Annotated in this window: 56 protein-coding genes (1 of these 56 running past the window's edge); 30 read left to right on the top strand and 26 right to left on the bottom strand. The window is 35.3% G+C overall.

The genetic code is table 11. The features are described 5' to 3' along the window. Together ACEN2N_RS09960 and recA are read right to left on the bottom strand one after the other, a co-directional pair. Positions 1-214: the 5' portion of a hypothetical protein gene (locus ACEN2N_RS09960; protein ID WP_441824181.1), read on the bottom strand. It extends 212 nt beyond the left edge of the window; 214 of the gene's 426 nt are visible here — the first part of the coding sequence; its start codon is at positions 212-214; the stop codon falls past the left edge of the window. Between the two features lie 198 nt (positions 215-412). Further along, entirely contained in the window at positions 413-1420 is a 1008-nt protein-coding gene (recA, locus tag ACEN2N_RS09955; RefSeq protein WP_441824180.1) for a recombinase RecA, read from the bottom strand. A gap of 362 nt (positions 1421-1782) precedes the next feature. Between recA and trhO the strand changes: the two genes are divergently transcribed. The 9 genes from trhO to ACEN2N_RS09910 all read left to right on the top strand — a co-directional run bounded on the left by trhO (position 1783) and on the right by ACEN2N_RS09910 (position 11219). Beyond that, a complete protein-coding gene (gene trhO, locus ACEN2N_RS09950) occupies positions 1783-2814 on the top strand; it encodes an oxygen-dependent tRNA uridine(34) hydroxylase TrhO (protein ID WP_441824179.1) in 1032 nt (343 codons plus the stop codon). A 243-nt stretch (positions 2815-3057) separates the two neighbouring features. Then, positions 3058-4245, top strand: coding sequence for a PSP1 domain-containing protein (locus tag ACEN2N_RS09945; protein ID WP_441824178.1), 1188 nt, complete (start codon positions 3058-3060; stop codon positions 4243-4245). Next, the gene (locus ACEN2N_RS09940) at positions 4238-4723 is read left to right on the top strand and encodes a gliding motility lipoprotein GldH (protein WP_441824177.1); all 486 of its coding nucleotides are present in this window, start codon (positions 4238-4240) and stop codon (positions 4721-4723) included. The genes ACEN2N_RS09945 and ACEN2N_RS09940 overlap by 8 nt, the downstream gene beginning before the upstream one ends. Before the next feature lie 3 nt (positions 4724-4726). Beyond that, on the top strand, positions 4727-7072 hold the full coding sequence (locus ACEN2N_RS09935) for a transglycosylase domain-containing protein (protein ID WP_441824176.1): 2346 nt from the start codon (positions 4727-4729) through the stop codon (positions 7070-7072). Between the two features lie 105 nt (positions 7073-7177). Next, positions 7178-7876 carry a CoA transferase subunit A gene (locus ACEN2N_RS09930; protein ID WP_441824175.1) on the top strand — a complete coding sequence of 233 codons (699 nt, stop codon included), beginning with the start codon at positions 7178-7180 and terminating at the stop codon, positions 7874-7876. Positions 7877-7880: 4 nt separating this feature from the next. After that, the gene (locus ACEN2N_RS09925; protein WP_441824174.1) at positions 7881-8534 is read left to right on the top strand and encodes a CoA transferase subunit B; all 654 of its coding nucleotides are present in this window, start codon (positions 7881-7883) and stop codon (positions 8532-8534) included. A 484-nt stretch (positions 8535-9018) separates the two neighbouring features. Next, on the top strand, positions 9019-9384 hold the full coding sequence (locus ACEN2N_RS09920) for a hypothetical protein (RefSeq protein WP_441824173.1): 366 nt from the start codon (positions 9019-9021) through the stop codon (positions 9382-9384). Between the two features lie 145 nt (positions 9385-9529). Next, entirely contained in the window at positions 9530-10054 is a 525-nt protein-coding gene (locus ACEN2N_RS09915) for a GNAT family N-acetyltransferase (protein WP_441824172.1), read from the top strand. Positions 10055-10070: 16 nt separating this feature from the next. Further along, the gene (locus ACEN2N_RS09910; protein ID WP_441824171.1) at positions 10071-11219 is read left to right on the top strand and encodes a serine hydrolase domain-containing protein; all 1149 of its coding nucleotides are present in this window, start codon (positions 10071-10073) and stop codon (positions 11217-11219) included. 10 nt (positions 11220-11229) lie between these two features. On the opposite strand, the gene ACEN2N_RS09905 is transcribed toward ACEN2N_RS09910, so the two are convergent. The 10 genes from ACEN2N_RS09905 to ACEN2N_RS09860 all read right to left on the bottom strand — a co-directional run bounded on the left by ACEN2N_RS09905 (position 11230) and on the right by ACEN2N_RS09860 (position 21445). After that, positions 11230-12387 (bottom strand): methionine aminotransferase, encoded by a 1158-nt coding sequence (locus ACEN2N_RS09905; protein WP_441824170.1) that lies wholly within the window; start codon positions 12385-12387, stop codon positions 11230-11232. 82 nt (positions 12388-12469) lie between these two features. Continuing rightward, positions 12470-13015 (bottom strand): type 1 glutamine amidotransferase domain-containing protein, encoded by a 546-nt coding sequence (locus tag ACEN2N_RS09900; RefSeq protein WP_441824169.1) that lies wholly within the window; start codon positions 13013-13015, stop codon positions 12470-12472. A 143-nt stretch (positions 13016-13158) separates the two neighbouring features. Beyond that, the gene (locus tag ACEN2N_RS09895) at positions 13159-13629 is read right to left on the bottom strand and encodes a very short patch repair endonuclease (protein ID WP_441824168.1); all 471 of its coding nucleotides are present in this window, start codon (positions 13627-13629) and stop codon (positions 13159-13161) included. A 66-nt stretch (positions 13630-13695) separates the two neighbouring features. Beyond that, entirely contained in the window at positions 13696-14442 is a 747-nt protein-coding gene (locus ACEN2N_RS09890; protein ID WP_424004187.1) for a succinate dehydrogenase/fumarate reductase iron-sulfur subunit, read from the bottom strand. Between the two features lie 10 nt (positions 14443-14452). Then, positions 14453-16453 (bottom strand): fumarate reductase/succinate dehydrogenase flavoprotein subunit, encoded by a 2001-nt coding sequence (locus ACEN2N_RS09885; RefSeq protein WP_441824167.1) that lies wholly within the window; start codon positions 16451-16453, stop codon positions 14453-14455. 12 nt (positions 16454-16465) lie between these two features. Next, positions 16466-17143, bottom strand: coding sequence for a succinate dehydrogenase cytochrome b subunit (locus ACEN2N_RS09880; protein ID WP_424004191.1), 678 nt, complete (start codon positions 17141-17143; stop codon positions 16466-16468). Between the two features lie 166 nt (positions 17144-17309). Continuing rightward, positions 17310-17744: a hypothetical protein gene (locus ACEN2N_RS09875; RefSeq protein WP_441824166.1), complete on the bottom strand. Its 435-nt coding sequence runs from the start codon at positions 17742-17744 to the stop codon at positions 17310-17312. A gap of 109 nt (positions 17745-17853) precedes the next feature. Beyond that, positions 17854-18243: a DUF2721 domain-containing protein gene (locus ACEN2N_RS09870; RefSeq protein WP_441824165.1), complete on the bottom strand. Its 390-nt coding sequence runs from the start codon at positions 18241-18243 to the stop codon at positions 17854-17856. Positions 18244-18255: 12 nt separating this feature from the next. Beyond that, positions 18256-18594, bottom strand: coding sequence for a cupin domain-containing protein (locus tag ACEN2N_RS09865; protein ID WP_441824164.1), 339 nt, complete (start codon positions 18592-18594; stop codon positions 18256-18258). A gap of 4 nt (positions 18595-18598) precedes the next feature. Then, positions 18599-21445 carry a VPS10 domain-containing protein gene (locus tag ACEN2N_RS09860; RefSeq protein ID WP_441824163.1) on the bottom strand — a complete coding sequence of 949 codons (2847 nt, stop codon included), beginning with the start codon at positions 21443-21445 and terminating at the stop codon, positions 18599-18601. A 166-nt stretch (positions 21446-21611) separates the two neighbouring features. Between ACEN2N_RS09860 and ACEN2N_RS09855 the strand changes: the two genes are divergently transcribed. After that, the gene (locus ACEN2N_RS09855; protein WP_282112453.1) at positions 21612-21896 is read left to right on the top strand and encodes a hypothetical protein; all 285 of its coding nucleotides are present in this window, start codon (positions 21612-21614) and stop codon (positions 21894-21896) included. A gap of 113 nt (positions 21897-22009) precedes the next feature. Here the strand turns inward: ACEN2N_RS09855 and ACEN2N_RS09850 are convergent, their stop codons facing one another. Then, a complete protein-coding gene (locus ACEN2N_RS09850) occupies positions 22010-23779 on the bottom strand; it encodes a M28 family peptidase (RefSeq protein WP_441824162.1) in 1770 nt (589 codons plus the stop codon). Further along, positions 23767-25218 (bottom strand): M20/M25/M40 family metallo-hydrolase, encoded by a 1452-nt coding sequence (locus ACEN2N_RS09845; RefSeq protein WP_441824161.1) that lies wholly within the window; start codon positions 25216-25218, stop codon positions 23767-23769. Before ACEN2N_RS09845 ends, ACEN2N_RS09850 begins: the two co-directional genes overlap by 13 nt. Before the next feature lie 147 nt (positions 25219-25365). On the opposite strand from ACEN2N_RS09845, the gene ACEN2N_RS09840 reads away from it, so the two are divergent. After that, on the top strand, positions 25366-26658 hold the full coding sequence (locus ACEN2N_RS09840) for an aminopeptidase P family protein (protein WP_441824160.1): 1293 nt from the start codon (positions 25366-25368) through the stop codon (positions 26656-26658). Positions 26659-26667: 9 nt separating this feature from the next. Beyond that, positions 26668-27438: an exodeoxyribonuclease III gene (locus ACEN2N_RS09835; RefSeq protein ID WP_441824159.1), complete on the top strand. Its 771-nt coding sequence runs from the start codon at positions 26668-26670 to the stop codon at positions 27436-27438. A gap of 52 nt (positions 27439-27490) precedes the next feature. Here the strand turns inward: ACEN2N_RS09835 and ACEN2N_RS09830 are convergent, their stop codons facing one another. Both ACEN2N_RS09830 and ACEN2N_RS09825 read right to left on the bottom strand, forming a co-directional pair. Beyond that, positions 27491-28111, bottom strand: coding sequence for a fasciclin domain-containing protein (locus tag ACEN2N_RS09830; protein WP_441824375.1), 621 nt, complete (start codon positions 28109-28111; stop codon positions 27491-27493). Between the two features lie 92 nt (positions 28112-28203). Beyond that, complete coding sequence (locus ACEN2N_RS09825) at positions 28204-29481, bottom strand: branched-chain amino acid transport system II carrier protein (RefSeq protein ID WP_441824158.1); 1278 nt, start codon at positions 29479-29481, stop codon at positions 28204-28206. A 251-nt stretch (positions 29482-29732) separates the two neighbouring features. Here ACEN2N_RS09825 and ACEN2N_RS09820 point away from each other — a divergent pair, with 251 nt between their 5' ends. Next, positions 29733-29963: a hypothetical protein gene (locus tag ACEN2N_RS09820; RefSeq protein WP_133685911.1), complete on the top strand. Its 231-nt coding sequence runs from the start codon at positions 29733-29735 to the stop codon at positions 29961-29963. A gap of 11 nt (positions 29964-29974) precedes the next feature. Here ACEN2N_RS09820 and thiL read toward each other — a convergent pair whose 3' ends face one another. Both thiL and ACEN2N_RS09810 read right to left on the bottom strand, forming a co-directional pair. Then, positions 29975-31018 carry a thiamine-phosphate kinase gene (gene thiL, locus ACEN2N_RS09815; RefSeq protein ID WP_441824157.1) on the bottom strand — a complete coding sequence of 348 codons (1044 nt, stop codon included), beginning with the start codon at positions 31016-31018 and terminating at the stop codon, positions 29975-29977. A 98-nt stretch (positions 31019-31116) separates the two neighbouring features. Next, positions 31117-32526 carry a Gfo/Idh/MocA family protein gene (locus tag ACEN2N_RS09810; RefSeq protein WP_441824156.1) on the bottom strand — a complete coding sequence of 470 codons (1410 nt, stop codon included), beginning with the start codon at positions 32524-32526 and terminating at the stop codon, positions 31117-31119. 179 nt (positions 32527-32705) lie between these two features. Here ACEN2N_RS09810 and ACEN2N_RS09805 point away from each other — a divergent pair, with 179 nt between their 5' ends. The 15 genes from ACEN2N_RS09805 to ACEN2N_RS09735 all read left to right on the top strand — a co-directional run bounded on the left by ACEN2N_RS09805 (position 32706) and on the right by ACEN2N_RS09735 (position 45928). Further along, complete coding sequence (locus ACEN2N_RS09805) at positions 32706-33953, top strand: choice-of-anchor B family protein (RefSeq protein ID WP_441824155.1); 1248 nt, start codon at positions 32706-32708, stop codon at positions 33951-33953. A gap of 2 nt (positions 33954-33955) precedes the next feature. Continuing rightward, a complete protein-coding gene (locus ACEN2N_RS09800; protein ID WP_441824154.1) occupies positions 33956-35299 on the top strand; it encodes a hypothetical protein in 1344 nt (447 codons plus the stop codon). Positions 35300-35421: 122 nt separating this feature from the next. After that, a complete protein-coding gene (locus ACEN2N_RS09795; RefSeq protein ID WP_073241609.1) occupies positions 35422-35751 on the top strand; it encodes a HesB/IscA family protein in 330 nt (109 codons plus the stop codon). A gap of 41 nt (positions 35752-35792) precedes the next feature. Further along, positions 35793-36158 (top strand): four helix bundle protein, encoded by a 366-nt coding sequence (locus ACEN2N_RS09790; RefSeq protein WP_441824153.1) that lies wholly within the window; start codon positions 35793-35795, stop codon positions 36156-36158. Between the two features lie 40 nt (positions 36159-36198). Continuing rightward, positions 36199-37644, top strand: a complete 1446-nt coding sequence (gene sufB, locus ACEN2N_RS09785; RefSeq protein WP_441824152.1) for a Fe-S cluster assembly protein SufB — start codon at positions 36199-36201, stop codon at positions 37642-37644. Positions 37645-37703: 59 nt separating this feature from the next. Next, on the top strand, positions 37704-38456 hold the full coding sequence (sufC, locus tag ACEN2N_RS09780) for a Fe-S cluster assembly ATPase SufC (RefSeq protein ID WP_282048849.1): 753 nt from the start codon (positions 37704-37706) through the stop codon (positions 38454-38456). A gap of 79 nt (positions 38457-38535) precedes the next feature. Further along, complete coding sequence (gene sufD, locus ACEN2N_RS09775; protein ID WP_441824151.1) at positions 38536-39852, top strand: Fe-S cluster assembly protein SufD; 1317 nt, start codon at positions 38536-38538, stop codon at positions 39850-39852. A gap of 122 nt (positions 39853-39974) precedes the next feature. Continuing rightward, positions 39975-40592, top strand: coding sequence for an outer membrane protein (locus ACEN2N_RS09770; RefSeq protein ID WP_441824150.1), 618 nt, complete (start codon positions 39975-39977; stop codon positions 40590-40592). 92 nt (positions 40593-40684) lie between these two features. Continuing rightward, complete coding sequence (locus ACEN2N_RS09765; protein ID WP_441824149.1) at positions 40685-41899, top strand: aminotransferase class V-fold PLP-dependent enzyme; 1215 nt, start codon at positions 40685-40687, stop codon at positions 41897-41899. Between the two features lie 104 nt (positions 41900-42003). Continuing rightward, positions 42004-43074: a zinc metalloprotease gene (locus tag ACEN2N_RS09760; RefSeq protein WP_441824148.1), complete on the top strand. Its 1071-nt coding sequence runs from the start codon at positions 42004-42006 to the stop codon at positions 43072-43074. Between the two features lie 75 nt (positions 43075-43149). Beyond that, positions 43150-43584, top strand: coding sequence for a hypothetical protein (locus tag ACEN2N_RS09755; RefSeq protein ID WP_441824147.1), 435 nt, complete (start codon positions 43150-43152; stop codon positions 43582-43584). Positions 43585-43621: 37 nt separating this feature from the next. After that, complete coding sequence (locus ACEN2N_RS09750; protein ID WP_299318741.1) at positions 43622-44047, top strand: SufE family protein; 426 nt, start codon at positions 43622-43624, stop codon at positions 44045-44047. Positions 44048-44053: 6 nt separating this feature from the next. Next, positions 44054-44386, top strand: a complete 333-nt coding sequence (locus tag ACEN2N_RS09745; protein ID WP_036151130.1) for an SUF system Fe-S cluster assembly protein — start codon at positions 44054-44056, stop codon at positions 44384-44386. A 33-nt stretch (positions 44387-44419) separates the two neighbouring features. Beyond that, positions 44420-44926, top strand: a complete 507-nt coding sequence (locus ACEN2N_RS09740; RefSeq protein ID WP_441824146.1) for a DUF2480 family protein — start codon at positions 44420-44422, stop codon at positions 44924-44926. Between the two features lie 72 nt (positions 44927-44998). Then, positions 44999-45928, top strand: a complete 930-nt coding sequence (locus ACEN2N_RS09735) for a DUF3078 domain-containing protein (RefSeq protein WP_441824145.1) — start codon at positions 44999-45001, stop codon at positions 45926-45928. A gap of 279 nt (positions 45929-46207) precedes the next feature. On the opposite strand, the gene hflX is transcribed toward ACEN2N_RS09735, so the two are convergent. Next, the gene (gene hflX / locus ACEN2N_RS09730; RefSeq protein WP_441824144.1) at positions 46208-47419 is read right to left on the bottom strand and encodes a GTPase HflX; all 1212 of its coding nucleotides are present in this window, start codon (positions 47417-47419) and stop codon (positions 46208-46210) included. Between the two features lie 165 nt (positions 47420-47584). On the opposite strand from hflX, the gene ACEN2N_RS09725 reads away from it, so the two are divergent. After that, positions 47585-48562, top strand: a complete 978-nt coding sequence (locus tag ACEN2N_RS09725) for an endonuclease/exonuclease/phosphatase family protein (protein ID WP_441824143.1) — start codon at positions 47585-47587, stop codon at positions 48560-48562. Between the two features lie 160 nt (positions 48563-48722). Then, positions 48723-50924, top strand: coding sequence for a S8 family serine peptidase (locus ACEN2N_RS09720; protein WP_441824142.1), 2202 nt, complete (start codon positions 48723-48725; stop codon positions 50922-50924). A 4-nt stretch (positions 50925-50928) separates the two neighbouring features. Here ACEN2N_RS09720 and ACEN2N_RS09715 read toward each other — a convergent pair whose 3' ends face one another. From ACEN2N_RS09715 to ACEN2N_RS09685, 7 genes are all read right to left on the bottom strand, one after another. Continuing rightward, positions 50929-51438, bottom strand: coding sequence for a DUF3124 domain-containing protein (locus tag ACEN2N_RS09715; protein ID WP_133685927.1), 510 nt, complete (start codon positions 51436-51438; stop codon positions 50929-50931). 92 nt (positions 51439-51530) lie between these two features. Next, positions 51531-52253, bottom strand: a complete 723-nt coding sequence (locus ACEN2N_RS09710; RefSeq protein ID WP_441824141.1) for a 3'-5' exonuclease — start codon at positions 52251-52253, stop codon at positions 51531-51533. 503 nt (positions 52254-52756) lie between these two features. After that, positions 52757-54061 carry a glycoside hydrolase family 71/99-like protein gene (locus ACEN2N_RS09705; protein WP_441824140.1) on the bottom strand — a complete coding sequence of 435 codons (1305 nt, stop codon included), beginning with the start codon at positions 54059-54061 and terminating at the stop codon, positions 52757-52759. A gap of 694 nt (positions 54062-54755) precedes the next feature. After that, the gene (locus ACEN2N_RS09700; protein ID WP_441824139.1) at positions 54756-55418 is read right to left on the bottom strand and encodes a CPBP family intramembrane glutamic endopeptidase; all 663 of its coding nucleotides are present in this window, start codon (positions 55416-55418) and stop codon (positions 54756-54758) included. Positions 55419-55532: 114 nt separating this feature from the next. Continuing rightward, on the bottom strand, positions 55533-56369 hold the full coding sequence (locus ACEN2N_RS09695; RefSeq protein ID WP_441824138.1) for a LytR/AlgR family response regulator transcription factor: 837 nt from the start codon (positions 56367-56369) through the stop codon (positions 55533-55535). Between the two features lie 60 nt (positions 56370-56429). Beyond that, a complete protein-coding gene (locus ACEN2N_RS09690) occupies positions 56430-57155 on the bottom strand; it encodes a hypothetical protein (protein WP_441824137.1) in 726 nt (241 codons plus the stop codon). Positions 57156-57183: 28 nt separating this feature from the next. After that, positions 57184-57671 (bottom strand): DMP19 family protein (locus tag ACEN2N_RS09685; RefSeq protein ID WP_441824136.1); only part of this gene is annotated, 488 nt, incomplete at its 5' end.

Raw genomic sequence — 57671 nt, 5'->3', positions numbered from 1 at the left:
CAACATCAAAACCCTCGTAGTACGTGCAACTATCGGGCTTTAAGTAATTTACAGTAATCTTATAGGTCTTATTAAGAACAAAAGATTCTGGTACTTCTGCATCAACAATTTCTAATGCAGTAAAATGGAAATTGGCGCCATCATCATCAATAGAACAACCATTGCATAAAAATGCTAAGACCAAGGTCAAAAACATTAACTTATTTCTCATCATACAACTATTTTGTAATTAAGATGAAAAGGAAGTAAAATGGTTGCGTTAACTCATTTGTGTTTACTAGATACTCTAGATTTTAATACTCCGAGGCTTGCACACCATGAGCGGTCAAGCCTCGAAATTTTAATTTGCTTTTCTTAAAGTATACCTCGTGGGTCTGCTCAAAAAGATAATTAATTATTATAAAAGCTGAACTTAAGCAGTTAAGGCTTTAATGGCTTCTCTAATTTTGCCATCTAATTCCTCAAATAATTCAGGGTTATCTAAAAGTAGGCTTTTAACGGCATCACGACCTTGACCTAATTTAGTGTCGCCATAGCTAAACCATGAACCACTCTTCTTTATAATTTCATATTCAACACCTAAGTCGATAACCTCGCCAACTTTAGAAATACCTTCACCGTACATAATATCAAATTCTGTAGTACGAAAAGGTGGTGCTACTTTATTCTTTACAACCTTAACTCGGGTCTTGTTACCTTGAACATTACCATCTGTATCTTTTATTTGTGTAGATCTTCTAATATCTAAACGAACAGATGCATAAAATTTAAGGGCATTACCACCAGTGGTAGTTTCTGGGTTACCGAACATTACACCGATTTTTTCACGTAATTGGTTAATAAAAATAACAGTACAGTTTGTTTTACTGATAGAACCTGTTAATTTTCTAAGTGCTTGAGACATTAAACGAGCATGTAAACCCATTTTAGAATCTCCCATTTCTCCTTCAATTTCACTTTTAGGTGTCAATGCCGCAACTGAATCTATTACTACAATATCGATTGCTCCAGAACGTATTAGGTTATCAGCAATTTCTAAGCCTTGCTCGCCGTTATCTGGTTGAGATATAATTAAGTTGTCTATATCTACACCCAATTTTTGAGCGTAAAAACGGTCAAAAGCATGCTCAGCATCAATAAATGCTGCAATACCACCGTTTTTTTGTGCTTCTGCAATTGCGTGTAAAGTCAACGTTGTTTTACCTGAAGATTCTGGTCCGTAAATTTCAATTACACGACCTCTTGGGTAACCACCTACGCCTAAGGCAATATCTAAACCTAATGAGCCAGAAGGTATCACTTCAACATCTGCAACAACCTTATCGCCCATTTTCATTACAGCGCCCTTACCATAGGTCTTATCCATCTTGTCAAGGGTTAATTGTAATGCTTTTAATTTTGCTTCTTTTTCAGAACCCATTTTCTATTTTTTTTGGATAGCTAAATTACCAAATCTTTTTTGAATTGAATAATATTGAATCGTTTACGCAACCATTTTAGGTAATTTCTATCTTTTATAAAATAGAACGTACTTAATTGGTTATGTATCGCTGTTTTAGTGTCGGCGGTTATAGGTGGCTATATCCTTTTTGTATTCTTTAAGAATGCTATGAAAAAGAATTGAAATGGAATAGTCGATAAAGAGTCTTGTGGTTAACAAGGCTCTTTTTTTGATTATAATGTGGTTAACCTTAATATAATAGGTACATTTTCATTATTTTTGCACTTCGAAATTTTTCTATAACCTTCTGCCCATTGGCAGACTTAAATTATTAGTATAGCATGCAACTGTACAATACGTTAAGTGCAATAGAAAGAGCAGCTTTAATTGAAGAAGCGGGTAAGGAACGCCTTACTATCTCTTTCTATACCTATGCACATATTGGTAATACCAACATTTTTAGAAATCACCTTTTTATTAACTGGAATGATATGGACGTTCTTGGGCGAATTTATGTTGCCCACGAGGGTATAAATGCCCAACTTTCAGTGCCAGCAGAAAATTTTCAAGTATTTAAAGAACATTTAGATAGTATTTCTTTTCTTAAAGATGTACGCTTGAATATTGCTATTGAGCAAGACAATCTTTCTTTTTTGAAATTAAAAGTTAAGGTGCGACACAAAATTGTAGCCGACGGTTTAGAAGATAATTCTTTTGATGTTACCAATAAAGGAATTCATGTTGATGCCAAAAGGTTCAATGAACTTATTGAAGATCCAGATACGGTTCTCGTTGATATGAGAAACCATTACGAAAGTGAAATCGGACATTTTAAGAACGCGGTTACACCAGATGTTGATACGTTTCGAGATTCATTGGACATTATTGAACGCGATTTGGCAGATCACAAGAAAGATAAAAAATTGGTAATGTATTGCACTGGCGGAATTCGTTGCGAAAAAGCGAGTGCCTATTACAAACATAAAGGTTTTGAGCAGGTGTATCAGCTAGAAGGCGGAATTATTGAATACACCCGACAAGTAGAGAAAAACAATCTTGAAAATAAATTCAAGGGTAAGAATTTTGTTTTTGACCATAGAAGGGGAGAACGTATTAGCGATGATGTAATTGCCAATTGCCACCAATGTGGCGAAGCTTGCGATGAACATGTAAATTGTGCCAACGAAGCTTGTCATTTATTATTTATTCAATGCTCATCTTGTGCAGAAAAAATGAATAATTGTTGTTCAGATGCCTGTAAAGAGGTTCATGAATTACCTTTTGAAGAGCAAAAAGCACTCAGAAAAGGTAAGGTTGTAAGTAATAAGATATTTAAAAAAGGAAGATCAGAAGTGCTAAAGTTTAAAAAATAGGCTTTCTTATTTAATAAGGCTTAAGTCATTAAATAATACGATACATTATAAAAAGGCAGCGTTTTTCGCTGTCTTTTTATTTTTTTGAAAAGGTCTTGAGTGATTGGTAAAGTCACTATTTAAAACCGACACCACTAATTTCACTTTTATTTCACATTAAAAAAACTGTATCTTTACCTATAAGTTTTTTATGAATCTTTTTTGGTGAATTTTATAAAATTCGACCAAAGCAATATATATAATATGAGTTGTAGTAGTTGTTCTACCGGTAAGGATGGACAACCAAAGGGATGCAAGAATAACGGTACTTGCGGTACAGATGGTTGCAATAAACTGACAGTCTTTGACTGGCTTTCAAATATGTCGCTCCCTAATGGGGAACGACCATTCGATTTTGTTGAAGTACGTTTTAAAAATAGTAGAAAAGAGTTTTTTCAGAACACAGAAAATCTTTCACTTTCCATAGGCGATATTGTTGCCACACAAGCACAATCTGGTCATGACATTGGTATGGTCACATTAACAGGTGAGCTTGTACGCGTTCAGATGAAGCGAAAGAAAGAATCTTTCACTGATGTAGAAGCTCCGAAAGTTTACAGAAAAGCGAGTCAGAAAGACATAGATATTTGGCAAAAATGTAGAGATCGAGAAGATGAAATTAAGAAAAGAGCGCGTGAAATCGCTATTATCTTAAAGCTTCAAATGAAGATTTCTGATGTGGAGTTTCAAGGTGATGGATCAAAAGCTACGTTTTACTATACTGCCGATGAACGTGTAGATTTTCGTCAACTGATAAAAGATATGGCAAAGGCTTTCGGTATTCGTATCGAAATGCGCCAAATAGGGTATCGTCAAGAAGCTCAGCGACTTGGTGGTATTGGTTCATGTGGTAGAGAGTTATGTTGTTCAACATGGTTGACCGATTTTAGATCGGTAAGTACTTCTGCGGCACGTTACCAACAACTATCATTGAATCCGCAAAAACTTGCTGGTCAATGTGGTAAGCTAAAATGTTGTTTAAATTATGAGCTAGATGTCTATGTTGATGCTCTTAAAGATTTTCCTGCTCAAGACACAAAATTATTTACAGAAAAAGGACTCGCTTTTTGCCAGAAAACCGATATTTTTAAAGAAATGCTGTGGTTTTCCTATAAAGATAATCCTGCTAACTGGCATGTTCTTTCTAAGGATCAGGTAAACGAAATTTTAGAGAAAAACAAAAAGAAAGAGAAGGTTGCTAGTTTAGAAATGTACGCCATGGAAATTGTCGTAGAAGAAAAAGTAGTGTTCGAAAATGTAGTTGGTCAAGACAGCTTAACACGTTTTGATAAACCAAAAGGTGCCGGTAACAATAATAAGAACAAGAACAGAAACCGGAACCGAAATAAGAACAAAAACAAAAATCGTAATAGGAATCAAAAGGATGCGTAGTATATCTTATTGTTTTTTGGCATTAGTGCTTTTTGCTTCTTGTGACAGCAATATTATCAAAACCGAATACCGAACTTTAGAAAACGGGGTTTGGAACAAAGATAATGTTCTTGAATTTTCACTTTCAAAAATGGATACTATTGCCGAGCACGATATCTTTATCAATGTTCGAAATGACAATACATTTCCTTATAGTAATTTGTTTATCATCGCTTCTTTAACTACTCCTGAAGGAGAGGTAACTAAAGACACCTTAGAATATGCCATGTCTGCACCCGATGGTACTTGGCTTGGAAAAGGGAACGGTAGTATTAAAGAAAATAAATTATGGTATAAAGAAAACATCGTTTTTTCCTCTTCGGGCGTATATACTATAGAGGTATCACAAGCGATGCGTAAAAATGGTAATGTATCGGGCATAATTGGTCTCGAAGGCATTACAGATGTTGGCATAGAAGTAACAAAAAGCACCCCGTAAACAATGGCAAAAGAGGTAAAGAAAAAAACAACGAATAGTTTTTCGAAATTCATATTATGGTTTTGGATCTTGTTTGGGTCAGGTATTGCTATTGTAGCATTAATCTTCTTATCTGCCTCTTGGGGACTTTTCGGTGCATTACCACCTTATGAGTATTTAGAAAATCCGCAGACAAATTTAGCTTCACAAATAATATCATCTGATGGTAACTTGTTGGGCAAGTTCTATTTAGACGATAACCGTACCGATGTAAAATTTAATGAATTACCAGAAAATTTAGTCAATGCGCTAATAGCTACTGAAGATGTTCGGTTTAATTCTCATTCAGGAATTGATGCTTGGGGTACTTTAAGAGCGTTTGTGTATTTGGGTAGTAAAGGTGGGGCAAGTACTATCTCTCAGCAATTGGCAAGACAGTTGTTCGTAGGGGTTCGTTCTAGAAATAAGTTTGAGACTATACAGCAAAAAATTAAAGAATGGGTATTGGCTATTCGATTAGAGCGAAGCTATACCAAAGAAGAAATCATCAGTATGTATTTTAATATTTATGATTTTGGAAATAATGCCGATGGTATTCGTTCTGCTTCACGTATTTATTTTGGCAAAGAGCCGAAAGATTTAAAAACTGAGGAATCAGCAATGCTGGTAGGTATGTTCAAAAATTCATCACTTTTTAACCCTATGCGTAGGGAAGAAATGGTGAAAGATCGTAGAGATGTTGTTTTGGCCCAAATGGCAAAATATGATTTCATTACCGATGTAGAGAAAGATTCGCTACAGGCTACTAAAATGGATATCAACTACAATCCGGAAACGCATAGTGTTGGTTTAGCAACCTATTTTAGAATGTATTTGCAACGTTTTATGAAAGATTGGATAGATAAGAATCCGAAGCCTGCTATTGGTGATGAATCTGATCGTTATAATCTGTATTTAGACGGACTCAAAATTTACACCACCATTGACTCGAAAATGCAAGCTAATGCCGAAGAAGCAGTGAATGAGCATATGACAAAATTGCAAGCTGAGTTCTTTCATCAGAATACACCAGATAGAAATAAAACAGCTCCTTTCTTAGATATTACACCAGAAGAGACGAAGAGTATTATGGAGCGCGCCATGAAAAATTCTGAAAGATGGAAAATCATGAAAAGCGAAGGTAAATCTGAAAAGCAGATTCGCGAGTCTTTTGATAAAAAGACCGAGATGACAGTTTTCGATTGGAAAAGTCAGACTAAAGAAAAAGATACTATTCTAACTCCGATGGATTCCATCCGTTATTATAAAACATTTTTAAGAACGGCAATGATGTCTATGGAGCCACAAACAGGTCATGTAAAAGCATGGGTTGGTGGTATTAATTATAAACATTTTCAGTATGATAATGTTATACAAGGTGCAAGACAGGCAGGTTCTACTTTTAAGCCGTTTGTTTATGCTGCAGCAATTGATCAATTAAGATTATCGCCTTGTGAAACTCGCCCAGATACACAATATTGTATTGAAGCAGGTAAGCATGGTAATGTGGAGCCTTGGTGTCCAAGAAATTCTGACATGAAGTATTCAGGTACTAGCTATTCGCTAAAAAGAGCTTTAGCAAATTCTGTAAACACGGTTACCGCACAATTAATAGATGAGGTGGGTCCAAAATCTGTTGTGAGTATGGTTCGTAATTTAGGACTTTCAGGAGAAATTCTAGAAGTACCTTCAATAGCCTTAGGTGCCTTAGATGTTAATGTATATGAAATGGTAGGTGCATACGGTGCTTTTGCTAATCAAGGGGTATATGTAAAACCGGTTATGGTTACTCGTATAGAAAATAAAGATGGTACGGTTCTGTATGAATATGTACCAGAGACAAAAGATGTATTGAGTAAAGATGTTTCGTATGCTATTTTAGACCTTATGAAAGGTGTTACCCAAGGTGGTTCGGGTACACGTTTACGTACAACGGGTTATAATAAATGGAGACCAGAATATGACGAAATCATTACAGGTTATCCATATCAATTGACGAACCCAATTGCGGGTAAGACAGGTACTACACAAAACAACAGTGATGGTTGGTTTATGGGTATGGTACCTAATTTAGTTACTGGTGTATGGGTAGGTGGCGAAGAAAGAGCAGTGCACTTTAAAAGTATTACTTATGGGCAAGGTGCTTCAATGGCATTACCTATATGGGGCTTGTATATGACCAAAAATTATGCAAATGAAGAATTGGGCATTTCTAAAGAAGATTTTGAGCGACCAGAAAATATGTCTATTGAAATAGATTGCGCTAAATTTTCAGCCGATATAAAACAAGATAAAGACGTTGAAGATGATTTAGAAGATTTAGATTTTTAAGTGATCGACTATAATTTTTAAAAAAGGTCTTGGTGTATACCAAGACCTTTTTTTATTTATTCCATTTTAAATCGGTATTTTAGACACTAGATAATTTAATAATAAATGATACGTAAAACAGTAGCAAACGTAACCGATGCATTAGCAGGAGTAAAAGACGGAATGACCTTTATGTTAGGTGGATTCGGACTTTGTGGTATACCTGAAAATGCGATTAGTGAATTAGTAAGATTAGGTGTAAACGACATCACTTGTATTTCTAATAATGCAGGAGTTGATGATTTTGGCTTGGGATTATTGTTGCAGCAACGTCAAATTAAAAAAATGATCTCATCTTATGTAGGTGAGAACGATGAATTCGAACGTCAAATGCTTAGTGGCGAGTTAGAGGTTGAATTAACGCCACAGGGCACCCTTGCCGAAAAATGTAGGGCTGCGCAAAGTGGTTTTCCTGCTTTTTTTACTCCCGCAGGTTATGGTACAGAAGTAGCTGAAGGAAAAGAAGTTCGAGAATTCAATGGTAAAATGTACATACTAGAAGAAGCTTTTAAAGCTGATTTTGCTTTTGTAAAAGCTTGGAAAGGAGATGCTGCGGGTAATTTAATATTTAAAGGAACTGCACGAAATTTTAATCCGTGTATGTGTGGTGCCGCTACCATTACTGTAGCTGAGGTTGAAGAGTTGGTGCCTGAAGGAGAACTAGATCCAAATCAAATACATATTCCAGGAATTTTTGTGCAACGCATTTTTCAAGGAAAAGATTACGAGAAAAGAATAGAACAGAGAACGGTACGTCAAAAATAAAAACATGTTAGACAAAAACGGAATTGCAAAAAGAATTGCACAAGAAGTGGAAGACGGCTATTATGTAAACCTTGGTATCGGTATACCGACCTTGGTAGCAAATTATGTTCGTGAAGATATTAGTGTTGAATTTCAAAGTGAAAACGGAATTCTAGGTATGGGACCTTTTCCTATTGATGGCGAAGAAGATGCAGACTTAATAAATGCAGGTAAGCAAACTATTACAGCATTACCAGGGGCGTCTTATTTTGATTCAGCCACTAGTTTTGCTATGATTAGGGGTAAACATTTAGACCTCACTATACTTGGCGCTATGGAGGTTGCTGAGAATGGCGATATAGCCAACTGGAAGATTCCGGGTAAAATGGTTAAAGGTATGGGTGGTGCTATGGATCTTGTGGCATCTGCCGAGAATATTATAGTGGCTATGATGCATACCAATAGAGAAGGGGAGTCTAAGCTATTAAAAAAATGTAGTCTTCCTTTAACTGGTGTGGGTTGCGTTAAAAAGATTGTTACTAATTTAGCAGTACTCGAAGTTACTAAAGATGGCTTTTTGTTGCTTGAAAGAGCACCGGGTGTTACGGTAGAAGAAATTAAAGCGGCAACTGAAGGTAATCTGATTGTCAAAGGGGAAGTCTTAGAGATGAGTATATAGTTTCGATGGGTAAATCATCGATAAATTGTGCTTTTTATTTTTTTCACAACAGGTTATAATCTGTACACAACAATTATTATCGAAATTGAGTAGAACAGATGTATCTTACAGTCTCAATTAAACCCCATAACCTATTAATTACTTAACCGTCATGAATTCACAAATTAACCACACTGCTAGCGAAAACAAAATTCAAGTTTATAGAAATGATTTCTTTAGCGGATTTTTAAGACTTACTAAAAAGTTATTTATGTTGTAAATTACTTTTAAGAGATTACAAAAGAGCGACTTAATAAGTCGCTCTTTTTTTTTGCTCATTTTTGTAATTTGGATTATGGCAAATTTAGTTAATGAACTAACTTGTCTATGTTCACCACAATTTTAATAAGTTTTACCACAAATTCTTTTTTGTAAGAAAAAGACTACATATATTTGAAGTGTAATTAAAGTGTATCCCAAATCGCTTTGAAAAACTTAACCTAAAATGAAATATGTATTTAGTTGCCTAATCTTGATGGTACTTGTTACCTCGTGTTCAAAAATTGAAGAAAATAACGATCCTATTATTGGTATATGGAGTCATACGGTCAAAACCGCTACCAATACAAATAAAATGGTCGTTGATAACGAAGAGTGGATTTTCAATGATGTTTATTTAGGTCGGTTTCACGGCTATAAAGGAGGTCAGGTTGTATATCTGACAGATTTTAGCTGGAGCGTAAATGGCGATGTGTATATCGTTAGCTACCCAGGTACAGATTTCCCCGATGATTTTGTAAAAATGAAGGAGACTGATGACGGAATGATTCTTATGAGAACTGAAGGTAAATTATTTGCTGAAAAACAATAAAAGTTCGCAATTGAAAAATGCCCACGAAAGATTGCATGTTATAAATATGCTATAGTAGAAACAGAAAAGTTACCAAATCAACCATTTTATAAAATTTCCCCCGGTTAGGAGCAAAGTAATTTGCTCCTTTTTTTATTTTAGGGGTATGGTACTTACTTACACTTTATGTTCTCTTGAAGAACTAGATCAATTGAGGTCAATTTCAGAACAAACTTTTGTTACTGCCTTTGCTAAAGACAACGACCCTAAAGATTTTGAAATCTACATCAAAAAAGCTTTCGCATTAGAAACTATTAAAGAAGAATTACTTAATCCTAATAGTGATTTCTATTTTGTGTATATGGATAAAGAAGTTGTAGGTTACTTTAAGCTAAATGTGAATGATGCACAGTCTGAACTTAAACAAGATGATAGTATCGAATTAGAACGTATTTATGTAGTAGCTAAATATCAAGGTTTCGGTTTAGGCGAACAATTTTTACATCACATCAAAACTATTGCTCAAGAACGTAACAAGAAAATGTTATGGTTAGGTGTTTGGCAAGAGAATAAACGAGCCGTAAAATTCTATGAGCGCCACGGATTCCAAAAATTTGATACGCATCCTTATTTTATAGGTTCGGATGAGCAAACAGATTGGTTAATGCGTTTCAATTTAAGTACCTTGTAACTTCAAACTAACTTTCATGAAATCACATTTTATCATCGTCATTGCACTTTTGGGATTTTTAAATCTACAAGCGCAGGAATATTACTTTCCAGAACGAAATGCAGACTGGAAAGTAAAATTACCACCAGACTTTAATATCAAAGATGCTACTTTAAAGCAAGCCGTAGATTTTGCAAAAGCTAACGAATATTTAGGCTCTAGAGATCTTCGTATTGCCATAATTAAAGGTTTTGAAAAAGAACCTTTTCATAAAATATTAGGACCCACTAAAAAGCGTGGCGGTCCGGCAGGTATGATTCTTAAAAATGGTTACGTAGTTGCCCAATGGGGAGATACCAAAAGGGTAGATATGACTTTCAGTGTTACCAAGAGTTTTTTGAGTACTATGGCTGGTCTTGCCGAAGATGAAAAACTAATTGCCGACACTAAAAATTTAGTTAGAGATTACATCTGGGACGGTACTTTTGATGGAGTACATAATTCTAAAATTACTTGGGAACATTTACTACAACAAAACTCCGCTTGGTCTGGCGAACTTTGGGGCGGTAAAGATTGGGCAGACAGACCACCTAGTGAAGGTGGTATAGATGATTGGAAATTAGCGCTACCCAAAGAACCTGGTACTGTTATGGAATATAATGATGTGCGTGTAAATGTTCTCGCATATTCGCTTACCCATATATGGCGTAAACCAATGCCTTTAGTCTTGAAAGAGAAAATTATGGACAAGATTGATGCATCTTCTACATGGCGCTGGTTTGGTTATGATGATGCTTGGACTGAAATTGACGGACTTCAAATGAAATCTGTCACGGGTGGCGGTCATTCGGGTGCAGGGTTATTTATTAGCACAGAAGATATGGCTCGTTTCGGTATGCTTTTCCTAAACAATGGAAAGTGGAAGAATGATCAACTGATTTCAGAATCTTGGATTAAAAAAGCAACAACACCTTCAACTCCAAATGCAAACTACGGTTATATGTGGTGGTTGAATAAAAAGGGTGATAGACATTGGGAAGGATTATCTGAAAATATCTATTATGCTGCTGGTTTCGGCGGTAACTTTATTGTTATAGATAAAGAAAATGATGTGGTCGTGGTAACCCGTTGGTTAGAACCAAGTAAAATAGGTGAGTTTATAACTAAAGTAAATGCCGCTTTTTAAGAAGTAGATACTAGAGCTTACATAGTATTTCAACAGCTTTTTCTAAAGTTTCCTGTTTTTTGGCAAAGCAGAATCTTAACATATGATCATTTCTATTATCTACATTGAAAGAGGAAATCGGTATAGATGCTATACCGTTTTCGGTGATTAATCGCTTCCCGATTACTTCATCTTCTTCATTTGAAATATTGGTATAATCTAAAAGTTGAAAATAAGTGCCTTGTGATGGTTTAAACTTGAATTTGGACGATTTTATTCCATCTAGAAAGAAATCTCGTTTTTGTTGGTAAAAATTGTTCAAATCTAAATAGTGGGAAGGATTCTTCAAATATATAGCCAAAGCACGTTGCACCGGATGATCTACACAGAAAACCGCAAACTGATGCACTTTTCTAAACTCAGCCATTAATTCAGCTGGTGCGGCACAATACCCCATTTTCCAACCGGTTACATGAAATGTTTTTCCGAACGATGCGCAAATAAAACTTCTATTGGCTAAATCTGGAAAGCGCGAAGCACTTTCATGTACTTGTCCGTCAAAAATGATATGCTCATATACCTCATCGCTGAGTAGAATTATATTAGTAGGTTTTAGTATTGCCTCTAGCTGTTCCATATCCCATTTGTTCAGCATAGTTCCGCTGGGGTTATGAGGCGTATTGATGATGACCATTTTGGTTTTATCACTAATCTTGCTGCGAAAAATATCCCAATCAATTTTATAATCTGGAGCATCTAATTGAACAAAAACTGGTATTCCACCATTTAATATGATTGCGGGCTCATAACAGTCGTACGCAGGTTTTATGACAATTACCTCGTCACCTTTACTAACAAAGGCTGTAATGGCTGTAAAAATAGCTTGTGTGGCACCAACTGTTACTGTTATTTCGCTTTCAGGATTATACAAGCGGTTATGTAACGATTCTACTTTTTGTGATATAGCATCTCTTAGTCCATAATACCCTTGCATGGGTGCATATTGATTATATCCATTGTTTATAGCCTCATTTACCAACGACTTTAGTTTGGTATCTGCTTGAAAATTAGGGAAACCTTGAGATAAATCTATGGCGTTGTGTTCTCGGGCAAGATTACCTACTGTTGTAAAAATGGTGGTCTTTACATCGGGTAATTTAGAGGCTTTGGTATGTGGTGTATAATCCATATTAGTAAATGTATGAATTTTATATACGGACATAAAAAAACCCAACCGATTGGTTGGGCTTATCATTTCCATTAAAAATGATTTATGCATGTTGCATTTCATGTTTTCCTTCTTTTATTTCCTCAATCAATTTGGAATTAAAAGCAGGTAAATCATCTGGATTTCTACTGGTAACAAATCCTTCATCTACTACTACCTCTTGGTCTACCCAATTGGCTCCAGCATTTACTAAATCATCTTTGATGGAATTAAATGATGTCATTTTTCTTCCTTTCACCACTCCTGCACTGATTAACGTCCATGGTGCATGGCAAATTGCCGCTACAGGTTTCTTCAATTTAAAGAAATCGCGTACAAAATCCAGTGCAGTCTCTTCTCTTCTTAATAAATCTGGATTGATTACTCCGCCTGGCAAAACCAATGCATTATAATCTTCAGCTTTTACTTCGTTAAGAGTTTTATCCACTTTATAACTGTTAGACCAATTTCCGTCTGCCCAACCTTTTATTTCCCCTTTTTCTAAACTTACGATTTCTACAGTAAAGCCTTCTTTTTCCATGGCTTCTTTTGGAGATTTTAATTCACTTTCTTCAAATCCATTTGTAGCTAATATTGCTATCCTCTTCATATTATATAGTTTTAAACGATTAATAATTTGTTTGATACTAAGTTACATATCATACAGGTTAAAATCCGTTAAGGCTATATTAAATAAGGGCTCACAAGGGTTAAACATTTATTAAATGAACTTCATAAACTTCATTTTGTGCTCTATTGCGTAGCTTTTAAATGATCTAAGGTTATGGTTAAACATTCTTCAAGATTTTTTTTGATATCTGTCTCCCAAAATCTGAATACGTTATAACCTAAATTCTTAAGTTCATCGTTTACTTCATGGTCACGCTGAATGTTTCTTTCTATTTTGGCAATCCAGAATTCGCGATTGGTTTTAACCTTTGGCTTTCTTTCTTCCCAATTTTTACCATGCCAATATTCTCCATCGATAAATATGACCGTTTTATATTTTGGTAAGGCAATGTCTGGTTTACCGATCAGCTTTTTGTAATCTATTCGATAGCGATATCCAGCTGCGTATAATGCTTTTCTAAAGGCAAGTTCCGGTTTGGTATTCTTTCCTTTTATTTTGCTCATTATTTTAGAGCGTTCAGGTGTAGTATAGAATCCAGATTCTTCGTTGAACCTAGGCACTTTGATTCGTTCTTTCGGATAGTCTGCTGGCATATCTTGAAAATAAAAAATCCCGAACCTTTACGGTCGGGATTTTTAAAAACTTTATGATTGTTAAGCCTAACTTTTAATATTAGCACTTAAAAACTCGCGGTTCATTCTTGCGATATTTTCTAAAGAAATTCCCTTAGGGCATTCTACTTCACAAGCTCCAGTATTGGTACAGTTACCAAAACCTTCAAGGTCCATTTGTGCAACCATATTTTTAACACGATCAACAGCTTCTATTTGACCTTGTGGTAATAATGCGTATTGAGAGACTTTAGCACCTACAAATAGCATTGCGGAAGCATTTTTACAACTTGCCACGCAAGCGCCACAACCAATACAGGTAGCGGCATCCATTGCCTCATCTGCTGCATGTTTAGAAATTAGAGTAGCATTTGCATCTTGCGTATTACCTGAAGTGTTTACAGAAATATAACCACCAGCATGCTGAATACGATCGAAAGCGCTTCTGTCAACAACTAAATCTTTAATTACCGGAAATGCTTTTGCTCTAAAAGGTTCGATAGTAATAGTGTCACCATCCTTGAACATTCTCATGTGTAATTGACAAGTAGTAACACCTCTGTCAGGACCATGAGCCTCACCGTTAATATACATAGAGCACATACCGCAAATACCTTCACGACAATCGTGATCGAAAGCTACAGGTTCTACACCTTTATTAATTAATTGCTCGTTAAGAACATCCATCATTTCTAAAAAGGACATGTGTTCAGATATTTCTGTCACTTTATAATCGACCATTTTACCCTTGTCGTTCGCATCTGTTTGACGCCAAATTTTAAGTGTTAAGTTCATGATACCTTTTTTATTTATAACTTCTTTCTTTAACTTCTATATTCTCGTAAACCAATTCTTCTTTATGCAAAACTGCATCTTTTGGTTCTCCTTTATATTCCCAGGCCGAAACAAATTGAAACTCTTTTAGTCTTTTTGCTTCACCATCTTCTGTTTGGTGTTCTTCTCTAAAGTGACCACCGGCAGATTCTTCTCTTACCAATGCATCTTTAGCGAATAATTCTCCCAATTCTAAGAAATCTGCAACTCTACCAGCTTTAGCTAGTTGTTCGTTGTATTCTGTAGTTGTTCCTGGAACATTTACGTTTTTCCAAAAATCTTTTCTAAGCGCCGATATTTCTTCAATTGCCTTTTTAAGACCTTCTGCATTACGTGACATACCACACTCGTCCCACATGATTTTACCTAATTTCTTATGGTAATAATCTACAGAATGCTCTCCTTTATTATTAATAAAGAAATTAATTCTATCGGTTACTTCTTTTTCAGCAGCATCAAACTCAGGTGTATCTGTTGGTATTTTTCCCGTTCTAATGTCGTGTGATAAATAATCACCAATTGTGTATGGCAATACAAAATAACCATCAGCTAAACCTTGCATTAATGCTGAGGCTCCAAGTCTGTTGGCACCGTGATCAGAGAAATTTGCTTCACCAATAGCGTAACAACCAGGTATTGTTGTCATCAAATTATAATCTACCCATACTCCGCCCATAGTATAATGTACCGCTGGGTAAATCATCATTGGCGTTTTGTAAGGATCTTGATCAACAATCTTCTCATACATTTGAAATAGGTTTCCGTATTTCGCCTTAACGATAGCAGCACCTAAATCATATATTTTATCTGCTGAAGCGTTTGTAATATTATGGATTTTAGCTTGCTCAATACCGTAACGTTTAATTGCGGCTGCAAAATCTAAATAAACAGCTTCACCTGTTGCATTTACTCCGTAACCAGCATCACAACGTTCTTTTGCAGCTCTCGAAGCAACATCACGTGGTACCAAGTTACCAAATGCAGGGTATCTTCTTTCTAAGTAATAATCTCTTTCATCTTCAGACAATTCTGTCGGCTTTTTCTTGCCTTCACGAATTGCCATTACATCATCTAAATTCTTAGGTACCCAAATACGACCATCGTTTCGTAAAGACTCAGACATCAACGTAAGTTTAGACTGATAATCTCCTGAACGAGGAATACACGTTGGGTGAATTTGGGTATAGCAAGGGTTTGCAAAAAATGCTCCTTTTTTATGAATTTTCCAAGATGCCGTAACGTTTGACCCCATTGCATTTGTCGAAAGGAAATAAACATTTCCGTATCCACCAGAAGCAATTACGACGGCATGCGCAGAGTGACGTTCTATTTCACCGGTAACCAAGTTACGGGCAATAATACCACGAGCCTTGCCATCTACCTTAACTACATCTAACATTTCATGACGATTGAACGGGGTAATTTTACCACGCGCAATTTGTCTGTTCATTGCAGAATAAGCTCCTAATAACAATTGTTGTCCTGTTTGTCCTTTTGCATAGAAAGTACGAGAAACTAAAACACCACCGAAAGAACGGTTGTCTAATAGTCCGCCATAATCACGTGCAAATGGTACGCCCTGGGCAACACATTGGTCAATAATATTTGCAGATACTTCTGCTAATCTATATACGTTCGCTTCTCTTGAACGGTAATCACCACCTTTTACCGTATCGTAAAATAAACGGTAGGTAGAATCACCATCTCCTTGATAGTTTTTTGCAGCGTTAATACCACCTTGTGCAGCAATAGAGTGTGCTCTTCTTGGAGAATCTTGGTAGCAAAATGTTTTTACATTATAGCCTAATTCTGCTAAAGTTGCAGCAGCAGAACCACCTGCCAATCCTGTTCCAACTACGATAATATCAATATTACGTTTGTTGGCAGGGTTAACTAAATCTATGTGGTTCTTATAATCGGTCCACTTCGTTTTCAACGGACCTTTAGGTACTTTTGAGTCTAATACAGACATAAGTAATAGGTATTAATGATTAAAATGATGAAAAAGTGCAATGAATATAAATCCTAACGGAATAGATATCGAATACACTTTAGCAAACAATTGTAGTTTTTCTTTTCTCATGCTCGATGCACCTGCAGACTGAAATGCAGAACTGAAACCATGCATTAGGTGTAGCGATAAGAAAATGAAGGCAATAACATAAGCACCTACACGTAATGGGTTTTCAAATTTATGAACAAGTTCTTCATAATATCTGAATCCTTCACCGTTCGGTAGCAAACCCGTCATGTCTCCGTCAATAAACTTGGTGTTGATTTCTGGTATCCAGAAATCGATAAAGTGAAGTACTAAGAAAGCTAAAATAGCTAATCCGCTGTAAATCATATTACGGCTCATCCAAGATGAATTGGCTGCACCATTGTTCTTGGCATATGTTTTCACTCTAGCACTTCTGTTCTTAGCTTCTAAAATGAAACCCATTACGAAGTGATAAATTACCCCGAAAATTAAGACAGGTTGCAAAACATATTGTACGGCCCAAAAAGTACCCATAAAATGCGAAGCTTCATTGAACGCATCGGGACTGAAAACCGATAAGATGTTAATTGCAAAATGCTGAAGTAGAAAAAACATTAAAAAGAAAGCAGAAAGCGCCATTGCGTACTTTCTACCAATCGAAGATTTAAAAAATCCGCTCATTAGTTGTTAATTTTATATGCGAATTTACATCACAAGCTAGTTATTAACAAGAATTAAGCAGTTTTAGTATCTCAATTTAGACTGATTTTAAAATGAATTATTATGATGTTTAAGATTTATCATCTGTTTAGGCTTGTAAATACTTAATCTTTAAACAAAAAGATAATTAAGAAATAGAGGAATGATTGGATTTTTTAGAAATATGTTGCGCCCAATGTACAGCTTGGTCTAAATCTGTGAATGTTTTTATTCTTTTTGGAAAAATTAATTTCTTAATCAATAGACTTAATACGTTGTTTTTTAATCCGCCAACTGATGCAATATATTGCATGTCGAAGCGATTTTTATGAAACTTGAACCATTCAAAAGGTGGTACATGATATTTATTGATTCTATTGGCAATGTAAATTAGGGGAACACCTTTTTCGTAGATTTCTTGCGCTGCGTAAACTGCCTTTTTTGCACTTTCCCATTTGAATTTCGCACCTTGATGCATTTCAGATATTACGATGCCACCTTTGAAGAAATAAAACACCCCAAATTCAAACTCCCTTATTTCTCTGATTTGATTAAATAATTCGAGTTCTCGAACTCTTTTCATGCCTATTTTTGTCAGGCGGCAAAGATACTAGATATTAACCTTATAGCTTATAAAAACATCGACGAACGGCTAGGTTATTAGTTGGGCTTCTTTACTTGATGTGTAACCATTATTTTTCCATATCCTTTAACTGAATTTCTAAGGCTTTAGTCGATAATTGAACTTCGATCAATGAAAGCACCAATGAAATCATAAGTGCAAATAAACTTATGCTAAATATTAAGTTGGCCCAAAATGTAAATTCAGCATAAATTAAGGTCATGGTAATTACGGCTAACAGAAAACTTATAATAGCGGTTGCCTGCATATTCTTAATTATAGTAAGTCGCTTTCTTAGCTTTTGTACTTGTAAACCAATAGACACTGATTCTGTTTCTTGATATTTTTGATGTAATTGTCGTATTAAGGCTGCAATGGCTAAATATCGTGCATTATACGCGAGCATGGTCAACGAAATAGCAGGAAAAAGTAGTGCTGGTATCCCTAAGGTTAATTCCATAATTTGTTTATCTTAGTCTGTTGCAATTCCGAAATAGGTCCAAGTTACATCGGTATCAAAAGGGTTGTGCTGACCGTGAATTTCGCCTGGTTCAATGGTTATACAATTACCTGGACCTACTTCATACTCTTTACCTGAGATGGTAAAAACGGCTTTACCAGTTTGTATATGAAATACTTCGAACATCGTATCATGTTTGTGTAATTCTACTTGTTGACCAGGTTTAAAAACGGCAGTGCCATACATCATTAATTGTGGTATCTCGCCACGGTTAATTAATGTTCTCTTTTTAATATCTTCATTATGGCTAACGCCTAAATCGGGTAGTGTATTCCAATCTACTATCTTCATTATGTTACTCTATTTCGAAAGTGATGTTTTCACTGGTGCCGTTTCCTATAATTTCAACAACGTATGATCCTTTTGGTAAATAGGTACTTCCGTTATCAGCTTGCTTCAATTCGGTTTTGTGCTTTTTAAGGTAATTCAACTTTCCAATTTTAGAAAATGCTAGGTCATATGATAATATATTCAAGCCTTTGTTGGCGATGATCTCGGTTTCGCTCACCACAATATCATCCGAAGATTTTATTTTAGCTTGGTATGCATCATCGCGATTAGAATAGAAAGTAATATCTAAACCGGGTGTACTTGCCTTTGACCAAGAGCTCCATGAATTCCCCCAACGGCTAGAGTGCTTTATGTTCTCTAACGGATAAGTATGCAATGCTTTCTCCAGTACTTCAGTTGTCATATTTTGTAACGCTGAAATATCTGCCTTGTAAATACTTCTGCCGTGTGTACCTACTAACAAATGCTTCGCTTCTTTTTGAATTACCAAATCATGTACCGCAACATTTGGCATTCCGTTTTGAAAAGATTCCCATGATGTACCACCATTTAAGCTTACATATAAACCATTGTCTGTACCCACAAATAATACCTTCTCATTTTCGGTATCTTCAATAATTACATTGACGGCAGAAGTTGGAATGTTTGCCGAAATGTTTTTCCAAGTGGCCCCTTTATCTTCACTAACATATATATAGGGTGTAAAATCATCTGATCGGTAGCCATTTAAAGTAGCATACACTCTGTTTTTTTGATGCTTTGAGGCAATTACCCGACTTACCCATAAATTCTGAGGTAGGTTTTTAGAAATAATATTCCAAGTACCACCACCATTTTCTGTGCGTTGAATGAGTCCGTCATCACTACCGGTATATAACAATCCGAATTTGAAAGGAGATTCTGAAATGGTGGCTAAAGTTCCGAATGCTACGTTACCTTTTTTACCGCCTTGGGTTAAATCGCCCGAAATGGTTTCCCAAGTATCACCTTGATTTAAAGAGCGATGCAGCTTGTTGCTACCCAAGTATAAAATATCTTGGTTATGGGGAGATAATAAGATGGGAGATTGCCAATTAAAACGATAGGGAGTCTCGCCTAATTCGTGTTTTGGCTGAATGTAATTGCGTTGGTCTTTTTCTAAGTCAATTTTAAAATAATTACCAAATTGATACCCTGTGTAAACGATATTGGCATTTCGGTTATCTACCTGAACTTGCATGCCATCTCCACCCAAAATAGATTTCCAAGGGTATTGACCTGTTTGTTGCCACTCGGTATTTTCTTCAGCATTATTTGGACCCATCCAAACGCCGTTATCTTGTAAACCACCATATACATTGTATGGTTTTTCATTATCTACCGCAATGGCATAAAATTGACCAACGGTTGGCGAGTTGTTCTTGAACCAATTTTTACCATCGTCATAACTAGTATTTACACCGCCATCATTTCCGTTGATTAAATGTCCCGGTAAATTTGGATTTACCCAAAGTGAATGGTGATCAGAGTGCACATTATCGCCATTTATAGAAGTGTATGTTTTACCGCCATCTTTAGAAGAAATAATAGGAACGCCAGATAAATAGATGGCATCTACATTATTTGGGTCTACCGTTATTTGGGCAAAATAATATCCGTAGCTATAAAACAAATCATCAATATATTCTTCGTTTTGCTTCACCCAAGTGGTACCGCCATCATTACTGCGATACACTTCTGCACCAATTACAGGAGTATCAAAAAGCATGGAATTGGCATCTTCTAAATACAAAGCAAGGTCTGTTGGTTTTACAGCATTGCTACGTACCATCTGTTTTACGTTGGCAGCTCGGTATTTTTCATGAAAATTATTGGTCTTTAAAAACTCGTTGAGGTCTTTATCATTGAGGTCTAAGAATTGTTCTTTTGACAGCGTTTTAAAGTCATCTTTTGATAAGCCGGCTTGTTTCTCTTCCTTTTTGTTAGATTTCTCTCTTCTAAATTGACTGTCATGAACAGCATAAACAGTATTATCATTAAATACAGCTAAACCTATTCTACCTACACCTTCACCAGTAGGGAAACCACTTTCGGGAGTGGATGTTTTTGACCAACTAGCTCCTGCATCTGTACTTTTATAAATACCAGAACCTTCGCCATTGCCAATAAAATTCCACGCTTTTCTATCTTTTTGCCATGCAGCTGCATATTGAATGTTAAAATTATTAGGTGAAACGGCTACGTCAATAATACCCGTTTCTTCATTAATGAACAAAGTGTTTTTCCAAGTTTTTCCGCCATCTGTGGTTTTATAAATTCCACGCTCTTTATTTGGTGAATACAAATGCCCGGTTACACCAACGGTAACTTCGTTTGGATTATTTGGATTTACGACGATACGCCCAATATGGTGCGAATCGCTCAAGCCCATATGTTGCCAGGTTTTACCTTTGTCGGTAGATTTTAAGATTCCGATACCTGCATAAGATGAGCGAGAAGAATTGTTCTCGCCAGTACCTACCCAAATTGTTCCACTTTGCCAGTGAACGGCGATGTCACCAAGATTTTGAGTTTGGGTTTCATCCATTACCGGGGTGAAAGTATTACCATTGTTATTGGTATACCACAATCCGCCAGAGGCATAGGCAGCATAATATTCTGTAGGATTGTTTTCATTGACTGCTAAATCAACAACACGACCACTCATTACAGAGGGCCCAATATTTTTCAATGGAATGTTTTTAACCAGTGAATTGGATTCCATCACTTTTTTTGCGACTAAAGATTCATCAACTTTTTGCGAAGAAGTGGGTTGAATTTGTGCCGATGCAATAGTAATACTGGCTAGAAATAACAGGAAAGAGTTTTTCATTTGAATAGGAAATTTGTAATGTGAAAGTTAATAATAACTTTTGCCTGCCACAAAAAAACCTTTTTAGAGCTTGAGATTGTATTTTATATCGATTTTTTAACCAAAATTACTATATATATTAAAAATAGTGTTAAATTATTGCCAATAACCAATTAATTTTTATAAAATGGAAGAGTATTTACCTTTAATTATTCAATTAGTTTCTGGTGCCATTGGAGGCAATGTAGCAGGAAAATTATTACCTAAACTTAGTTTAGGAACCTTAGGTAATAGCATATCTGGTATTGTTGGGGGTGGTCTAGGCGGAACATTACTTGGCATGTTAGGACTAGCAACCGATGGAGGAATGGATGTTTCCGGAATAGTATCAAGTCTTGCCGGTGGTGGTGTAGGTGGTGGTGTAATTATGGCTATTATAGGTGTAATAAAAAATGCTATGGCTAAAAGTTAAGCTGAAAATTTGTTAAAATAAAAAGGACCTTAAAAATAGGGTCCTTTTTTATTCGTTATATGGGTGTTAATTTTATCTATTTACTGACAGTTTGCAATGTTTATCTGTAATAGTCAAAATTTCGATTTAAATACATCATCGTTAAGAGATTGACCTAGTTTGCTCAGTTCTGAGCTTAATTCACCTTGAGCTTCTACAATAGCTTGTTTAGCAGCTTTATTTTCGTCTGGGATTATGTCATTTAAAGAGTTTAGAGATTCGGTATACCAATCAAACCAAGCCATAACTATAAGAGATTCCTCTGACATTGACCCTCCGTTTTCTTTTACTTTTTTAGTTAATTCAATTTCATCCTTTAAACGGTTAATAGCCTGTTCTTTTAAAATTTGAATCTGTTCATGAACAAAAGAATCTGACGCATTTATCAATTTCAACCCACTAACTAACGCTGCCGTACCTACATTTTTCAAGGTTTCTTGAGATACCTTATCAATGCGGTCATTATCGGTATGGTAAAATTGATCTGTAAAATGCCAAAGTAATAGTCCTGGAATATCAGCTTCTAAAAACGGAGTGTGATCACTGCCGCCTTCGAAAGGGTTGGTTTCGACTACCCAATTGGCGTATTCGCCTTGTTCTTTAAATGTGGAAATTATAAAATCGTTCAGGTAATGCGGTTTCATTTCTTCTAATTTCAAAACCTCACCGCCCCATTCGCTGTGTTTATCTTTTCCGCGAGTCCAAATGGCACTTGGGTCTGGCATTTTTTCAATTAGAAAAGTACCTCCTGTAACTGCGGTATTTTCACCGACCATGTCCAAACTAATTCCCCATTTTATCCCTTTTGCACGTTCAGGATTTTCTTCAATATATCTTCTAGTGGAAATAATTTCATCTCCCCATAAAAAGGTCATGGTTCTTTTGAATTCTATTTTGTTTTCTGCAAACAATTTAGCGGCTGTTTTGGCCATTTCTAATTGGGTGCCTACGCCTGTTGCATTGTCATTTGCACCTGGTTCTTGAATATGCGCACTGTATACTAAACGCTCATCTGGCAATTCACTACCTTTTATATTAGCAACAATTGTTAGTTCTTCGGATGGGTATCTTTTAGTCTGAATGTTAATCAAAACTTCTGTTTTACCTTTTTGAAGCTGTGTTTTTAGTTTCTCTTTCGCTTCGTAGGATAGTGCAATGCCCCAAAAATCAGCATCATCTTGAGAAGGAAGACTTCTAAACTGAATAGAAGTCTTGTTTTTCTCTGGTTGTAAATAATCCGGATTGTCATACGTAAGAATTCCAATGGCACCTTTTTCTAAAGCTATTTTGTACAACCGTCTGACACTCATTTCTGCGAATATTATTTTCCCTTTCACAGAAATACGCTCTAAATCGGTAGTAGATTTTATTTGTATGACTTCAGCAGTTACTCCTTTTTTAGGCGTCGAGGCCGAATTCAAATAGGTCATGTTCCGATTCGTTTCTGAAAGTAAGAGCGGTTTGTCGTTGCCAACAATTTGTAATGAAGCAGATACAGGTTCCCATGTTTGGTGGGTCATTTTCCGTTTTTCAATACGATAAGTTAATCGGTCACTATCCTTTGCCTTTTCTTCAAGAACATAACCTGAAGCTTTTAAACTGTCTGCAATAAGGTAAATGGTTTTATTAAAGCCTGTATTGCCTACAACACGCCAATAATCTTCTACAAAGTCTGTAGTTTCATAAGCAAGTTGACCCGTATATTCTGGGCGAACAATATCAAAATAATTAACCGATTGTTCTTCAGTATGCTGCGAACATCCTGTTAAAAAAGAGAAGCAGAGTAATATGGGAACAATACCCTGCTTTATAATTATTCTTTTAAGTGAATTTATTCTTCCCATTTCCAGTCGTTGCCAATAATCAATTTCTCTTTTAAATCATTCTTGATCATGAACTCTTTTGTTGTTTCACTATCCATTTTTGTCGCAGGTAATTTATCTGCATTTGCTACAGCATAAAGCATCATAGTACCAAAGCGAGCGGTGTTTTTCATATGGTCTTCATTCACCAAATTAAAATCGTCACAGTCAGAATGGTAGCAGCCGTAAATAGAACGGTCTAGATTACTGTTTACAGATAAAATCGGCACACCTTCTAACATAAAAGGTTGGTGGTCGCTATGTAGACCAGATTTATTAGAAAATGTATTTTGGTAGATGCTATCTTGTTGTTGAATAGCAGCACCTAAATCTGTAAAGAATTTTTCGTCATCTAGCTTTCCGCCAGCGTTCATACCAATTGGGTTACCAGACATGTCTAAATTCATCATGTATTTAATATTCTCAATAGTCTTGTTTTCAATAGCCTGCTCAACTAAAAATTTAGAACCAAGTAATCCTTGTTCTTCTCCCATGAACATTACGAACTTTACCGTACGTTTTGGTTGTAAGTTGTTTGCTTTAAAAGCTCTAGCAATATCTAAAACAGCAAATGAACCAATACCATTATCTATGGCGCCAGTTGCTAAATCCCAAGAATCTAAATGTCCGCCAATAATAATTTCTTCTTGCGGAATTTCAGTACCTGGCAATGTTGCTACAACATTTCTTGCTTTAATGACATCACTCGTATTGGTCATGTCAATTTTAGCTGTTGCTTTTTTTGTTTTCAACGTTTCTTTCAATGCCATACCATCTTCTTTTCCAATACACACCGCAGGGATCGGAATCAACTCTCCCGTTACAGAGGCAGTACCTGTCAAAAGAACTCCGTTGTCAACTTGATTAAAAATGATAATACCAATAGCACCGTATTTAATTGCTAGGGCTGTTTTTTCACTACGGTGTAAATTACTTAAGCCTTCTTCACTATCTGGTAAAATAGAAATGTATACTAAAGCAATTTTTCCTTTTACCGCATCTGGGTTGGCAGTATAATCTGCATCTAGTCCATTGCCCATATCTACTACTTCTCCGGTAACATTTGCCTTGATAGGAGCATGACCAAGAGTTACTACTTTAACATCTTCCTCATTTATTTGTAAAGAAACTTCACCTCTTGCCCAAGCCTCAACTTCAAAAGTTTGGTAGGCAACATCTTCAAAACCGTATTCTTTAAATTTATTGAAGGTGTATTCTTCAGCTTTTGCTCCGTTTGTGGATCCTGTTAGGCGGTGCCCAATAGTTTCTGTTGCTTCTTTTAAAGAACTATAACCTTTAGAGTTCGCTTTGATTTCGGTATCAATACGCGCAAAAAGCTCAGATTGAGTTTCTTCTTTTTTGGTTTCGGAACATGCCTGTAGGCACAAAGCGCCTATTAATAGGTAAGCGATTTTTTTCATGAGTTGTTTCTGTTTGGTTTAGGTATACAAGTTAGCTAATTTGTAGTTAAGAATATGAGATGGTGTTCTTGTAAATCTTATAATTCTATGCCCTATTTTCTGAGGAAACAACACATTATGCTTAATTTTATATCAAAATAAGAATTCATGAAATACGATCAAATATCAAACTCCCTATTTATAAAGAACCGTAAGAAGTTTATGGACCGCATGCAGCCTAAAAGTATTGCTGTTTTTAACTCTAATGATATTTATCCAATAAGTGCAGATAGTGTATTGCCTTTTGAGCAACATAGAGATATTTTTTATCTATCCGGGGCCGATCAAGAAGAAACTATCTTGGTTTTATTTCCTGATGCTATAAATAAAAAGCATCGCGAGGTGCTGTTTGTTCGCGAAACAAACGAGCATATTGCTATTTGGGAAGGTGCTAAACTGACAAAGGAAAAGGCTACTGAAGTTTCAGGTATCGAAACTGTTTGTTGGTTGTCTGATTTTGAAAAAATCTTTTTTGATTTAATGACTGAGGCTGAAACTATTTATTTCAATACTAACGAGCATTATAGACAAGCGGTAGAAACGCAAACGCGTGAAGACCGATTTATTGAAAAATATAAGCATCAGTATCCTGCTCATAAGGTTGCCAAGAGTAACCCTATTCTTCAAGAAATTAGAGGGGTGAAGGAACCAGAAGAAATTGCAATCATGCAAACTGCCTGTAACATCACCGAAAAAGGATTTCGCAGACTTCTTAGTTTTGTGAAACCAGGAGTAATGGAGTATGAGATTGAAGCAGAACTTTTACATGAATTCGTACGAAATAGATCAAAAGGTTTTGCTTACCCACCAATAATTGCTTCTGGTACTAATGCCAATGTACTTCATTACTTAGAGAATAATAGGTCTTGTAACGATGGTGATTTAATTTTGATGGATGTTGCTGCAGAGTATGCTAATTATTCTAGTGACTTAACCAGAACCATACCTGTAAACGGAAAATTTACCAAGCGTCAAAAAGAGGTGTACAATGCCGTATTACGGGTAAAAGACAATGCTACTAAAATGTTGGTGCCTGGCACGCTTTGGGCAGAATACCATAAAGAATGTGGTAAATTAATGACTTCAGAATTACTCGGGCTCGGTTTATTGGATAAGGCTGATGTACAAAATGAGAATCCCGATTGGCCAGCATACAAAAAGTACTTTATGCACGGTACTAGTCACCATATTGGTTTAAATACGCATGATTACGGAGCATTGAAAACACCTATGAAAGCAAACATGGTTTTTACTGTAGAACCAGGGATTTACATTCCGGCAGAGAATATGGGTATACGTTTAGAAGATGATGTGGTAATTCAAGAAAAAGGTGAACCTTTTAACTTGATGGCTAATATTCCGATCAAAGCAGATGAGATTGAGGAATTAATGAATAAATAACACCAGAAAATGAAATTAGTATCGTGGAACGTTAATGGTATAAGAGCTACTGTAAAAAATGGATTTGAAGATATCGTGAAAGATTTTGATGCAGATGTTTTTTGTATTCAGGAAACAAAAGCACAAGATGATCAGGTTGCCGAAGCATTGAAAAATATTTCTGATTATGTGCTATTTAGTAATAGCGCAGAACGAAAAGGATATTCTGGTACCGGAATTTTATCTAAAAAAGCACCTGTAAAGTTCGATAAGGACATGGGTGTTGAAGCGCATGATTTAGAAGGAAGAATTACACATTCTGAATATGAACACTTTCATTTGATTAACGTTTACATACCTAATAGTGGTAGTGGTTTAAAAAGGTTGGATTACCGTGCAGAGTGGGATAAAGATTTTACCAATTACCTAAAAGAGCTATCTAAATCGAAACCTTTAATTATTACGGGCGACTTTAACGTAGCGCATACCGCTAACGATTTGGCAAACCCGAAAAGTAATTACAACAAAACCTCTGGATTTACACAGGTTGAGATTGATGGATTTGACCATATGCTAAAGGAATTAAACTTGGTAGATAGTTTTAGAAAATTGCACCCGACCACGTTCGATAAATATACGTTTTGGAGTGCACGAGGTGGTGCGCGAGGCAGAAACGTAGGTTGGCGTTTAGATTACTTTTTAGTAAGTGAATCTATTTGGGATAAGGTAAAATCAGCCGAGATACACGATCAGATAATGGGTAGTGATCATTGCCCTATTAGTTTAGAAATAGTTTTTTAAAAATAAAACGGCCCACTATTAGTGGGCCGTTCTTTTAACTTGGGGCAAAAAATTACATGCCTGGTAGCACAACAGTATTAACAACATGTATAACACCATTAGATTGGTTTACATCAGCAATCGTAACAGTAGAAATAGTACCGGCAGCATCTTTTAACTGTACTTTTTTACCTTTTAGCATAGCCGTTAATGTACCACCGTTTACAGTAGTCAATTCAGCTTTGCCTTTACCATCTTTAATTTTCTTCATTAAGTCCATAGCGCTTACTTTACCGACAACTACGTGATATGTAAGTACAGCTTGTAATTTTGCTTTGTTTTCAGGCATTAATAAAGACTCAACAGTCCCTTTTGGTAATTTTGCAAAGGCTTCATTTGTTGGTGCAAATACAGTAAACGGACCTTCACCTTGTAAAGTTTCTACTAATCCGGCTGCTTTTACTGCTGCAACAAGAGTGGTGTGATCTTTGGAGTTTACTGCATTTTCAATGATGTTTTTATTCGGATACATCTCTGCACCACCGACCATTTTGGTCTCCATCATCATTTTTTCCTTTTTCATCATTTTCTTGTCCTTCTTCATTTCCATACCGCCATCTTGAGCGAAAGATGAAGTGGTAAGTCCTATTGTTAAGGCAAGAGTTGCAAGTTTAATCGTTTTTGAAATTTTCATCATCTAATTTTTAAGTATACCCCACTTACGGAAACCAAATAGCGAAGGTTTGGTTTTTGGGTATGAATTAGATAAAATAAATTTTTAAGAAGTTATTTTTTGATGGATTTGCTATACAAATTTGAGAGTACAAAAACCACTAAAGCAGGTAATACCCATCCTAAACTATATTGTTGCAGCGGAATCCAAGAGAAGGTATCCGCAGCAGGTGCCAATGCACTAATACTACCTAAGAAATCTGGAATACTGAACAATATGGTGGTAATCGTAACTGCTCTGAAAACAAAGACAGATGCATATTTATCTGGCACTATATTTAATAGAATAAGAATAATGGTAATAGGGTAAATGAACATTAAAGAGGGTATGGCCACTGCAATAATATAGGCGACATTAAATTGACCTACTAAAACACCAAGTACACTACCAAGAATTGCAGTTATGGTGTAGACCGTTTTTGAATCATTGAATCTAGATGCTGCAAAATCTGCTGTTCCGGTAACAATACCTACTGCAGTAGTAAAGCATGCTAGCCCTACCAAAATACTCAGAAACAAATTACCGATGTTTCCTAGACTTTGTTTAGCCAAGCCAGATAATATTTCTGTTCTCGTGGTATCGGCATCAAAGACCGAATGTACTAATGATCCAGAAAGAATTAATCCCATATAAATTAAAAACAGTGATAAACCTGCAAACCAAGCGGCGTTGCGTATTAGTAGTTTCTTATCCTGATAAGAGGCATGGGTATATTTTAAGTTGATCGATATAATAATTACCCCGCCAATAACGACGGCACCAATGGCATCAAAAGTTTGGTAGCCTTCTAATATTCCGTTTGTAAACGGACTCGCAAATGAAGTGCTTTCGAAATCGAATGGGAAAGAGAAAACGGTTATTCCGATTACCAAAAGCAAAATTAGAATGATTGCTGGTGTCAATATTTTACCTAAAATATTCAGAATTTTAGATCGGTTTAAAGCGAATAACAATACTAAAGCAAAGTAGATACTACTTGTAAACCAAGAGGAGATATCCCAGTAGGGTTGTATTGCTATTTCGTGGGTTACCGAAGCAGTTCTAGGGCTAGGTAATGCAATAGCAATGGCATAAATGAAAAACGCATAGATCAAACTGAACGTTGGCGATACTTTATTACCAAAATCTATAAGCGTGCCTTGCAGTTTTGCATGTGCCAAAATACCAAGTACAGGAATCGCTACTGCTGATAGTCCGAAACCGATGGTGACAATGAGCCATTGATCGCCAGAATTAAAACCTAATAATGGAGGTAAAATTAGATTGCCCGCTCCAAAAAAAAGGGAGAACAATGCAAAAGCCGTAACGAGGGTTTCCTTCTTTTTGAACATGAATGCAAATTAAGTGAAAGATTATTAAATAACAGACAAGGCAAGGTTTTTCATTTTCTATAACAGCAAAAAAAAGGGTATTGACAACAGGTTAGGTAAAACTCACAACAATTACTGGTACAGGCCTTTAATATGCCGTACTTTAACCAAAGGAAACAAAGTGTATGCTAATTTCCTTGAAATTCAACCTTATATATTAATCGCATTTTCTCGATAACCCAAATCGAAATTTTTGCACAAAAACCTACAGCATGAAAAAATTATTCTGCAACATTTTCGGTCACCACTATTCAATATCTAAAAAAGTGACCTCTCACATTAAAGAGTACAAGTGTATTCACTGTCAAAAACAGGTAACTACAGATGTTAGTGGTAATCTTTCTAATTTAACTCCTGAGTTACAAGATATCAACAGAACTTTAGAGCATATTTACCAAAGAAGACATACTACCGCGACACAACAACAGCAACAGGTAGCATAATTCGTCTTGTTTTAAGTAAATGAATTCCAGCCCTGCGCGGTTAACGGAATCTTCGTATTATTCCTAGAAATTAAGAAAGCACCTTCGTCTTTTCCCGTGGTATGCCCTATGACGGTCAAGTTTGGATTACCCTTAATTTTTGGGAATTCTTTTTGGTCTATAGTGAACAATAATTCATAGTCCTCACCACCACTAAGTGCAACAAGGGTACTATCCATTTTAAACTCTTCGCAAGCTGAAATAACGGTAGGGTCTAGAGGGATTTTGTCTTCGTACAAATCAATTCCCAATCCGCTACTCTTGCTTAAATGTAGAATTTCAGATGAGAGTCCGTCACTAATATCGATCATCGATGTTGGGTGAACATCTAATTTTTTCAATAGTTCAGTAATATCTTTTCGAGCTTCAGGTTTTAACTGACGTTCTACGATATAAGAATATGGTTCTAAATCTGGCTGACTATTAGGGTTCACTTTAAAAACCTCTTTTTCACGCTCCAATACTTGTAGCCCCATATAAGCGGCACCTAAATCTCCGCTAATCACTAAAAGGTCGTTTGGTTGAGCACCTGATCGGTAAGCTATTTCTTCTTCATTTGCAATGCCGATAGCGGTAACGCTGATCATTAACCCTGTTTTAGATGAGGTTGTGTCACCACCAACTAGATCGACATTATATGCTTTACATGCTGTTGCTACACCAGCGTAAAATTCTTCAAGCGCTTCTAACGGAAACCTGTTTGAAACTGCAATTGAAATAGTTACTTGGGTCGCCGTGGCATTCATGGCGTAAATATCAGAAAGGTTGACCATTATAGATTTGTAACCTAAATGCTTTAGGGGCATATAGGCAAGGTCGAAATGTACCCCTTCTATTAAAAGGTCTGTGCTGATAACGGTTTTTTTGTTTTTAAAATCTAAAACTGCAGCATCATCACCAATACCTTTTAAGGTAGATTTTTGTTTGATTTTGAAATCTTTAGTTAGGTGTTCAATGAGTCCGAATTCACCTAATTTCTCTAATGATGTTCTTTCTTGTTCTTTATCTTCTAGCATGTTGCAAAAATAAGAAGTAAAACAAGATGAATGGTATAAAAAAATCCGAAGCTGAAAAGCTTCGGATTTACTATTGAAATTGTAAATTTATTTTGGTCTTATCCTACCGAATACCCATCTCTGTAGGTACGTTTTACATATTTGTTTGCGGGTTCGAAATTGGTAATTTTCATATTTGCTGCATCCCACTGTAAACGTTTTCTTCCATGGTATTGTTTTCCGCCGCCCCAGAAACTTTGATTTTCAACTGTTGGGTCTACTTCGAAATATGATTTTAATGCCAAGTTTCCGATAAGGATACTTTCTGTAAACGGACCAGCATAGTCAAAAGAAGAACTAGTTTCTGCATTGCCATAACCAGCCATACAAGCATTTACCCATTGTAAATAATGACCTTCTGGTACACGTGCAATAGTTTGTTCTACTTCAAATTGTTCGTTTAGCGTTAATGGTAATAACCTCGGGTTTGCACCGTAGCAATCTGCCATTAATTTTCCTTTTGTACCAATGAATAGTACGCCACCATCCCAGTTTCCTAAAGCTTCGTCATCGCCTAATTCTTCTGGTCTTTCAGGTAGCAATCCGCCATCCATCCAAGTAACTTTTATTTTTCCTTTACCATCCGTTCTTGGGTAGCTTAAATGTATTTTACTAGAGTTCGGGAAACTCTTTGGGTAATTTTTATATTGAAAATTACCACTGAAAGAATCGGAAACACTACATTCTACGGTATCAGGATATAAAATTGGTAAAATTCTATAAACAGGGTCCATAATATGACAAGCCATATCGCCAAGTGCACCTGTTCCGAAATCTGACCAACCTCTCCAGTCAAAAGGCAGGTAGGCATTATTGTAATCTCTAGCGGCAGCGGTACCTAGCCAAAGATCCCAGTTTAGACCTTTTGGTACGCGGTCCTTTTTAGTAGGTGTCTGTAATGCTTGTGGCCAAATAGCTCTATTCGTCCAGCATTTTACAGTGTGTACTTCACCAATGATGCCTGTATCATAAATTTCTTTCATGGTACGAACCCCGTCACCGGAGCCACCTTGGTTACCCATTTGTGTAACTACTTTGAATTTTTTCGCTGCTTCGGTCAGCATTCTTGCCTCCCAAATATCATGTGTCAATGGTTTTTGAACATATACATGTTTGCCCATAGACATTGCCTGGTAAGCTGCAACGGCATGGTTGTGATCGGGCGTAGATACAGAAACGGCATCTATATTTTTGCCTTCTTTATCTAGCATCTCCCTGAAATCGTTGAAATAACTTGCTTTTGGATATGCTTCTCTAGACGCTATCGCTTGTCTATCATCGACATCGCAAAGAGATACAATATTTACATTAGGGCTTTCGGCAAAAGAAGCAATATCGCTTTGACCTTTACCGCCTACGCCGATACCGGCAATATTAAGTTTATCGCTAGGTGCAATATAACCGGTGCCCCCTAAAACGTGTCTAGGTACGATCATAAAACCGGCTGCCGCCATACCGGTATTCTTCATAAATTTTCGGCGGGTGTTGTTTTTGTCGTTTGATTTGTTGTGTAACATATGTTGTAGTTGTTGTTTGATTTGGTATTGAAGGTAATTTATTTCAATCGATTATTTAAAGGTATTTATAGATTTGTATTTTTTCAAAATAAGCAATTACTATCTTTAGGTATTGAAAATAAATCGATTACATGAATAAAGGCGTTTGGTTTTTAACATTTATTTTAATTTTTGGATGCTCATCAGATGATGTTGCGCCCGATGTAATAGATTCTGGGGTTGAAGAGGAATCACCTACAAATACTCCCGTGCAAAATGGTGTAATTCCATGTGAAAACGGATTTGCAGGTATTTACCCATGCAGCGGGTATGATTTAGTAGCACATATCGCTTTAGATGTTTTTTCTGCCAACGAGGCCAATGATATTTGGGGGTGGACAGATACTGAAACAGGTAAGGAATATGCTATTATGGGTTTAGCGAACGGAACAGCTTTTATAGATATTTCTGATGCTGAAAACCCTATATATTTAGGAAAATTGCCAACGGCTACAACTTCTAGTTCTTGGCGCGATGTAAAGGTATTTGAAGATTATGCTTATGTGGTTTCTGAAGCTAATAATCATGGTGTTCAGATTTTTGATTTAAAAAAATTAAGAGACCTGAATAATGGGTCTCAAATATTTACCTCAGATGGTAGGTATACCAATTTAGGTAATGCCCATAATATAGTTATTAACGAAGATTCTGGTTTTGCATACCCAGTTGGCACAGCTAGAAATGATCAATTTAATGGTGGAGTACATTTTCTAGATCTTCAAAATCCAGTCGTACCGACACTTGCTGGGGGCTGGGGGTTAAATGGCTATACACATGATGCTCAAGTAATTACTTATAATGGTGTTGATGCTAGGTATGTGGGGTCAGAAATTTTTGTGGGTGCCAATGAAGATTTGGTAGTTGTAGTAGATATTTCAGACAAAAATGCACCGGTTACCTTAGCTACATTGTCTTACCCAAATGTAAGTTATACCCACCAAGGCTGGTTTACCGAAGATCATCGCTATTTTATTCTAGGAGATGAATTAGATGAGGTGAATGTAGGATTCAGGACACGTACATTTATTTTTGATATGGAAGATTTGGAGAATCCTGTATTGCATCACACCTATTCAGGTCCTACAGGGGCTATAGACCACAACGGTTATGTTTTAGGAGATGAGTTTTTCTTAGCTAATTATACTGCGGGGGTTCGGGTTTTAGATATCGCCGACATAGAAAACAAGAATGTAACCGAAAAGGCTTTTTTTGATACGTATCCTTCAAATGATAATACTCAATTTGCCGGGGTGTGGAGTGTTTACCCTTATTTCGAGAGTGGTAAAATAATTGTTAGTGATATTAATAACGGATTTTTTATCATTCAAAAATCGAATTAATTATGCGAAATATACTTCTGGTCTTGCTTTTTTCTATTCTTTTTTCTTGTGCTAAAGACGAGGCAGAAGTATCTATTGATGGTTTAAAAACTGATTTTAAGGGGGAGCTAGATTGGATAAAGAGTTTTGGCGGCAGTGGAAATGAAAGCGCCCAAGCCATTGTAAAAACAAATGATGGTGGCTATGCTATTATTGGACATACATCAAGTATTGATGGCGATATTTCTACAAAAACTCAAGAAGAGAATGATTATTGGTTTTTGAAATTTGATGAAAACAATAATTTACAGTGGAATAAAACATATGGCGGTAGTAAAGATGATATTGGGCAAAGCTTAGCGCTAACAAAAGATGGTGGTTATATCTTAACAGGATATTCAATGAGTAGCGATGGCGATGCGTCTAATAATGAAGGTTTTCATGATAATTGGATTATAAAATTAGATGCTCAAGGTGTTTTAGAATGGGAGAGTAGTTATGGTTTTTCTGGTCACGACCACTCGTACGATATTCTTGAAGCTTCGCAAGGAGGTTATTTTTTTACAGGTTTTTTAGATATTACTTCTGCTAGGGCAGACGGTAATACCGAGAAAGGAAATTCATTGACTAGCCATGGAGTTGGAGAATTTTGGGGAACTAAAATTGACGAAGATGGTAGCGTGCAGTGGCGCGGTTATTTTGGAGGAACTAATAATGACAGGGCACATAGTGCAGTACAAACAAGCGATGGCGGATTTGTAATGGCTGGCTTTACTGAAAGTGAAGATTATGATATTAGTGATACCAACGGCAGTTATGACTTTTGGGTGGTGAAAGTAGACACGTTTGGAAATTTTGTTTGGGAGCATTCTTATGGTGGCGAGGGTATAGAAGTTGCTTATGATATTGCAAAAACCAGTGATAATGGTTTTGTGATAGTGGGTAATACTTTTAGTACAGATGGTGATGTTTTGTTAAATAACGGAGAGTCTGATATGTGGATGATTAAGCTAGATGAAGTAGGAAACATGATTTGGGAACAAACTTATGGTGGTAGTCAGTTTGATTTGGCGCAAGCGGTAATTCAAAGTAAGGATGGTGGTTTTATAATAACGGGAAATGCTAAAAGTGACGATAAGCATAGTACTTCAAATAATGGAGAAAATGATATTTGGGTCGTAAAAACGAATGCATTTGGCAGCTTGGTTTGGCAAAAATCTTTTGGTGGTTCAGGCTTAGATTTTGGGTTTGATTTAGTTGAAAAAGCAGACGGAAGCATCTTGATTATTGGAGAATCTTCAAGTACAGATTTCAATTCCTTAACTTCTAAAGGAAAATCTGACCTAATTCTTCTAAAAATTAAATAGTCGCACTCTTTTGTGTATAGTATTTCTCTATTAATATATACGTTATAATAATGTTAGGTTCTATGGAAAAAACCTACTTATGACGTATATTTGTAAACTATTTAGATTAAATCTAGTTAATTATGATTCAAGTATCAGAAACGGCTAAACAGAAAGTAATCAACCTAATGACAGAAGAAGGTTTTGATGCTACGACGGATTATGTGCGTGTTGGTGTAAAGAGTGGCGGATGTAGTGGATTATCATATGAGTTAAACTTCGATGATAAGAAGGACGACGCTGATAAAGTATTCGAAGACAATAATGTACGTATTATCGTAGACAAAAAAAGCTTTTTATATTTAGTAGGTACAGTTTTAGAATACTCTGGCGGACTCAACGGAAAAGGGTTTGTTTTTAATAATCCGAACGCTCAAAGAACGTGTGGTTGTGGCGAGAGTTTTTCATTGTAAAAAGAAGTTAAACAGTAAAAAGTAAATAAGTAAAAGTTATAATGTATAGTTCTTTTGAAGATTTAGAAGTGTACAAATTATCAATAACTTTTACGGGTAAAATCTATAAATTGCTTGAAAGGCAACCTTTAAAAAATGATTTTGCAATGGTTGATCAATTAAGAAGAGCAACTATTTCAATTTCGAATAATATATCTGAAGGTTTTGAACGGGAAACCGATAAAGAGCTGATTAGATTTCTTTATTTTTCAAAAGGTTCTTCGGGAGAAGTCAGGAATCTTTTCAATGTAATGGAAGAAATTGGATATTTTGATAAAAGAGAATTAATAGAGTATAGAGAGCTAGTTGTTGTAATTTCGAAACAGTTAGCGAACTATATTAAATACGTTAAAAAGAGATGTAGTTAATTTTTAACTCATTTGCTTTTAACTTATTAACTATGGAAATATGGCATATACAGAAGAAGAATTAAAGAAAGAATTGGAAACCAAAGAGTATGAGTATGGTTTCTACACAGATATTGAATCTGATACATTTCCTATTGGTTTAAGCGAAGAAATTGTTATTGCGATTTCAAAGAAAAAAGAAGAACCGGAGTGGATGACGCTTTGGCGTTTAGAAGCTTTTCGTATTTGGCAAAGTATGAAAGAGCCTACATGGGCAAATGTGCATTATGAAAAACCAGATTTTCAGAATATCAGTTATTATTCTGCACCAAAATCTGCAGATCCTAATAAAACATTAGATGATGTAGATCCAGATTTGTTAGAAATGTATCGTAAGCTTGGTATTTCTGTTGATGAACAAAAGAAATTACAAAATGTAGCTGTTGATATTGTTGTCGATTCTGTTTCTGTTGCAACTACTTTTAAAAAGACACTAGCTGAAAAGGGAATTATTTTTATGCCTATTTCAGAGGCTATAAAAGAGCACCCAGAATTGGTGAAAAAGTATATGGGTACTGTTGTGCCTCAAAAAGATAATTTTTATGCGGCTTTAAATTCCGCAGTATTTACAGATGGTTCTTTCTGTTATATACCTAAAGGGGTAAGATGTCCAATGGAACTTTCTACATACTTTAGAATTAATCAAGCCGGTACAGGTCAATTTGAACGTACGTTGCTTATTGCTGATGAAGATAGTTATGTAAGTTACCTTGAAGGTTGTACTGCCCCATCAAGAGATGAAAATCAATTACACGCTGCCGTAGTTGAGCTAATTGCTTTAGATGGTGCTGAAATAAAATATTCTACCGTTCAAAACTGGTTCCCAGGTAACAAAGAGGGTAAAGGTGGTGTTTATAACTTCGTTACGAAAAGAGCAATTTGCGAGAAGAACGCTAAAGTATCTTGGACACAGGTTGAAACAGGTTCGGCAGTAACATGGAAATATCCTTCTTGTATTCTAAAAGGAGATAATTCTATCGGTGAGTTTTATTCTATTGCCGTAACGAACAATTACCAACAAGCAGATACAGGTACTAAAATGGTTCATCTTGGTAAAAACACCAAGAGTACTATTATATCTAAAGGTATTTCTGCAGGTAAATCTCAAAACAGTTACCGTGGCTTGGTACAGATAAATAGCCGTGCCGATGGTGCGCGTAATTTCTCTCAATGCGATTCTTTGTTAATGGGTAACGAATGTGGTGCACATACCTTCCCGTATATCGAAGCAAAGAATAAAACGGCAATGATAGAGCATGAGGCTACAACTAGTAAAATAGGTGAAGATCAAATTTTCTACTGTAACCAAAGAGGTATACCAACAGAGAAAGCGATTGCATTGATTGTAAATGGTTTCAGTAAAGAAGTACTAAATAAACTACCAATGGAATTTGCTGTAGAGGCACAAAAATTATTGGAAATTAGTTTAGAAGGTTCTGTAGGATAAAAAGTAATTAAGTTTTTAGTAAAACGCCATAGGCGCCACAATATTTAAAGTAACATATTATGTTGAAAATTAAAGATCTACATGCTAGCGTAGATGATAAGGAGATATTAAGAGGAATAAACCTAGAGATTAAAGCAGGTGAAGTACATGCTATAATGGGACCGAATGGTTCTGGTAAAAGTACATTAGCTTCTGTAATTGCCGGAAACGAGCGTTTTGAGGTTACTCAAGGTTCAATTGAATTAAGTGGTGAAGATTTAGAAGAAGTTTCTCCAGAAGAAAGAGCGCACAAGGGTGTTTTTCTTTCTTTTCAGTATCCAGTTGAGATCCCGGGTGTTTCTGTAACCAACTTTATGAAAACGGCTATTAACGAATCTCGTAAGGCTAAAGGTCTTGAAGATATGCCTGCAAAGGATATGTTGAAATTGATTCGTGAAAAATCTGAGTTATTAGAAATTGACCGTAAGTTTTTATCTAGATCATTGAACGAAGGTTTTTCTGGCGGTGAGAAAAAGAGAAACGAGATTTTTCAAATGGCAATGTTAGAGCCAAAGGTTGCAATTTTGGATGAAACCGATTCTGGATTGGATATCGATGCTTTGCGTATTGTTGCTAGCGGTGTCAACAAACTAAAAAGTAAGGATAACGCTGTAATATTAATTACACACTACCAACGTTTATTGGAGTATATCGTGCCTGATTTTGTTCACGTTTTACATAATGGTAAAATTGTAAAATCTGGTGGTAAAGAACTTGCTCTAGAGCTTGAAGAAAAAGGATACGACTGGTTAAAGCAAGAAACAGCGGTGTAATTAAGTATACAGTATTCAGTGGTAGTAATCAGAGATTGCGAACTGCCAACTGCTACTGTAAACTGGCAACTGAAAAAATATGGATTTAAAAGATAAATTGATTTCCTCTTTTATGGCGTTTGAGAACAACGTGGATGTTGAACATCCGGTGCACGACGTTCGTATGGCAGCTATAAAAAACTTTGAGGAAAAAGGGTTTCCCTCTAAAAAGGAAGAAGCTTGGAAATATACTTCATTAAATAGCTTACAAAAAATAGATTTCAGCATATTTCCTAAGGAACAGAATGCGTTGGAATATAAAGATGTAAAACGTTATTTCATTCACGAGATCGATACCTATAAAATTGTTTTTGTTGATGGTATTTATAGTTCTTTCTTGTCTGAAACTACACATGATGGTGTAGATATCTGCTTAATGAGTTCAGCGCTTACCAAGCCAATGTACAAACAGATTATAGATGTGTATTTTAATAAAATCGCATCTAAAGATGAGTCATTAACTAGCTTAAACACTGCGTTTAGTAGAGAAGGGGCTTACATCTACATCCCAAAAAATAAAATGCCGAAAAAGCCAATTGAGATATTACATTTCTCTACGGGTAACGAGGCTTCTATTTTATTGCAACCAAGAAATTTAATTGTAGTAGAAGAAAATGCTGAGGTTCAAATTATTGAGCGTCACCAGAGTTTAACATCAAACGACACTCTTACTAATGCAGTAACCGAAATATTCGCTGCAAAAAGTGCTATTGTTGATTTTTATAAAATTCAGAACGATGCGGCTACGGCTTCATTGATCGATAACACCTACGTTGATCAAAAAGACAAAAGTGTTGTTAACGTTCATACCTTCTCTTTCGGTGGTAAATTGACTCGTAACAATCTTAACTTTTATCAAAACGGTGAGTATATAGATTCTACCATGAATGGTGTTACTATTCTAGGGGAAAAACAGCATGTGGATCATTATACATTAGTGCATCATATGCAACCGAATTGTGAAAGTCATCAAGATTATAAGGGTATTTATGGCGATAGCTCTACAGGTGTTTTTAACGGTAAAATTATCGTAGATAAAATTGCTCAAAAGACAAATGCATTCCAAAAAAATAATAATATTCTAATTAGCGATAAAGCAAGCATCAATTCGAAACCACAGTTAGAGATTTTTGCAGATGATGTAAAATGTTCTCATGGCTGTACTATTGGTCAGTTAGATGAAGATGCTTTATTCTATTTACAGTCAAGAGGTATACCAAAGAAAGAGGCAAAGGCTTTATTAATGTATGCCTTTTCTAATAATGTTTTAAATACGGTTCGTATTCCTGAACTTAAGACTAGAATAAATAAATTGATTGCTAAGAAACTAGGGGTAAACCTTGGGTTCGATTTGTAGAGACATTCATTATTTTATTCAATAAAAATTAACGGTTCGTTAGGTTATTCTTAACGAACCGTTGTATTTTCTTACATTAGTAAAGTTTATTTTAGCGCGGTTAATTCCTGACTAAAATAAATATGAAAAAAATTATTCTTGCTTCTTTTTTAGTTTTCTCTTCTTTTTTAGTGCACGCTCAAGACCAAAAATGGAGTATTGAGGCTAATTACCCTTTAGTTGCTAATAGTAATTTGCAAAATGATTTCAATGGAGTTTTGGATTTGGGTGTCAAATACAGATTTGCAAATCTTGGTCCTGTTATTTTGGGCGCAGGATTCAATGCGGCTTATTTGAAAAACTTTAACAATTTTACCTACGGATCAGCAAGCGGGCAGGATTTGGAGTTTGATTACAAAGCAAAACAGTTTTTATTACAACCTAAACTATTTGCAGAGTTGCCTATTCCAGGTTTATCAGCTCTTAGGCCTCAAATTGGTATAGGCTATACGTTTAGTATTGTAGATATATATTATGATAATGGGGATCAATTTATTGTTGATAATACTAAAACCGAAGGAGGTTTAAACCTAAATGTGGGATTGTCTTATGATATATCTAAACGCTTTTTTGTTCAGGCACAATACGATTATCTTACTATAAAATTCAAAGGAGAATCTGAAATTAATGGTCAAACAAGTAATTATGACTTTAAAGAGAAAACAGGCTTTATAAAAGCTGGTGTCGGATTCCGTTTTTAACTTTTATTAAACATAGATTATCACAAAAGGATAATGTACAATACCCGATATGTTTTCATTATCGGGTATCTTTGTATATAAGAAGATTGACTATGCTAGATATTAAAAAAATAAGAGAAGATTTTCCAATTCTTAAGCGTCAGGTAAACGGTAAACCATTGGTCTATTTAGACAATGCCGCTACTTCGCAAACTCCGCAACAGGTTATCGATGTCATTGTAGATTATTATCAAAACTACAATGCTAATATTCACCGTGGGGTTCATACGCTTTCACAAGAAGCGACGGATAAATACGAGCAGGCAAGAATAAAGATTCAGAAGCATTTTAATGCCGCGAAGTCTTATGAAATCATATTCACGTCGGGAACTACCCACAGTATAAATCTAGTTGCTAACGGATTCGCCTCTTTGATTAAAAAAGGAGATGAGGTTTTAGTTTCTGCGATGGAGCATCATTCTAATATTGTGCCGTGGCAAATGCTATGTGAGCGTACTGGTGCTATTTTAAAAGTCATCCCTATGAATTTAGAAGGGGAATTACGAATGGATGTGTATGATGAATTACTTTCAGATAAAACAAAACTGGTTTTCTGTAACCATATTTCTAATGCTTTAGGGACTATTAATCCGATAGAAGAAATAATTGAAAAGGCGCATAAAGCTGGTGCTGCCGTATTAATTGATGGCGCACAAGCTGCTCCTCATTTAGTTGCCGATGTACAAGCTTTAGATGTGGATTTCTATACTTGTTCTGCACATAAAATATGTGGTCCAACTGGTGAAGGTATGTTATATGGTAAAGAAGAGTGGTTAAATAAATTGCCCCCTTACCAAGGTGGTGGTGAAATGATAGCCGAAGTAACTTTCGAGAAAACGACCTATGCCGATTTACCGCATAAATTCGAAGCAGGCACCCCTAATATCTGTGGTGGTATCGCTTTTGGCGCAGCACTAGATTATATGAATGCTATTGGCTTTGAGGAAATTGCCAAGTATGAGCACGAATTGCTAGAATACGCGACGGAGGAATTACTGAAGATAGACGGACTCAAAATATATGGTACCGCTAATAATAAGACTTCTGTTATATCATTCAATATCGAGGGTATTCACCCATATGATATAGGTAGTATTTTAGACAAGTTGGGCATTGCCGTTCGTACGGGGCACCATTGTGCACAACCGATTATGGATTTCTTTAAAATACCAGGCACCGTACGTGCTAGTTTTGCTTTTTATAATACCAAAGAAGAAGTAGATGTACTTGTTGCGGGCGTAATTAAAGCTAAGAGCATGCTGCTTTAACTGGGTAAAATTTGTTAAAATCTATATTTTTCCTAACATTTCTTTAACATATTGTTAATATTTTATATATTGGGTCAACACTAATTATAAAATATTGACTATTTATGAAAAAAGTAATTTTAAGCGTTGCGTTATTAGGTGCATTTCTAGTATCGTGCGAAAATGATTCCCCCATCTCTGACAATACGGTAGAAGAATCGCAGGAAGTACAAGTAGATATGAGCGATTTTAGCTTATATGTTGATCAAGACGACATCGCAGGTAAGTCTGCCAGTAGTTTAGAGAAATGCGTATCCATGAAAAATTTGGAATACAGATTATCTAAGAATAATGGACTAGCGAAAAAGATGTACGATATTGAATATAATACACGTAAAGCCATTGCTTTAAAAGGCCAAGCTAACAAAGGTAAACCTACAGGAGGCAATGGAGGTGGTGGAACTACCCCTTCTATTTATGAAGGAGCGATTACGATCCCTGTAGTTATCAATATCATTGAACAGTTTTCTGGGCAAGTAACGCAAAACCAAATTAATTCTCAAATTAGAATATTGAATGAAGATTTTCAGAACAATAATTCTAATACTAGTAATGTACCTTCTGCTTTTGCAGGTCTTGTGGCCGATATTAATGTTACGTTTGTATTAGGAACGGTAAATAGGGTAGTGAACACTAAAGCTTCTTGGGGTACCAATGATGCGATGAAAATACCATCTCAAGGTGGTATCGCACCAACAGACGCAACTAGTAATCTTAACCTTTGGGTTTGTGAAATTGGTGGCGGTATTCTTGGTTATGCTCAATTTCCTGGTGGGTCTAATGCAACTGACGGAGTAGTAATCGGTACTGATTTCTTTGGTGAAACTAATGCAGGCGGTATCTATGGTAAAGGTCGTACTGCAACACATGAAGTTGGTCACTGGTTAAACCTTCGTCATATTTGGGGTGATGGTAGATGTAACAGAGATGATTTTGTTGCAGATACTCCAACTTCTGATGCTCCTAACTACAACTGCCCTTCTTACCCAACGGTTAATTGTAGATCAACAGACATGACCATGAATTATATGGACTATGTGCAAGATGACTGTATGTATATGTTCACCTCTGGTCAAAATGATCGTATGCGTGCGTTGTTTGTAGCTGGCGGACCAAAAGAAGGTTTTGTAAACTAAAATTATTCTTAAGCTTATAATAAAAGGACATCCAATGGGTGTCCTTTTTGTATTATTACATTTAAATATATACTAATGAAAATAGTCTTTTTGCTCCTAGGCATTATTACAATGAATACGTGTGGTCAAAAGTCAATGCCCAATAAAACAATTATTACTGAATTTAAATATGAAGCTAGTACAAGAGGCTCTAATTATACATGTTTGATAAATGAAAACGATATAGATGTAATATCAAAAGGAATATCTGAATTTCAAAAATCTAAAAGCATCAATAATGAGCAATGGAGCTCTTTAATAAACTTATCAAAAACTATAGATGTTCTGAATTTAGAGAACCTAATTGCGCCAAGTAATAATAGTCATACCGACAGGGCAAGAATTGCCACTTTAACTATAATAACACCCGATAGTTTTTTTATCTCGAAACCTTTTGATGAAGGCAATCCTCCTTCACAATTAACATCTTTGATAAACAATATGTTGACCATCGCTAAAACTGTTGATTAACATACTTACTTGTTGTAATTTTGCATAAAATAAAGCAATGGAAATTAAAGAGATACAGGAAGAGATTATAGATGAATTTTCTATGTTCGATGATTGGATGCAGCGCTATGAGTACATGATCGATCTTGGCAAATCACTTCCATTAATTAACGAAGAGTTTAAGACTGACGATAACATTATTAAAGGTTGTCAAAGTAAGGTTTGGGTACATGCCGAATTAGAAGATAATAAATTGGTTTTTACGGCAGATAGCGATGCTATAATTACTAAGGGTATTATCGCCATTCTAATTCGTGCATTTAGCAACCAAAAACCACAAGATATTTTAGATGCCGATACACAGTTTATTGACGAGATTGGGTTAAAAGAGCATTTGTCGCCTACAAGGGCAAACGGTTTGGTAAGTATGATCAAACAATTAAAGTTATACGCAGTAGCGTATCAAACACAAATTGAAGACTAGAAGATTATGAGTGATGAAAATATAGCTGAAGACAGCGCAGAGTTAGGGGAGAAAATCGTTAAGATTTTAAAGACCATATATGATCCAGAAATTCCTGTAGATATCTATGAATTAGGATTGATATATGATGTTTTGGTGAATGAAGATAATGAAGTCAAGATTTTAATGACACTTACATCACCTAATTGTCCGGTTGCTGAAAGTTTACCGGCAGAAGTAGAGGAGAAAGTAAAATCATTAGATGCCATTAAAGATGCCGAGGTTGAAATTACTTTTGACCCACCTTGGACGCAAGATTTAATGAGCGAAGAGGCGAAATTAGAACTAGGCCTTCTTTAATTAGATTGTTGTCTCAATTTAAAAGATGCCTTTATGCAAGATGAAATTGTAAATAAAGTTGCCGAGAGTAAACTGATTACTTTTAACCTAGAAGATCACTATCCCAAGGGAAATAGAGTGGTTTTAGATATCAAAGACTGGCTTTTTGAAGGATTTATCTTAAAGGAAAAAGATTTTAGAAATTTTGTTGAAGCACATGATTGGTCTCAATATGAGGGTGCTTATGTTGCTATGCAATGTTCTACAGATGCTATAGTGCCGGGTTGGGCATATTTATTATTAAGTGTAAAACTTAGTGGTATCGCAAAAAAGGCGATTCAAGGTACTTTAGTAGATTTAGAAACGAGTATTTATCAATCTATAATTGAAGATATTGACGTTGCTGAATATCAAGATCAACTGATTATTATTAAAGGGTGCAGTAAAAAACCTGTGCCTGCAAACGCTTATCTGTTTCTCGCAGAGCGTTTAAAACCTGTGGCTAAGTCTATTATGTATGGTGAGGCTTGCTCTTCTGTGCCATTATACAAAAGAAAATAACATATTCCTACTTAAAGATGTTGCGAAGTATTATTACCTTTGCGCCACTATAAATTATAAACATTAATTATTATGAAGAAAATTGTATTAACTCTAGCTCTTGCATTTGTTGCAACTGTTGGTTTTTCTCAGACAGAAGAAGAACTAAAAGGTCAATTAGGTGCAGCAAAAGATTCTATCGCAGCTATTCAAGGAAGAGCTGACGCCATTCAAGGTGCTATTGACGCATTGCCAGGATGGAAGAAAGGTGCATTTGGTACTATCGGTGCAAACTTAAGTAGCTTTAACAACTGGTACGGTCAAGGTACTCCAGATTTATCTTCTGGTAACATTGGTGTAACTGTAAACGCTTTTGCTAATTTAAACGAAGAGAAATTCTTCTGGAGAAACTCTGGTAACATCAATTTAGGATGGGTTAAGTTCGACGATAAGAATGATGATACTGATGATGACAGTTTCAAACAAGGAACAGATGTATTTAACGTCTCTTCTCTTTACGGAAGAAAGCTTAGCGAAAAGTGGGCGATTTCTGGTTTAGGTGAGTACAGAACTACAATATTGAACAACTTTAACGATCCAGGATACCTTGACTTTGGTGTTGGTGCTACTTGGACTCCTATTGCTGATTTAGTTGTTGTAATTCACCCGTTAAACTACAACTTCGTATTTAGTAAAGGCGAATCAGTATTTGAATCTTCTTTAGGTGCTAAAATCGTTGCTGATTACACAAGACAAATTGGAGCGGTAAACTTTAAGTCTAACCTTTCTATGTTTCAAAGCTATAAGAGCGGTAATTATTCTAATACTACTTGGATCAACTCTTTTGGTTACACATTGTGGAATGGAATTGGTTTAGGTTTTGAATTTGGTTTACGTGATAACAAGCAAGAAGCTTTAAATAATGCTTTAACACGCGCTATTCCTGATCCAACAGCTACATTTGATAACGTAGATAACAAATTACAAACATATTTCTTGATCGGTCTTAACTACTCTTTGTAGTCTAAGAGATTATTAGAAAATAGTATATAATAAAAAAGCCCTCTAAATAGAGGGCTTTTTTCGGTTAAGTAATTATCGTAAAATTTGGGATTTTACTTTTTAGTTTTCATAAGTTAAATATCGATTTGGGGTCAAGACTTATCTTAAGTACACTGTAAAATTAACTCATATGGTCTTGTTGAAAACAATTTATGTTGTGAACTCATCTCATAATGTGGTGAGATTTACCATCTGTTTAATTTCATCGATGAACTACATTAATTCCATTTTAATTGATGTCTAATACTCGTCTAAATGTTCCGGATAAAGGAAATTATTATATGGAAAACGAGTAATATGAATGTCTCTTACCTCATCATAAACACGTTTTCTAAATTCATCTAGATTTTCTTTGTTTAATGCAGATATAAAAATGGCACGGTCACCAACCTTTTCCATCCATGTTTGTTTCCAATCATTAATGGTAAAATGTCTTCCGGTACGTTCTGTAATTAAATCATCATCATCGATAGTTTCATGCTCGTATTGATCAATCTTATTGAAGACCATGATCATTTTCTTATCTGAACTTTTAATCTCAGATAATATTTGGTTTACCGACTCTATATGCTCTTCAAACTGTGGGTGCGAGATGTCTACTATATGTAATAATAAATCTGCCTCGCGAACCTCGTCTAAAGTACTTTTAAAGCTTTCTACTAGCTGTGTAGGCAATTTTCTAATAAACCCAACTGTATCACTTAAGAGAAAAGGTAGGTTTCCTATAACAACCTTTCTTACTGTAGTGTCTAGGGTAGCGAACAGTTTGTTCTCTGCAAATACTTCGCTCTTACTAATAACGTTCATTAAAGTAGACTTACCAACGTTGGTATAACCAACTAAAGCAACACGCACCAAAGCACCGCGGTTACCTCTTTGGGTTTCCATTTGGCGATCAATTTTGAGAAGCTTCTTTTTTAATAAGGTAATACGGTCACGAACAATACGTCTATCTGTTTCAATTTCGGTTTCTCCTGGTCCGCGCATACCAATACCCCCTTTTTGTCGCTCAAGGTGCGTCCATAATCCGGTAAGTCTTGGTAACAGGTATTCATACTGTGCAAGTTCTACTTGTGTTCTCGCATAACTTGTTTGTGCACGCTGGGCAAATATGTCTAAGATCAAACTGGTACGATCAATAATCTTACAGCGTAATTGTTTTTCAATATTACGTTGTTGACCAGGTGTAAGCTCATCATCGAAAATTACCGAGCCAATTTCATGCTCATCAACATACTTTTCGATTTCTTCCATTTTTCCGGTACCTATTAAGGTCTTCGGGTTTGGAATATCCATGCGTTGGGTAAAACGTTTTAAAACTTCACCACCAGCAGTGTAGGTAAGAAACTCTAGTTCATCTAGGTATTCCTTTACCTTTTCTTCATTTTGGTCTTTATTGATGATACCAATAAGAACCGCTTTTTCATAATCTATACTCTTCTTTTCTATCATAAATTCCGTAAAGTGTAAAATTAAGCAATTACCGATAAGCTATTTCGTATTTTTATTGACTCGATAATCGAGATTTTGTGCTTTGAGGCGTTCCATGGAATATTAAATGAATACTCCTTGAATGTCTTTTTGCTTCTTTAGAGTTGTTACTCATTAAAATAATACATGCAATTTCCATTCTTTAAGAAAAAGACTAAAAAACAGCGTTATACAATTGCGTTCTACAATTTAGAGAATCTATTTGATCCAGAGCGTAATTCTAAGATTCTAGATAAGGATTATACACCCGACGGTGCTAAAAATTGGACTGTAGAGCGATATCAACGCAAACTGAAGAAGCTTGCAAAGACCATGGTTAAAATAGGTGACGAAGATCATCCTTATCCGCCTGTATTAATAGGTGTTGCCGAAGCTGAGAATAATAGTGTTTTTAAAGCGCTGTTGGATACCGATGAAATGGATGATTTAGATTACGGATTTATTCATTATGATTCGCCCGATGAACGAGGTATTGATACTGGTCTTATTTACCGAAAGCGTTTTTTTAAGGTTTTACACTCAGAACCATTGACATTATTAGTCGATAATGCTGGCGGAGTTAGAGATACAACCAGAGATATACTATATGTAAAGGGCGAGCTTAATAAAGAGTTGGTACACGTTTTTGTAAATCATTGGCCTTCTAGAAGAGACGGTGGTGTAGAAACTGAATATAAGCGTGTAATCGCTGCCAACGAAATTATACTTAAAATAGAACGTATTAAAAAAGAGGAGTTAGACCCCAATATTATAGTTATGGGCGATTTTAACGATGACCCTTCTTCAACTAGTCTTCAAACGATGACAGAAGGATCCGGTTTATTTAATCCTTTTGAGAAGATTCATATACCTAATAGTAAAGGGTCATCTGTTTATGGAAATAAATGGAATATGTTCGACCAAATTTTAATCTCGAATTCTTTTTTTAAATTTCAAAAGAATACCCACAGTTTTGATACTGCCGCCATCTATGATCATCAATCTTTAAAAGAGAAAGAAGGTAAATATAAAGGTACGCCCTATAGAACCTTTGTATCTGATCGTTATATGGGTGGGTATAGCGACCATTTTCCGGTTTATGCGGTATTTACTTTTAATTCTTAAAGCACACTTAATCGAAAGAAAAATCTTACACATCATAAATTGACGTTTTCACAACAGGTTGAACACAATGTTCGTGCAATTCATCGAATAAAAGTGTTCATTCACCGAACGCTCAAATAGGTTTATATATTTGTAGTCCAAATCTTACAAATTTAAACTTATGTTGACTACCTATAATTCAACCTACCGTACAAGTAGTATCTTAATACTGCTATTTTTTGTGTTCTCGTCAATTCATATTGCTTCTGCACAAAATTCTCAACAACGATTAAAAATTGCTGAAAACAATAAGAAAACCGAATTGGCAAATTTTAAATCTAATTTGGTTTCTGAGTATGCTCTTGAAAGAACTCATCTTAAAGAGGTAGCAAAATTGAACAATTGGAAAATAAAGGAAACTTTAGCGAACGGTAAAAAAATAGAATTGCAAGGTATAGGGGTAGATGGTAGTCCTTTATACTATGAAACGTATTCTGATGAAGCTGGTATGGTATCTAGAGCGAGTACATTAAACACCGACGGTTTAATGGGACTAAATTTAGATGGTGACGGAATGAATGTTGGTGTGTGGGATGCTGGTGTTGCCTTAGAGAATCATATTGAATATGCATCTAGAGTTACTATTGCTGATAGTAATGCTGAGGTTGATGCACACGCAACTAGAGTTTCTGGAAGTATTATTTCTACGGGACTTAAAAAAGACGCTAGAGGTGTGGCTAATATGGCCAATGTAATATCTCATGATTGGACAAGAGATAAAATTGAAGTGACAGAAGCTGCTGCTGACGGACTCCTAATTTCTAACCACTCTTACGGTATTAAAGCTGATCGTGTGCCAGACTGGTATTTTGGCGCTTACACTAAAGTTTCTCAAGATTGGGACAAAATCATGTACAATGCTCCTTATTATTTAATGGTAACCGCTGCAGGTAATGCACAAAAGAGTAGAGATAACGAAACACCTTCTTATGGCAAAACAGCAGATGGTTTTGATGTACTGTTAGGTTTTACTATTTCTAAAAACAATATTACCGTTGCAGCCGCTAATTCTAAGATAGACGGAAACGGAAATTTAAAAAGTGCCGATGTTTCTGCATACAGTAGCTTCGGTCCGGTTGATGATGGTAGAATTAAGCCAGATCTTGCCGGTAACGGTGGTGCTGTTTTATCAACCGATGCGATCAGTAACACTAGCTATAATACTTCTTCTGGTACCTCTATGGCGACACCAGGTGTAACGGGGTCATTATTATTGTTACAACAGTATAACAAAGAATTATATGGTGAATATATGAAAGCTGCGACATTAAAAGGGTTGGCGTTACATACTGCCGATGACATTGACACTGAAGGTCCTGATTATAAAATGGGCTGGGGCGTTATGAATGCAAAAAATGCGGCCGAGGTTTTAAACAATAAAGATTTCTCTAGCCATATTGCCGAAGAAACTTTAGAAAACGGAAATTCTTTTTCTTTCGATGTAACTGCAGAAGGTAACGAAACATTGATCGCTTCAATTTCTTGGACAGATGTACAATCTAGTTTTATTAATTCAGGTCAATTAAATAATACTACTGCCGCTTTGGTAAATGATCTTGATATCAGAATCACTAAAAACGGACAAACTTTTTTACCTTGGAAATTGAATCCTGCACAGGCAAATAGCCCAGCAACTAAAGGCGATAATTTGGTTGATCCCTTTGAAAGAGTTGAAATACCTAATGCAAATGGTACCTATACTATTACCGTCACCCATAAAGGTGAACTAGTAAACGCTATGCAAGATTTTTCATTGATCGTTTCAGGTGTTGCTATGACGACATGTTCTATAAATGCTCCAGAAGTTAATCTTGATGAAGCTGAAATGTCTACTGTAAAATTAGCTTGGAATGCTTCGGAAGATGCACTGTATGAAATTCAGTATAAAGAAGTTCACCAACAAGAATGGACAACAGAGTATATTTCTGTAAATAACTTCAGCTGGAAGGGATTGTTAAACGATACTACCTATTCTTTTAGATTAAGAACATTCTGCTCACAAAACATCGCTTCTGAATTTAGCGAGGTGGCAACATTTACTTTTAATGGTGAAGATACCGAGTTAGAAACCTTACATACTTTAAGTGCAGATTCTGATATACCGTTTAGCGTATACCCTAACCCTGCGGTAGATGAAATACAATTGAATGTAAAAACGTCTGATACTGCTACGTATAGAATAATGAGTACAGGTGGTGTAGCATTGAAAATGGATAAAGCATCAGATGCTAGAATCAACGTTTCAGATTTACCTTCAGGTTTGTATATATTACAAATTCAAGATTCGAATATCAACAAAAGCACGAAATTCTATAAGTACTAGAAAACTACTTTATTCTTCTAGATTGTGTAGTAAATGAGAGTCCTTGTTGGCCAACGGTAGAATTCATGATACCTTCGAATAATGGCTCTGGGCAATCTTTTGGTGCTTGCCATTCAAAAATAAAGTTCGAACCGGTACCGCCTTCAACATCCATCTCGTCAATAATAATTTCAGCCGTTTCTAAAGGGGCTAAATAAATAGGATGGCTAAAGTAATTTCGTAACGAAACCCCATGGGTATCAAAATACTCGGCCTTAGAAAGGTAAATAGTATCGACATCGCTTGTATTTCGTAAGCTGACCATAGCGGTTAAATTATGGGTCTTATGCTCAGAGCTGCTATAAATTTGAGAATAGATCGATAGATAAGATTTACCGTACTCTAAAGAATCTTGAACCTTCATGGTAATTTTTCTCTTAGACCAGTTTTCAGGGTGTATAGAGCTTATTTCCTTTTCTTGTAAACAGCTTGCCAGTACTATGACTACAGATAATAATAAGATGATTTTTTTCATAGGTATGGCTCGTTTTGAATAAATGTCGTTACTAACAAAATTACATCATTAGTGCTGTTTTTATATCGGTGGATGGTAATTTTAACTCGATTCTATGAATTAGCTACTTTCTTTACTTCATTATCGGTTAAAAGATCTTGATTTCTTAATCTTAAATAGACCTGAGCAGTGGTTAATACGTCTAGTTCGCAATAGGTAACGATTCGGCTTAAATCGTTTTCTTCGTAATACACCACCCTAACCATGCTGCCATCGATATCTTCTTTAGGGGAAGGTATGCCAAGCACATGTGCCATAAGTTTTAGTGAAGTATAATGTTTGTAGTCGCCAAATTTCCAAAGCTCCATGGTGTCTATATGCGGGACTTCCCATGGTTTTTTGCCAAATAGATCTAGTTTTTGAGGTAAAGATATACCGTGAATAATCATTCTTCTAGCGATATACGGAAAGTCGAATTCTTTACCATTGTGCGCACAGAGTACATTTTTAACATGGCTAAAATGCTCGTCTAATAAGTCTTTGAAGTCCTGTAATAGCTTAGCTTCTTCTCCATAAAACGTAGTGATTCTAAAACTACGCACTTCTTTTTGAAAGGTAAAATAACCTACAGATATACAAATAATTTTACCGAACTCTGCCCAAATGCCAGCGCGCTCGTAGAACTCTTCTGCAGTTATATTATCTTTTCTTTGGTATTGAGATTTGTGCGCCCACAGTTCTTGTGTAGTTTCATCTAACTGGTCAAAAGAACTTTTTTCAGGTACGGTTTCTATATCTAAAAACAAGATATTTTCGAGATGTATTTTATCAGGCATAGATAGGTAAGATACTAATAAGTAGGAAATTATAACAGTTTTACTAATTTGAAAAATCACATTTAGTATTACATCCCATTAAAATGTGAGAAGGTTTTAGATATTTTATGGGATAACAAGAGAGTGTTATCAAAGAAAAACTTTGATAAATAGTGAAAGAGCACTAAAAATATCAAACCGACCAATCGGTCTGTTTTAAACTGCTGAAATGTGAGGTTAATCATTGAAAATGGTGACGGAAATTACAATTCTATCGACGAAATGCAAGTACTTTGAAGATAAATGACTGTTTTAAAGACTAAACAAACCAAGTAGTTTGTTTTTAGCTGCTAGAAAGTAAGGTTTGCGGTAACGTATTTTGGTTTTAAATATAAAAATTGAGAGGTCTACGTTTTTCGTTCCTGCACGTATAGAAGTAAAACGTAAACCTTTCATTATAGGTTCAGATACAAATGATTGCGTTAACAATGAAAGACCTTGTTCTTATTTCAAATTGATATTAGTTAGATATCGTATTTTTTTTCTAATGTAGATAAGAGAACTTTTGCGTGATCTAAATCTAACATAAAAATGAATTGATATACCCGATCTAAAATAGTTTGAAGTCTTTTATCATTTTTATGCTCTTTTCTTAATAAGTATAACCTATAAGGCAATTGTAGATCATCGTAGGTATAGTCTACTCCGGTATAAGATTGAATTTCCTCTAGATATGAAAATCCGAATTCATCAGTAGGCTCTATCATGGTACCTTCACCAAAATCGTTCCAAGTAATCAATTGAATAAACTCTACCGGAGAAGAAGCATTTAAGCTCAGTGTTTCATTCAATACCTGAGTACCATTATGTGCTATAATCCAATCATCGTTTGTGTTTGTTCTCCATCCGCCTTCATAATAGAAGTCATTGAAACCTGGATAAGCACTCCCTACAGTCTGTATATCGTTTTCAACTGAATATTGATAGTAATTGGATAATGTGGTCATATGATTTGCATCTACCCAACTATATTCTCCACCAGCATATTGTCCTAATCTATCACTTGCCTCCCATAAACTCATAAAGTAGGGTGTAGTATTTAATTGAGGAATTATGTTGTCCCATACTAATGGATCTGTAATATAATTTGGTCCAAAAAGAAATAGTAACTCCGAATCATTTATTTTTATGTAGTTATCACTCGTAAAATAGGTGTTTTGAATATATTGTAAATCTAAAACTACATTGTCAATAGATGAATTAGTTTCTGATTGCTCGGTCGAATATTGTGCCGTCTTATCTTCATACATTATGGCAAATTCTAACCCTACTTCTTCAATTTCTTTAATAAATGACTCTGTGCTTTTCTTTAATGCATTATAATCGTTTACATCTCTACTGCTGTACCAGTCAAAAATAACACCATCGATACCCGATAATTTCATTAATAGCAAATGATATTCTTGCAAGTCATCGTCATTAGAAGAATACGGTCCTATTAACGGGTAATAATGAGAGGCTATTTCTCTTTTACCATTAGCATCGATAACATTTGGGTTTTTATTGGTCATAGTCCAGTGTTGTCCCCAATAGCCGTCTTGCTCTGGGTTATAGAACCAAGGCATATAATGAACATAAACTTTTTTAGTATTATTCTTTATGACATCAGCAGAAGCTGGCTGTTCTTTTTGGTCTATAACTTGTTGATATGCTTCTTTAAGGGCATCATTGGTTGGTTCATCAGCTATATCTTTAACAGAGTCTTTCTCGCAACTTATTACTAAAATCATTAAGAAGATTACCCTGAGTAATTTAAATTTTGGTCCCATATATATTTGTTAGTAATTGTTAAAGTTGCTTTTTATTTATCAATAGTGATTTTGGTTTTCGTTTAATGGATTAGACCTGAAGACCAAAAACAATTCTCTTTCGATGAAGTTGTTTATCCTTCTAAAAAAAATATGATTAATAATGAAAGTGTTGAATAAAATGATGTCTTAACCTCTCTTTTAATTGAAGTTGAAAATGGTCAGTTTTATTCTATCTTAGAAACCATAATTGCTATATATTATATAGGATTAATTGGTTATTTATAATACTCAGAATAGAATTACTTTACTACAATAAACCGAACATATAGTCTGTTTTTTACTGGTAAAAGGAATTGAGAATTCTTTAAACTAACGACAGTAATCGCACTTATATCGATATAATGCAAAGCGTACGAAGTTAAATAGGTGTTTTAGGCACTAAACAAACTAAGTGGTTTGTTTTTTGGTATTTTAGAAGTAGGGTTAGAGCGATCTAATTCTAGCTTTCCGCTATGAACATAGGGAGATTTACGTTTTACGTTTATGCCCGAAGACACGTAAAACGTAAATCTATCATTTGAAACCTACATCTGTTTTGTTTTTAGCTTTTCTAAGTTAGTACTGCGTTTACTATTCGATTTTAATGAAATAAAATACAAGGCGTATATTAAATTAGGGGAGTTCGCTATGTATAATTTGTTTCCAGTTATCATTAAGCCAAGCCGTAGTAAATGCAAATCAAAGAAATGGTGTCAAAAAAACCATGTACAGCAATTACGAACCACAAATCATATTTGCGTAAGTAGAATATCAGCGCTATGAGTCCTCCGATGGTACCTGCAACAATTTGTCCCGTTATTCCTTGATAACTATGCATGAAACCAAAAAAACAAGCTAACAAGACGATGTTTAGAACAATACTTAATTTACTTTCTCCGAAGAATTTTACAAATTGTCTCATGAAATAACCACGAAAGATAATTTCTTCTCCAAACCCGGCAGTAGCCCACACGACTAGTAAGGCAATTAAGCAAGCGGAAAGATTTCCTTCTAATTCGTTGAAACTTGAATAGTCTATTGGGACTCCGGTGAGTTTTGTAATTCCAGGAACTAATAAAAAGGCATAAAAACTAAAGAGACCTAGTGCGACTAAGGGTGCTAATACAAAGATGTTTTTGACCGTAAATTTTTCTCTTCGAAAGCCTAGAGCTGAAAATGGTTTACCCTTGTATTCTATATAATTTGATAAGATGATTAATAGAGACACAACGATGTTCTCTATATAACTTAAATTGAGTGGTCCGAACCAAATAAAGCAGATGACTGCGACGGTAATTAATGGAATTAAGGTTTGTCTTAAGGTAACTTTGTTCATTATTTTAGGTTTTAAATACTAAGCGAATTAATGAACAAAAACGCTGAAACCCCTTTTAAATACTGATGTTCTTACTGAATGGTAGTAAATTAATAACTGAATAGTCAATAATTTTTATTGAAACCAATTCATAAATTCCTTTCGCTTGTACCGACTGATATTTATTTCTTTAATAGCATCGTTTTCAATAGTAGCTTTTAATTGAATACGTAATTTACCATTCTCAATTTTTTCTATTTCTTCTACAGCATCTTTGTGAACGATAATTTGCCGATTGGCTCTATAAAACAATTGATTGTTTATTTTTTCTTCAAGCTCATTTAAAATAAAATCAGTGCTTATCGTTGTGCCATCATTTTTAACAGCAAATACTATTTTGTTTTCACTATAAAAGCATGCAATATTTTCATAAGCGAGCTTTGTGGTTTTTGCACCACTTTCTATGGTTACAACAGCATCTTTTATAGATGACTTATATAAATAGTATACGTCTTGGGCATACGATAAGCCTATAAGAACAAAACTCACTAGTAAGGTAATCAGTAAACCAATTAATAAATAATAGAACTCAATCTGTCCATCTGCGACTAGACTAAAAATAAAATTTATAGGAATGTACATGAGGGTTATATAACCTAAGGTTGAAGCCATGAACCATACAATAGTTGTCATTTCAACTTTTTTATAGAAATGCTTTTTCTTGTAATATTGAAAGTTAACCTCGGTTATGATGCCTATGAGAATACATAAAACAATAGATGCCAGAAAACCTTCAATGGGGAATCTATATACATCACTACCAGGAAAACTTTCTGGTGTCGCTAAATGATTTATGACCAACGAGAAAATAATAAATATGGCAACTTTCTTAAACCAACGCCAGGCAGCACTACTGCTAAAGGTGTGCCCATCTGTTTTTAGGGTTTTTTTTGTTTGTTGTGCGGTGCTCATTAATTAGAAGCTCTTTTTTTGATAATGGATTTGTGATTTATTACAATGTCAATAACAAGATTATAGCTTTCCGGTTATTTTCAAATACATATTTCCAATTACAGAGAAAAGTACAAGTAGTAACCACCACATACTATTTTTAGTTTTCTTGTCAATATTTTTATTTCTTCGAACTTCATAAAATGAGTATCCTAAAAATAAAATCAATATTGATCCAGTAATACCTACTAATAATTTGTTTGTAGATATAAATACGGTAGCCATTAAACCTAGTACTATAAGAATTAATACTCCTTTGTATTTTTCGAATGGCGGTTTTTTGTCAGAATACGTTATAGGTTTAATTTCAGATAATATCTGTTCAAGTTTCTCTGAATTATTTATTTGAGAAGGAACTCCAATAACATCTGTATTTGAACTTCCAACTATAGTTAATATGCCTTTAGGATTTTTAATTATAGATTTAATTTCATTTCGAGGAATAGAAATAGTCTGGGTATTGTTTTGTTCTCTTACTATTTCATATTCATTTACAATCAACTTGTAACTTTCAAATAATTCTTTTTGCCTATTAATCCCTTTAAATAATCCAAAAGCTAATGCTCCAACGACTAATGGAATTAAAAACAATAATACATTTACATCGGTTGTTTGTCCGTTTGAATTAATATGACTGATAGTTAATCCAGTTCCTGCTGCTAAAATTGCAACTGGTATAGTTTTAATAATCAATGCTTTTTTTATTTCAGCAAATCCATTTTCCTTTATTTGAAATTCAGTATTCATTTTTAATATATTGCTATGTAGGTAGGTTTCATTTTACAACTTCATTTCTATGTTTGTTCGCATACTTATAATATAAAATGCTCATTGGTCCATCTGGATAACTCGAAAAATTTCTATCTAGTTCCATCATAACTTTTTCAGAAGATTCGTTTGAACTTTTAAAAAACCAACTCCCGTCTTTTGGTAGTAATTCTACAGCTTGTTTTATAATGCTTGAAGATTTAAAAGCACCTATTTCTCTTAAAGAAATTATTATTTGTTCATTATACTGCGGAAACCATTCTTGTAAAAAAGTCAATATAGAATCTGCCTGGCCAGCATTTTCCATATGCATACATAAAAACAAATTAAGTTGTACCTGGTTTAAATCGTTGGGGTTTTTATCGTATCGATTTACGAGAATTTCATGCAATGCAATTGAAAAGTCCCCATTGTCAAGTTGTAGGCTTCCCAAAAAATAGGACAGTTCATAATTCGAATTTATTAACTTTAAATTCAAACTGTCACGATGAAAAA

Source organism: Maribacter spongiicola, from assembly GCF_052119685.1.
Taxonomy (GTDB): domain Bacteria; phylum Bacteroidota; class Bacteroidia; order Flavobacteriales; family Flavobacteriaceae; genus Maribacter; species Maribacter spongiicola_A.
The sequence above is the reverse complement of the archived record's forward strand: the minus strand, read 5'-3'. Positions and strand labels throughout refer to the sequence as shown.

Coding starts and splice junctions, on each gene's coding strand:
- ACEN2N_RS09935 (WP_441824176.1), top strand. CDS start 4,727: ATGGCAAAAGAGGTAAAGAAAAAAACAACGAATAGTTTTTCGAAATTC.
- ACEN2N_RS09835 (WP_441824159.1), top strand. CDS start 26,668: ATGAAATTAGTATCGTGGAACGTTAATGGTATAAGAGCTACTGTAAAA.
- ACEN2N_RS09695 (WP_441824138.1), bottom strand. CDS start 56,369: ATGAGCACCGCACAACAAACAAAAAAAACCCTAAAAACAGATGGGCAC.
- thiL (WP_441824157.1), bottom strand. CDS start 31,018: ATGCTAGAAGATAAAGAACAAGAAAGAACATCATTAGAGAAATTAGGT.
- ACEN2N_RS09865 (WP_441824164.1), bottom strand. CDS start 18,594: ATGAAGATAGTAGATTGGAATACACTACCCGATTTAGGCGTTAGCCAT.
- ACEN2N_RS09760 (WP_441824148.1), top strand. CDS start 42,004: ATGAAAAAAGTAATTTTAAGCGTTGCGTTATTAGGTGCATTTCTAGTA.
- ACEN2N_RS09870 (WP_441824165.1), bottom strand. CDS start 18,243: ATGGAATTAACCTTAGGGATACCAGCACTACTTTTTCCTGCTATTTCG.
- sufD (WP_441824151.1), top strand. CDS start 38,536: ATGGATTTAAAAGATAAATTGATTTCCTCTTTTATGGCGTTTGAGAAC.
- ACEN2N_RS09855 (WP_282112453.1), top strand. CDS start 21,612: ATGGAAGAGTATTTACCTTTAATTATTCAATTAGTTTCTGGTGCCATT.
- ACEN2N_RS09800 (WP_441824154.1), top strand. CDS start 33,956: ATGCGAAATATACTTCTGGTCTTGCTTTTTTCTATTCTTTTTTCTTGT.
- ACEN2N_RS09735 (WP_441824145.1), top strand. CDS start 44,999: ATGAAGAAAATTGTATTAACTCTAGCTCTTGCATTTGTTGCAACTGTT.
- hflX (WP_441824144.1), bottom strand. CDS start 47,419: ATGATAGAAAAGAAGAGTATAGATTATGAAAAAGCGGTTCTTATTGGT.
- ACEN2N_RS09890 (WP_424004187.1), bottom strand. CDS start 14,442: ATGAACTTAACACTTAAAATTTGGCGTCAAACAGATGCGAACGACAAG.
- ACEN2N_RS09705 (WP_441824140.1), bottom strand. CDS start 54,061: ATGGGACCAAAATTTAAATTACTCAGGGTAATCTTCTTAATGATTTTA.
- ACEN2N_RS09905 (WP_441824170.1), bottom strand. CDS start 12,387: ATGGATTATACACCACATACCAAAGCCTCTAAATTACCCGATGTAAAG.
- ACEN2N_RS09920 (WP_441824173.1), top strand. CDS start 9,019: ATGAAATATGTATTTAGTTGCCTAATCTTGATGGTACTTGTTACCTCG.
- ACEN2N_RS09820 (WP_133685911.1), top strand. CDS start 29,733: ATGAAAAAATTATTCTGCAACATTTTCGGTCACCACTATTCAATATCT.
- ACEN2N_RS09880 (WP_424004191.1), bottom strand. CDS start 17,143: ATGAGCGGATTTTTTAAATCTTCGATTGGTAGAAAGTACGCAATGGCG.
- ACEN2N_RS09915 (WP_441824172.1), top strand. CDS start 9,530: ATGGTACTTACTTACACTTTATGTTCTCTTGAAGAACTAGATCAATTG.
- ACEN2N_RS09690 (WP_441824137.1), bottom strand. CDS start 57,155: ATGAATACTGAATTTCAAATAAAGGAAAATGGATTTGCTGAAATAAAA.
- ACEN2N_RS09710 (WP_441824141.1), bottom strand. CDS start 52,253: ATGCCTGATAAAATACATCTCGAAAATATCTTGTTTTTAGATATAGAA.
- ACEN2N_RS09840 (WP_441824160.1), top strand. CDS start 25,366: ATGAAATACGATCAAATATCAAACTCCCTATTTATAAAGAACCGTAAG.
- ACEN2N_RS09895 (WP_441824168.1), bottom strand. CDS start 13,629: ATGCCAGCAGACTATCCGAAAGAACGAATCAAAGTGCCTAGGTTCAAC.
- ACEN2N_RS09845 (WP_441824161.1), bottom strand. CDS start 25,218: ATGAAAAAAATCGCTTACCTATTAATAGGCGCTTTGTGCCTACAGGCA.
- ACEN2N_RS09720 (WP_441824142.1), top strand. CDS start 48,723: ATGTTGACTACCTATAATTCAACCTACCGTACAAGTAGTATCTTAATA.
- ACEN2N_RS09860 (WP_441824163.1), bottom strand. CDS start 21,445: ATGAAAAACTCTTTCCTGTTATTTCTAGCCAGTATTACTATTGCATCG.
- ACEN2N_RS09765 (WP_441824149.1), top strand. CDS start 40,685: ATGCTAGATATTAAAAAAATAAGAGAAGATTTTCCAATTCTTAAGCGT.
- ACEN2N_RS09795 (WP_073241609.1), top strand. CDS start 35,422: ATGATTCAAGTATCAGAAACGGCTAAACAGAAAGTAATCAACCTAATG.
- recA (WP_441824180.1), bottom strand. CDS start 1,420: ATGGGTTCTGAAAAAGAAGCAAAATTAAAAGCATTACAATTAACCCTT.
- ACEN2N_RS09810 (WP_441824156.1), bottom strand. CDS start 32,526: ATGAAGAATACCGGTATGGCGGCAGCCGGTTTTATGATCGTACCTAGA.
- ACEN2N_RS09925 (WP_441824174.1), top strand. CDS start 7,881: ATGTTAGACAAAAACGGAATTGCAAAAAGAATTGCACAAGAAGTGGAA.
- ACEN2N_RS09755 (WP_441824147.1), top strand. CDS start 43,150: ATGAAAATAGTCTTTTTGCTCCTAGGCATTATTACAATGAATACGTGT.
- ACEN2N_RS09900 (WP_441824169.1), bottom strand. CDS start 13,015: ATGAAGAGGATAGCAATATTAGCTACAAATGGATTTGAAGAAAGTGAA.
- ACEN2N_RS09790 (WP_441824153.1), top strand. CDS start 35,793: ATGTATAGTTCTTTTGAAGATTTAGAAGTGTACAAATTATCAATAACT.
- ACEN2N_RS09725 (WP_441824143.1), top strand. CDS start 47,585: ATGCAATTTCCATTCTTTAAGAAAAAGACTAAAAAACAGCGTTATACA.
- ACEN2N_RS09715 (WP_133685927.1), bottom strand. CDS start 51,438: ATGAAAAAAATCATCTTATTATTATCTGTAGTCATAGTACTGGCAAGC.
- ACEN2N_RS09875 (WP_441824166.1), bottom strand. CDS start 17,744: ATGAAAAGAGTTCGAGAACTCGAATTATTTAATCAAATCAGAGAAATA.
- sufB (WP_441824152.1), top strand. CDS start 36,199: ATGGCATATACAGAAGAAGAATTAAAGAAAGAATTGGAAACCAAAGAG.
- ACEN2N_RS09945 (WP_441824178.1), top strand. CDS start 3,058: ATGAGTTGTAGTAGTTGTTCTACCGGTAAGGATGGACAACCAAAGGGA.
- ACEN2N_RS09940 (WP_441824177.1), top strand. CDS start 4,238: ATGCGTAGTATATCTTATTGTTTTTTGGCATTAGTGCTTTTTGCTTCT.
- ACEN2N_RS09750 (WP_299318741.1), top strand. CDS start 43,622: ATGGAAATTAAAGAGATACAGGAAGAGATTATAGATGAATTTTCTATG.
- ACEN2N_RS09885 (WP_441824167.1), bottom strand. CDS start 16,453: ATGTCTGTATTAGACTCAAAAGTACCTAAAGGTCCGTTGAAAACGAAG.
- sufC (WP_282048849.1), top strand. CDS start 37,704: ATGTTGAAAATTAAAGATCTACATGCTAGCGTAGATGATAAGGAGATA.
- ACEN2N_RS09745 (WP_036151130.1), top strand. CDS start 44,054: ATGAGTGATGAAAATATAGCTGAAGACAGCGCAGAGTTAGGGGAGAAA.
- ACEN2N_RS09910 (WP_441824171.1), top strand. CDS start 10,071: ATGAAATCACATTTTATCATCGTCATTGCACTTTTGGGATTTTTAAAT.
- ACEN2N_RS09825 (WP_441824158.1), bottom strand. CDS start 29,481: ATGTTCAAAAAGAAGGAAACCCTCGTTACGGCTTTTGCATTGTTCTCC.
- ACEN2N_RS09700 (WP_441824139.1), bottom strand. CDS start 55,418: ATGAACAAAGTTACCTTAAGACAAACCTTAATTCCATTAATTACCGTC.
- ACEN2N_RS09770 (WP_441824150.1), top strand. CDS start 39,975: ATGAAAAAAATTATTCTTGCTTCTTTTTTAGTTTTCTCTTCTTTTTTA.
- trhO (WP_441824179.1), top strand. CDS start 1,783: ATGCAACTGTACAATACGTTAAGTGCAATAGAAAGAGCAGCTTTAATT.
- ACEN2N_RS09740 (WP_441824146.1), top strand. CDS start 44,420: ATGCAAGATGAAATTGTAAATAAAGTTGCCGAGAGTAAACTGATTACT.
- ACEN2N_RS09930 (WP_441824175.1), top strand. CDS start 7,178: ATGATACGTAAAACAGTAGCAAACGTAACCGATGCATTAGCAGGAGTA.
- ACEN2N_RS09830 (WP_441824375.1), bottom strand. CDS start 28,111: ATGAAAATTTCAAAAACGATTAAACTTGCAACTCTTGCCTTAACAATA.
- ACEN2N_RS09850 (WP_441824162.1), bottom strand. CDS start 23,779: ATGGGAAGAATAAATTCACTTAAAAGAATAATTATAAAGCAGGGTATT.
- ACEN2N_RS09805 (WP_441824155.1), top strand. CDS start 32,706: ATGAATAAAGGCGTTTGGTTTTTAACATTTATTTTAATTTTTGGATGC.